At 66.0% G+C, this 50,862-nt stretch carries 42 protein-coding genes and 1 riboswitch; of the genes, 21 read left to right on the forward strand and 21 right to left on the reverse strand.

From position 1 onward, the window contains the following. Positions 1-30: 30 nt before the first annotated feature. The gene (locus AD89_RS0109875) at positions 31-1,197 is read right to left on the reverse strand and encodes a CobW family GTP-binding protein (RefSeq protein ID WP_025778438.1); all 1,167 of its coding nucleotides are present in this window, start codon (positions 1,195-1,197) and stop codon (positions 31-33) included. A 225-nt stretch (positions 1,198-1,422) separates the two neighbouring features. Here AD89_RS0109875 and AD89_RS0109880 point away from each other — a divergent pair, with 225 nt between their 5' ends. The 3 genes from AD89_RS0109880 (at position 1,423) to AD89_RS0109890 (ending at position 2,540) form a co-directional block, all read left to right on the forward strand. Next, positions 1,423-1,824, forward strand: a complete 402-nt coding sequence (locus AD89_RS0109880; RefSeq protein WP_025778439.1) for a Fur family transcriptional regulator — start codon at positions 1,423-1,425, stop codon at positions 1,822-1,824. A gap of 116 nt (positions 1,825-1,940) precedes the next feature. Further along, positions 1,941-2,069: a hypothetical protein gene (locus AD89_RS20480; protein WP_257722373.1), complete on the forward strand. Its 129-nt coding sequence runs from the start codon at positions 1,941-1,943 to the stop codon at positions 2,067-2,069. Positions 2,070-2,225: 156 nt separating this feature from the next. Continuing rightward, on the forward strand, positions 2,226-2,540 hold the full coding sequence (locus tag AD89_RS0109890) for a hypothetical protein (RefSeq protein ID WP_025778440.1): 315 nt from the start codon (positions 2,226-2,228) through the stop codon (positions 2,538-2,540). Here the strand turns inward: AD89_RS0109890 and mobA are convergent. Beyond that, positions 2,521-3,435, reverse strand: coding sequence for a molybdenum cofactor guanylyltransferase (mobA, locus tag AD89_RS19685; RefSeq protein ID WP_025778441.1), 915 nt, complete (start codon positions 3,433-3,435; stop codon positions 2,521-2,523). The genes AD89_RS0109890 and mobA overlap by 20 nt on opposite strands. Before the next feature lie 209 nt (positions 3,436-3,644). Between mobA and AD89_RS0109900 the strand changes: the two genes are divergently transcribed. The 5 genes from AD89_RS0109900 (at position 3,645) to narI (ending at position 12,055) form a co-directional block, all read left to right on the forward strand. Further along, complete coding sequence (locus AD89_RS0109900; RefSeq protein WP_231488567.1) at positions 3,645-4,991, forward strand: MFS transporter; 1,347 nt, start codon at positions 3,645-3,647, stop codon at positions 4,989-4,991. Then, positions 4,988-8,773, forward strand: a complete 3,786-nt coding sequence (locus tag AD89_RS0109905; protein WP_025778443.1) for a nitrate reductase subunit alpha — start codon at positions 4,988-4,990, stop codon at positions 8,771-8,773. Before AD89_RS0109900 ends, AD89_RS0109905 begins: the two co-directional genes overlap by 4 nt. A gap of 62 nt (positions 8,774-8,835) precedes the next feature. Then, the gene (gene narH, locus AD89_RS0109910) at positions 8,836-10,488 is read left to right on the forward strand and encodes a nitrate reductase subunit beta (RefSeq protein WP_025778444.1); all 1,653 of its coding nucleotides are present in this window, start codon (positions 8,836-8,838) and stop codon (positions 10,486-10,488) included. Between the two features lie 2 nt (positions 10,489-10,490). After that, a complete protein-coding gene (gene narJ, locus AD89_RS18415) occupies positions 10,491-11,327 on the forward strand; it encodes a nitrate reductase molybdenum cofactor assembly chaperone (protein WP_025778445.1) in 837 nt (278 codons plus the stop codon). Further along, complete coding sequence (gene narI, locus AD89_RS0109920; protein ID WP_025778446.1) at positions 11,324-12,055, forward strand: respiratory nitrate reductase subunit gamma; 732 nt, start codon at positions 11,324-11,326, stop codon at positions 12,053-12,055. Before narJ ends, narI begins: the two co-directional genes overlap by 4 nt. Here the strand turns inward: narI and AD89_RS0109925 are convergent. Beyond that, positions 12,049-12,741: a winged helix-turn-helix transcriptional regulator gene (locus tag AD89_RS0109925; RefSeq protein ID WP_155807406.1), complete on the reverse strand. Its 693-nt coding sequence runs from the start codon at positions 12,739-12,741 to the stop codon at positions 12,049-12,051. The genes narI and AD89_RS0109925 overlap by 7 nt on opposite strands. A 214-nt stretch (positions 12,742-12,955) precedes the next feature. Here AD89_RS0109925 and AD89_RS0109930 point away from each other — a divergent pair, with 214 nt between their 5' ends. Then, on the forward strand, positions 12,956-14,680 hold the full coding sequence (locus AD89_RS0109930) for an amidase (protein ID WP_025778448.1): 1,725 nt from the start codon (positions 12,956-12,958) through the stop codon (positions 14,678-14,680). Between the two features lie 36 nt (positions 14,681-14,716). Here AD89_RS0109930 and AD89_RS0109935 read toward each other — a convergent pair whose 3' ends face one another. Continuing rightward, positions 14,717-15,451, reverse strand: coding sequence for a DUF998 domain-containing protein (locus AD89_RS0109935; RefSeq protein WP_081770415.1), 735 nt, complete (start codon positions 15,449-15,451; stop codon positions 14,717-14,719). 99 nt (positions 15,452-15,550) lie between these two features. On the opposite strand from AD89_RS0109935, the gene AD89_RS0109940 reads away from it, so the two are divergent. From AD89_RS0109940 to AD89_RS0109950, 3 genes are all read left to right on the forward strand, one after another. Beyond that, positions 15,551-16,324, forward strand: coding sequence for an isocitrate lyase/PEP mutase family protein (locus AD89_RS0109940; RefSeq protein WP_025778450.1), 774 nt, complete (start codon positions 15,551-15,553; stop codon positions 16,322-16,324). 67 nt (positions 16,325-16,391) lie between these two features. Then, on the forward strand, positions 16,392-17,153 hold the full coding sequence (locus AD89_RS0109945) for a VOC family protein (protein ID WP_025778451.1): 762 nt from the start codon (positions 16,392-16,394) through the stop codon (positions 17,151-17,153). 63 nt (positions 17,154-17,216) lie between these two features. Beyond that, positions 17,217-17,702: a hypothetical protein gene (locus AD89_RS0109950; RefSeq protein ID WP_025778452.1), complete on the forward strand. Its 486-nt coding sequence runs from the start codon at positions 17,217-17,219 to the stop codon at positions 17,700-17,702. Between the two features lie 7 nt (positions 17,703-17,709). On the opposite strand, the gene AD89_RS0109955 is transcribed toward AD89_RS0109950, so the two are convergent. Both AD89_RS0109955 and AD89_RS0109960 read right to left on the reverse strand, forming a co-directional pair. Beyond that, positions 17,710-19,848, reverse strand: coding sequence for a RecQ family ATP-dependent DNA helicase (locus tag AD89_RS0109955; RefSeq protein WP_025778453.1), 2,139 nt, complete (start codon positions 19,846-19,848; stop codon positions 17,710-17,712). 104 nt (positions 19,849-19,952) lie between these two features. Beyond that, positions 19,953-20,426: a hypothetical protein gene (locus AD89_RS0109960; protein ID WP_025778454.1), complete on the reverse strand. Its 474-nt coding sequence runs from the start codon at positions 20,424-20,426 to the stop codon at positions 19,953-19,955. 147 nt (positions 20,427-20,573) lie between these two features. Between AD89_RS0109960 and AD89_RS0109965 the strand changes: the two genes are divergently transcribed. Beyond that, positions 20,574-21,158: a TetR/AcrR family transcriptional regulator gene (locus AD89_RS0109965; protein WP_025778455.1), complete on the forward strand. Its 585-nt coding sequence runs from the start codon at positions 20,574-20,576 to the stop codon at positions 21,156-21,158. Between the two features lie 40 nt (positions 21,159-21,198). On the opposite strand, the gene AD89_RS0109970 is transcribed toward AD89_RS0109965, so the two are convergent. Further along, positions 21,199-22,098 carry an ArgP/LysG family DNA-binding transcriptional regulator gene (locus AD89_RS0109970; protein WP_025778456.1) on the reverse strand — a complete coding sequence of 300 codons (900 nt, stop codon included), beginning with the start codon at positions 22,096-22,098 and terminating at the stop codon, positions 21,199-21,201. Between the two features lie 70 nt (positions 22,099-22,168). Here AD89_RS0109970 and AD89_RS0109975 point away from each other — a divergent pair, with 70 nt between their 5' ends. Both AD89_RS0109975 and AD89_RS0109980 read left to right on the forward strand, forming a co-directional pair. After that, positions 22,169-22,768, forward strand: a complete 600-nt coding sequence (locus tag AD89_RS0109975; protein ID WP_025778457.1) for a LysE/ArgO family amino acid transporter — start codon at positions 22,169-22,171, stop codon at positions 22,766-22,768. Between the two features lie 63 nt (positions 22,769-22,831). Then, positions 22,832-23,551: an AAA family ATPase gene (locus AD89_RS0109980; RefSeq protein ID WP_025778458.1), complete on the forward strand. Its 720-nt coding sequence runs from the start codon at positions 22,832-22,834 to the stop codon at positions 23,549-23,551. A 67-nt stretch (positions 23,552-23,618) separates the two neighbouring features. Here the strand turns inward: AD89_RS0109980 and AD89_RS0109985 are convergent, their stop codons facing one another. Further along, positions 23,619-25,796 carry a YhgE/Pip domain-containing protein gene (locus tag AD89_RS0109985; protein ID WP_025778459.1) on the reverse strand — a complete coding sequence of 726 codons (2,178 nt, stop codon included), beginning with the start codon at positions 25,794-25,796 and terminating at the stop codon, positions 23,619-23,621. 40 nt (positions 25,797-25,836) lie between these two features. After that, on the reverse strand, positions 25,837-26,682 hold the full coding sequence (locus AD89_RS0109990) for an ATP-binding cassette domain-containing protein (protein ID WP_231488569.1): 846 nt from the start codon (positions 26,680-26,682) through the stop codon (positions 25,837-25,839). Between the two features lie 405 nt (positions 26,683-27,087). On the opposite strand from AD89_RS0109990, the gene AD89_RS18420 reads away from it, so the two are divergent. Next, positions 27,088-28,167, forward strand: a complete 1,080-nt coding sequence (locus tag AD89_RS18420; RefSeq protein WP_051505196.1) for a tellurite resistance/C4-dicarboxylate transporter family protein — start codon at positions 27,088-27,090, stop codon at positions 28,165-28,167. A 177-nt stretch (positions 28,168-28,344) separates the two neighbouring features. Here the strand turns inward: AD89_RS18420 and AD89_RS18425 are convergent, their stop codons facing one another. The 4 genes from AD89_RS18425 to AD89_RS0110015 all read right to left on the reverse strand — a co-directional run bounded on the left by AD89_RS18425 (position 28,345) and on the right by AD89_RS0110015 (position 31,773). Continuing rightward, positions 28,345-28,926 carry a DUF805 domain-containing protein gene (locus AD89_RS18425; RefSeq protein ID WP_197021737.1) on the reverse strand — a complete coding sequence of 194 codons (582 nt, stop codon included), beginning with the start codon at positions 28,924-28,926 and terminating at the stop codon, positions 28,345-28,347. A 113-nt stretch (positions 28,927-29,039) separates the two neighbouring features. Further along, complete coding sequence (locus tag AD89_RS18430; protein ID WP_081770419.1) at positions 29,040-29,633, reverse strand: DUF805 domain-containing protein; 594 nt, start codon at positions 29,631-29,633, stop codon at positions 29,040-29,042. A 242-nt stretch (positions 29,634-29,875) separates the two neighbouring features. After that, the gene (locus tag AD89_RS0110010; RefSeq protein ID WP_081770417.1) at positions 29,876-31,189 is read right to left on the reverse strand and encodes an MFS transporter; all 1,314 of its coding nucleotides are present in this window, start codon (positions 31,187-31,189) and stop codon (positions 29,876-29,878) included. Positions 31,190-31,284: 95 nt separating this feature from the next. Beyond that, positions 31,285-31,773, reverse strand: a complete 489-nt coding sequence (locus AD89_RS0110015; protein ID WP_035320380.1) for a MarR family winged helix-turn-helix transcriptional regulator — start codon at positions 31,771-31,773, stop codon at positions 31,285-31,287. 108 nt (positions 31,774-31,881) lie between these two features. Further along, positions 31,882-32,010: riboswitch (FMN riboswitch) on the forward strand. Between the two features lie 114 nt (positions 32,011-32,124). Between AD89_RS0110015 and ribD the strand changes: the two genes are divergently transcribed. The 4 genes from ribD to ribH all read left to right on the forward strand — a co-directional run bounded on the left by ribD (position 32,125) and on the right by ribH (position 35,923). Then, complete coding sequence (ribD, locus tag AD89_RS0110020; protein ID WP_025778465.1) at positions 32,125-33,258, forward strand: bifunctional diaminohydroxyphosphoribosylaminopyrimidine deaminase/5-amino-6-(5-phosphoribosylamino)uracil reductase RibD; 1,134 nt, start codon at positions 32,125-32,127, stop codon at positions 33,256-33,258. 14 nt (positions 33,259-33,272) lie between these two features. Beyond that, positions 33,273-33,920: a riboflavin synthase gene (locus tag AD89_RS0110025; RefSeq protein WP_025778466.1), complete on the forward strand. Its 648-nt coding sequence runs from the start codon at positions 33,273-33,275 to the stop codon at positions 33,918-33,920. Further along, positions 33,913-35,373 carry a bifunctional 3,4-dihydroxy-2-butanone-4-phosphate synthase/GTP cyclohydrolase II gene (locus tag AD89_RS0110030; protein ID WP_025778467.1) on the forward strand — a complete coding sequence of 487 codons (1,461 nt, stop codon included), beginning with the start codon at positions 33,913-33,915 and terminating at the stop codon, positions 35,371-35,373. The genes AD89_RS0110025 and AD89_RS0110030 overlap by 8 nt, the downstream gene beginning before the upstream one ends. A 79-nt stretch (positions 35,374-35,452) precedes the next feature. Beyond that, complete coding sequence (ribH, locus tag AD89_RS0110035) at positions 35,453-35,923, forward strand: 6,7-dimethyl-8-ribityllumazine synthase (RefSeq protein ID WP_025778468.1); 471 nt, start codon at positions 35,453-35,455, stop codon at positions 35,921-35,923. A 96-nt stretch (positions 35,924-36,019) separates the two neighbouring features. On the opposite strand, the gene poxB is transcribed toward ribH, so the two are convergent. The 8 genes from poxB to AD89_RS0110075 all read right to left on the reverse strand — a co-directional run bounded on the left by poxB (position 36,020) and on the right by AD89_RS0110075 (position 49,882). Next, a complete protein-coding gene (gene poxB / locus AD89_RS0110040; RefSeq protein WP_025778469.1) occupies positions 36,020-37,735 on the reverse strand; it encodes a ubiquinone-dependent pyruvate dehydrogenase in 1,716 nt (571 codons plus the stop codon). Between the two features lie 394 nt (positions 37,736-38,129). Beyond that, complete coding sequence (locus AD89_RS0110045) at positions 38,130-39,296, reverse strand: MFS transporter (RefSeq protein ID WP_025778470.1); 1,167 nt, start codon at positions 39,294-39,296, stop codon at positions 38,130-38,132. Next, the gene (locus AD89_RS0110050; RefSeq protein WP_025778471.1) at positions 39,283-40,665 is read right to left on the reverse strand and encodes a Wadjet anti-phage system protein JetD domain-containing protein; all 1,383 of its coding nucleotides are present in this window, start codon (positions 40,663-40,665) and stop codon (positions 39,283-39,285) included. Before AD89_RS0110050 ends, AD89_RS0110045 begins: the two co-directional genes overlap by 14 nt. A 2-nt stretch (positions 40,666-40,667) precedes the next feature. Next, positions 40,668-44,201 carry an ATP-binding protein gene (locus AD89_RS0110055; protein WP_025778472.1) on the reverse strand — a complete coding sequence of 1,178 codons (3,534 nt, stop codon included), beginning with the start codon at positions 44,199-44,201 and terminating at the stop codon, positions 40,668-40,670. Then, positions 44,198-45,076 carry a DUF4194 domain-containing protein gene (locus tag AD89_RS0110060; RefSeq protein WP_025778473.1) on the reverse strand — a complete coding sequence of 293 codons (879 nt, stop codon included), beginning with the start codon at positions 45,074-45,076 and terminating at the stop codon, positions 44,198-44,200. Before AD89_RS0110060 ends, AD89_RS0110055 begins: the two co-directional genes overlap by 4 nt. Then, positions 45,073-46,536, reverse strand: a complete 1,464-nt coding sequence (locus AD89_RS0110065) for a DUF3375 domain-containing protein (RefSeq protein ID WP_025778474.1) — start codon at positions 46,534-46,536, stop codon at positions 45,073-45,075. The genes AD89_RS0110060 and AD89_RS0110065 overlap by 4 nt, the downstream gene beginning before the upstream one ends. A gap of 45 nt (positions 46,537-46,581) precedes the next feature. After that, positions 46,582-49,482 carry a DEAD/DEAH box helicase family protein gene (locus AD89_RS0110070; protein WP_025778475.1) on the reverse strand — a complete coding sequence of 967 codons (2,901 nt, stop codon included), beginning with the start codon at positions 49,480-49,482 and terminating at the stop codon, positions 46,582-46,584. Next, entirely contained in the window at positions 49,475-49,882 is a 408-nt protein-coding gene (locus AD89_RS0110075) for an MmcQ/YjbR family DNA-binding protein (protein ID WP_025778476.1), read from the reverse strand. Before AD89_RS0110075 ends, AD89_RS0110070 begins: the two co-directional genes overlap by 8 nt. A 76-nt stretch (positions 49,883-49,958) precedes the next feature. Here AD89_RS0110075 and AD89_RS0110080 point away from each other — a divergent pair. After that, positions 49,959-50,862 (forward strand): asparaginase domain-containing protein (locus AD89_RS0110080; protein WP_025778477.1); only part of this gene is annotated, 904 nt, incomplete at its 3' end.

A 50,862-nucleotide genomic window follows, 5' to 3' on the forward strand; every position in this document is an offset into this window, starting at 1 on the left:
CGAGGTTGCTGGGCCGCCGTGAGGTAGTAACTACGTGTGGAGGCGGACGTGGTGGAGGAGGCGTTCGGAGCGGTTGCTCCCCTGTGCATTGGCTGTGGCACCGCGATTGAGGGCGGTGGTCAGAGTGGCTTCGGCCGTCTCGGTGTCGAAGTCCTCGCCGATGACGACGAGGACGCTGTCCGCATCCGGCCCCTCACCGTCTCCCACGTTCGAGGACGGAATCTTCGGGGCGGGTCGGGCCGCCTCGGCGACGTAGACGTTCGGGCCCACCGCCTGCACATCGAAGCTGCGCCTGCGGGATCCCTCGACCGCGAGCACGGTGCCTTTCACTCGGTACACCCCCGGCGGGAGGTCTTCGACGAAATCCATCACCGCATCCGGATCGGCAGGACCGCTTCCGTTGACGGTCACCGACCGGGCATGGCGGTGGGGCATGGATCCTTCGTCGACCTCGCCGTCGCCGATCTCGTCGGCGGCCGCCTCGGCATAGGCCTGCCGCAGCAGTTCCCGGATCGGCAATTCGGGCTGGACCGGGTCCTCGCCGACGTCGGAGCCGCCTCGGCGAGAATCTCGATCCCCAACGCCTGGATCGAAGATCAGAGTGGGGTCGAGGCGGGCATGATGGGTGCCGATGACGATGACGCGCGGATTGCGTTCGTGGACGCGGGCACGCACGGCTTCGACTGTGCTGTCGCGGTCGGCGGCCGGCACTTGGTCGAGCTTGTTGACCAGCACCAACGTCGTCGCGGCAAACCGCAGAGGCGGCAGACTCGAGGTATCGACGGTGTCGAAGTACATGGTGGCGTCGACGACGTCGATGACCCCGCCGAGGTGGAATCGGTGGTGGCCCATGCGGGTGATTATGCGAGCCAGGGTCAGGGGTTCGGCGAATCCGCTGGCTTCGACGATGATCGCGTCGAGGCGCAGCTGGGGATTCGTCATCGCCACAAGCGCGTCCTCGAGCTCGGAGTCATCGGTCAGACAGCACACGCAGCCGCCCGAGATCGACAGCGGTTCGTCGACCTGGCCGACGACGAGTCCGGCGTCGATGTTGAGGTCGCCGAAATCGTTGACGATGACGCCGATGCGGGCGTCGGGGTGGCGCAGGAGGTGGTTGAGCAGGCTCGTCTTTCCGGCACCGAGGTAGCCGGTGAGGAGAATGACCGGGATCGCCGGTCTGCGTTGGGGTCCGCTCATAGCGCCTCCTCGGTGTTCGTGCCCGGTGTTCGTGCCCGACGTTCCGACTGTGCAGGTCCCGCTGTGAGTGCGGGCCCGCTCTCAGCTCGGGGTCCATCGTCGGTGTGGTTGAACCGCCCGTTAATGGTAACGTGTTTCATTATTTCTCTCGCATATGCACTCTGACGCATATGCTCCTGTGGCGTCGACGATGAGTTCGACAGAGACGATAAGGGAGGACCCACCATGGCAGCTCCGCAGAAGAAGACGCGCAGCACCGCGCAGAAGGCGCTCATCGGCTCTGCTCTGGAATCCGAGACCCGCTTCGTCTCCGCCAAGCAGCTCCACCGCCGCCTCGAGGACGACGGGGCCAGCGTGGGCCTGGCCACCGTCTACAGGCAGCTCAATGCGCTTGCGCGCAGCGGCGACGCCGATACGATCACCATCGCCGAGACCCAGCTCTTCCGCGCCTGCGCGCAGACCGAGCATCACCACCATCTCGTCTGCGAACGCTGCGGCACCGCCGTCGAGATCGATCCGCCGAGTGAGGACTGGATGCGCCAGATCGCGGCATCGAACGGCTTCGAGATCACGCATCACGCCTTCGAGATCTTCGGCCTGTGCGCCGACTGCCGGGCGGGCGGCTGAGCGCAGCCGGAGCACCGCCCCGGCCTCAGACTAGGACCGCTGGCATCATCCGCGGTGCGCGGAGTCCCAGGCGGGGAACTCGTCGTGATACTCCAGCCAGGCCATCGGACCCCATCATGGGCTTCATCGTCGGCGAGATCGTCACCGTGATCTTCTCGATCATCGTCTTCTACGTCGGCATCTCCTGCCGCCTGACCCCCGAGGAGGCCGTCGAAGCCGTCGAACAGACTCAGATCGACGACTGATCAATCCCCTCGCCGAGGCGGCCGCCGCCTTCCCCCGACGACCGCCGTATCCGGCCCGCCCCGACACCCTCGCCGAGGCGGGCCGGACTTATTCACGGTCGAAACGGCGGGCCCGCCATCACACCTGCGCTAGGGTCGGTGACCAAGGAGGACGAGATGCCCAGAGACTATTCATCGGACCGCATCGCGGCGATGGCGGCCGAACTCTCGGCCGCCGCGCAGACGTTGGGAGTCCCGCTCCCGGATACGCAGCCCACCGTCGAGCTCGTCGCTGAGCTGCTCGATGCCAGCGCACGCTGGTCCGACGAGACGGGGACCCGGGCCTCAGGACCCTTCGGAACTTTCCTCGCCGGCTGCGTCGACGGGGCAGACCTCGACGACCAGGTGGTCGGCGCGGACCGTGACCGCCGGGGGCTGGACTTAGTCGACAGCTTGGCGAACGGGCTCGGGCTCAGCCCTGAGAGCGAGTGAGGGTCCCCTCCACATGAGCCAGCGCTTCCGCGAGTGAGGCTCCGCCCTCCCTCGTCGCAGCGTGGAGCCTGCCGGCGAGGAATGCGGCGACGACCGGACTGAGCGATGAGTCCGAATGCTTGATGTGCGAAGCGAACTCGAGCACGGCCGCGACCTCGTCATCTGTCATCCACGCCCCCTCCGGAAGCTCGGCGGCTGCGAGATCCCGCATCCGCAGCACCTGCTCCGGCACGGCTCTGGCGCCACTCGGAGCGTCGGCACCCGCCGCAGTCCCGTCCCGAGGATCGCCCGCCGTATCCGCGTCCGTGGCCTCGATTCTGCGGGCGACGCGCTCGTACTCCTCACGGGTGTCGAAGTCGACGATCTCCGCGGGGTCGACGTCGACAGGTGCGACCTCGAGTCCGCTGAAGAGGAGTTTGACCGCCCTGTCCTGCGTCTGGCCGATATCGGCCAGACGTCGACGCAACAGCGCAGTCGGCCACGCGGCGCAGAGGTACTGGAACTTGCCGCGGTCATCGACGCCGGCGGCAGGCAGCCCGGACTCCCGGCTCGCGACGATGAGCGCCCGCAGATGGTCCGGCCGCACCAGCGGCATGTCCCCGGCCAGGATCACGGTGACCTCGGAGTCACCCATCGCCCGGGAAGCGGCTTCGATTCCGGCCAGAGGGCCCGAGAACTCGGGCTCCTCCCGTACGCTGCCGACCGAGTCCGCCTCGGCGTCCGTGAGTCCGTCAGTGGTTCCGGCCACCCACACCTCCGCTTCCGGCACGGCCTGCCGGACGGTGCCGAGGATGCGCGAGATCACCGTCTGCCCGCCGAGGCGGACACCTGGCTTGTGAACGCCCCCGAACCGCCGGGAGCGACCGCCGCTGAGTATCATCGCTGTGATCGACATGACTCGATCATACGCTTTTCTACAGACAGTAGAATCAGTCACACAATTATGACGTATATCACTTTGTGACCCCGTGGGCGAGGTCCGACCTTCCACACAGACGCGACCCGAGCGGCCTCCTGATTAAACACGGTGGAAACTGTTCCACTTTCCCCTCAACTCTGCTGTGATCGTAAACAGTCGGCACATTCGTCGTGGAGGGGCAGAATATGTCACAGCCTGAGATGCTTCAACCATCGACCGCCGGATCACCTGCTTCGGCTACGAATGCGCAGCGGACCAGAGCACTGATCTTCGCTACCCTCGGCTTCACTGTGACGTTCTGGGCCTGGTCGCTCATCAGCCCCCTGGGACCACACTTCGTCGAGGAGAAACTCACCGACGACTCGGCGCTGCTCGTCGCCGTGCCCGTCCTCGTCGGCTCGCTGGGACGAATTGTCGTGGGAGCGCTGACCGACCGCCTCGGCGGACGTTTCATGATGTCATTCATCGCCCTCATCACGGTCATTCCGGTGCTCTTCGTCGGCTTCATCGGCCAGTACAACTACGCCACGCTCATCGTCGGCGGATTCTTCCTCGGCGTCGCCGGCACGAGCTTCGCCGTCGGCGTCCCTTACGTCAATCGCTGGTTCCCCAAGGAGTCCCGCGGTTCAGCCATCGGCGTCTACGGCATGGGCATGGGCGGTACCGCGATCGCGGCCTTCACTACCGTGCCCCTGTACAACATCTGGCCGCAGCTGCCCTTCGTGGTCGCAGCCGTCGTCCTCGTCATCTACGCGCTCCTGGCTTTCACGTTGATGCGCAATCCACCCGACTGGCAGCCTGTGCGCCAAAGCCTCATCACCACCCTGGGACAGACGCTGTCGGTCAAGCTGACCTGGCAGGCTGCCTATCTCTACGCTCTCGCCTTCGGCGGCTATGTCGCTTTCTCCGTCTACCTGCCGACTTACCTCAACAACGACTATGGCCTCGAACCCGCCGATGCATCCCTGCGCATGGCCGGCTTCGTCATCGTCGCAGTCATCACCCGCCCGCTGGGCGGAATCCTCGCCGATCGCCTCGGGGCGGTGAAGACCCTCGGCGTGGCCTACTCACTCGTCGCCATCTGCGCCATCGCCCTGTCCTTCCACCCCGTGGAGTTCATCGTCTACAGCTCAGAGTTCATTGCGATGTCGGCAGGCTTCGGAATGGCCTCCGGTGCGACCTTCGCGCTCATCGCGCAGCGCTCGGATCCTGCAAGGGTCGGCTCGATCACGGGCTTCGTCGGCGCTGCCGGCGGACTGGGCGGATTCGTCCCGCCGCTCCTGCTGGGAGCGATGTGGTCGGCGACCCACGACTACTCGCTGGGTCTGCTGCTGCTCGCCGGCTTCACGGTCATCGCGCTCCTCATCACACTCTGGATCGGCGCCAACCCGCCGACGACGGCCGAAGCCGTGGACCATCATGATTCCGCCGCGGCAGCCCCCAGCGCCGGCTCGAGCGCAGAGCGCGCCGGAACCGACAGCGACCCGACGGGTTCGGGTATCAGCGACGACGACAAGGAGACACGGTCATGACCACCGAGAATACGGCGCAGGGCAGAAACCAGTACACGCCGACCGATTCCTCGCCGCCGGAGGCCGTCCGTCCGGGCACCGACAACTCGCTCATGGACACGCTCATCGGAAGCCGGAAGTTCTTCACCCCTCGGGCGACGATGAGCGAGGACAAGCGCGAGATCCACTACTCCGGCGGGCGGCAGGGCGACTCCTTCTATCGCAACCGCTGGTCACACGACAAAGTCGTCCGCTCCACCCACGGGGTCAACTGCACGGGTTCGTGCTCCTGGCACGTCTACGTCAAGGACGGACTCATCACGTGGGAGTCCCAGGCCACGGACTATCCCAGCCCGGGCCCGGACATGCCCGAATACGAACCGCGCGGCTGCCCTCGCGGAGCCTCGTTCTCCTGGTATACCTACTCCCCCACCCGAGTCCGCTACCCCTATGTCCGCGGCGCACTGCTGCGGCTCTTCCGCGAAGCCAAGGCCGCCAACGGCCACGACCCAGTGCTGGCGTGGAAGTCCATCGTCGAGGACCCGGTCAAGGCCCGCCGCTACAAATCAGTCCGCGGCAAGGGCGGACTCGTGCGCGCGACGTGGGCCGAAGCCGTCGAGATCGTCGCCGCCGCCTACGTCTATACCGTGAAGTACCTCGGACCCGACCGCACCACCGGCTTCTCCCCCATTCCGGCCATGAGCCCGGTCTCCTTCTCCTCCGGAGCCCGGTTCCACCAGCTCATCGGCGGCTCGATGCTGTCGTTCTACGACTGGTACGCCGACCTGCCGCCGGCGTCCCCACAGGTCTTCGGCGACCAGACCGACGTGCCCGAGTCCGGTGACTGGTGGAACTCCTCCTACCTGATGATGTGGGGGTCGAATGTTCCGTTGACCCGCACCCCGGATGCCCACTGGATGGCCGAAGCCCGCTACCACGGCCAGAAGGTCATCTCCATCGCCCCGGATTATGCGGAGAACGTGAAGTTCGCCGACGAATGGCTGGCACCGGCCACCGGCACCGACGGCGCCCTGGCGATGGCCATGGGCCATGTCATCCTCAAGGAATTCTTCGTCGACGCGACGACGGACTACTTCGACGGCTATGTCCGCAAGTACACTGACCTGCCGTTCCTCGTCGAGCTCGAACCCGACGAGACCGGTGGATTTCGACCGGGCCGCTTCGTCACCGCCACCGATCTCGGCTCCGCAGCCACGTCCGAGGCCGACACCGAGGATGCCGACTTCAAACCCGCCCTGTGGGACACGGCCACGAACTCACCGGCCGTGCCCAACGGCACCCTGGGCCACCGCTTCGCCGCCGACGGCGAAGGCAAGTGGAACCTCGACCTCGAGGACATCGACCCGGCCCTGTCCATCGCCGAGGCGACCGACGGCATCCGCGATGCCGTCGAGGTCACGCTGCCGCGCTTCGATACCGCTGCCCAAGGCGAGATCGACGAGATCACGCGCGGGGTTCCGGTCGTCCGCCTCGGCGAGAGAGTCATGACCACGGTCTTCGACCTCATGCTCGCCGAATACGGGGTGGGGCGGCCCGGCCTGCCCGGGACGTGGGCGGAGAACTATGAGGATGCGACGAGCCCGAACACCCCAGCCTGGCAGGAGGCGATCACGGGAGTGCCGTGGCAGGCAGCAGCTCGCATCGGCCGCGAATTCGCCGCCAATGCGCGGGACTCGAAGGGCCGGTCGATGATCATCATGGGTGCGGGCACGAACCACTGGTTCCACTCGGATCAGACCTACCGCACCTTCCTCACCCTGACCACGCTGTGCGGAACGCAGGGAGTCAACGGCGGCGGCTGGGCCCATTACGTCGGCCAGGAGAAGATCCGTCCCTTCACCGGATGGCTGCACCTGGCCAATGCCCTGGACTGGGTGCGCCCGCCGCGGCAGATGACGCAGACGACGTACTGGTACATGCACACCGATCAGTGGCGCTATGACCAGTTCGGGGCCGATATGCTCTCGGCGCGGGCCGGACACGGAAAGTTCACAGGGATGTCGACCGCCGATGCCGTCGCTCAATCCGCGCGTCTGGGCTGGCAGCCGTACTATCCGACCTTCGACGACAATCCCCTCGACATCGCCGAGGCGGCCAACCAGGCGGGCAAGACCAGTGCCGAGCACATCGTCGACGAGCTCAAGGCCGGAAGGCTTCGCTTCGCCGTCGAGGACCCGGATGCGCAGAACAACTATCCGCGCATCTGGTCGATGTGGCGGGCGAACACATTGGGTTCCTCCGCCAAGGGCGACCAGTACTTCCTCAAGCACCTGCTCGGTGTCGACAATTCGGTCTCCGCCGAGGAGACGCCTGAGAATCTGCGACCGCGCGACGTCGACTGGCGCGAGGATGCTCCCCAGGGCAAAATCGACCTGCTCCTGACCCTGGATTTCAGGATGACCACGACGACGCTGCATTCGGACGTCGTATTGCCGGCGGCCACCTGGTACGAGAAGCACGACCTGTCGACGACGGACATGCATCCCTTCGTCAACACGTTCAACCCGGCGATCGCCACACCGTGGCAGTCACGCAACGATTGGGAGACCTGGGCGACGATCGCCGAGAAGTTCTCCGAGCTCGCCCGCACTCACCTGGGCACGCGAACGGATGTCGTGGCCCAACCGCTCCAGCACGACAGCCCGGACGCCCTGAACACCCCGCACGGGCGGGTCAAGGACTGGAAGTTCGGCGAATGCGAACCGGTGCCGGGCAAGACGATGCCCAAACTCGTCGAGGTCGAACGCGACTACACCGCCATCCACGACAAGTACACCTCGATCGGTCCGCTGCTCGAGTCCCAGGGGATGAACGCCCGCGGCATCCGCTATGACGTCGATCATCACGTCGAACGGCTGCGTCGGCTCAACGGAGTCGCGAGCAAAGGTGCGGGCAAGGGCCAGCCGCGACTGGACACCGACCGGCGCGCCGCCGACTACATCCTCGGTCTGTCCGGCACGACGAACGGGCTGATGGCCACCGAGGGCTTCACCACCCTCGAGCGGCGCACCGGGCAGAAGCTGGCAGATCTCTCCGCCGAGCACGAGGGCAAACAGGTCTCCTTCGAGGATGCGAAGGCTGCCCCCGTGCCGGTGATCACCTCCCCGGAGTGGTCGGGCTCCGAGTCCGGCGGACGCCGCTACTCGCCCTTCACAATCAATGTGGAGCGGCTCAAACCCTGGCACACACTGACCGGACGCTATCAGTTCTACGTCGACCATGACTGGTTCATGGAGATGGGGGACGCACTGCCGACGTTCCGCCCGCCCCTGGACATGAATGCTCTGTTCGGCGAACCGCAGATCGGCGACTCGGACGGCACCGCGATCGCGGTGCGCTACCTGACCCCGCACAACAAATGGGCGATCCACTCGATGTATCAGGAGAACTTCTTCATGATGAGCCTCGGCCGCGGCGGGCAGACGATCTGGATGAGCGTCGAGGACGCCGAGGCGGTCGGCATCGCCGACAACGACTGGATCGAGGCGATCAACCGCAACGGCGTCGTAGCCGCCCGCGCCGTCGTGTCCCATCGGATGCCGCAGGGGACGGCGTTCATGCACCACGCGCAGGAGCGAACGGTCAATGTTCCGCTCACTGAGACGACCGGACAGCGCGGAGGCATCCACAACTCCCTGACACGGATCATGATCAAGCCGACTCACCTCGTGGGTGGGTACGGCCAGCTGTCTTTCGCCTTCAACTACTACGGGCCCACAGGCAATCAGCGCGACGAGGTGACCGTGATCCGGCGTCGCAGCAACCAGAACGTGGAGTACTGAGCAGCCGTGGCCCACACAGACGATCAGCACCAGACACCGACTCGGGGACAGGAGGCACACTGATGAGAATCATGGCGCAGATGGCGATGGTGATGAACCTCGACAAATGCATCGGCTGCCACACATGCTCGGTCACGTGCAAACAGGCGTGGACGAACCGCAAGGGCACCGAATACGTGTGGTTCAACAATGTCGAGACCCGGCCCGGGCAGGGCTACCCGCGCGGCTACGAGGATCAGGAGAAGTGGCAGGGCGGCTGGGCGCTGAGCAGGAACGGCCGGCTCAAGCTCAAGGCCGGCGGCAAGCTGAAGAAGCTCGCGTCCATCTTCTCGAATCCGAAGCTGCCGGGCATCGAGGACTACTACGAGCCGTGGAGTTACGAATACGACAACCTGCTCTCGGCTCCGGAGCAGAAGCACATTCCCACGGCGCCGCCGAAGTCCCTGCTCACCGGCGAGCGGATGGACATCAAGTGGTCGGGCAACTGGGATGACGACCTCGGCGGGACGTATGCCAAGGCCGATCTCGATCCGATGCTTAAGTCGATCGGCGACAAGGTCAAACTCGAGTTCGAAGAGACCTTCATGTTCTACCTGCCGCGCATCTGCGAACACTGCCTCAACCCCTCCTGCGTCGCCTCCTGCCCATCTGGTGCGATCTACAAACGCGAGGAGGACGGGATCGTGCTCGTCGACCAGGACTCCTGCCGTGGCTGGCGGATGTGCATCTCCGGATGCCCGTACAAGAAGATCTACTTCAATCACCGCACCGGCAAGGCCGAGAAATGTACGTTCTGCTATCCGCGCATCGAAAACGGTGAGCCGACTGTCTGTGCGGAGACCTGTGTGGGTCGCCTGCGTTATATCGGGCTGGTCTTCTATGACGCCGATAAAGTCACCGAGGCGGCGTCGGTCCCCGATGAGAAGGACCTCTTCGCCGCGCAGAAGGACCTCATCCTCGACCCACATGATCCGGATGTCATGGATGCCGCCGAGCGGGCAGGCATTCCGCACGACTGGATCATGGCCGCCCAGCGGTCCCCGGTGTACAAGCTCATCAAGGAATACGACCTCGCGCTGCCGCTTCATCCGGAGTACCGGACGATGCCGATGGTCTGGTACATCCCGCCGCTGTCGCCGGTCGTCGACGTCGTCAAGGACACCGGCTACGACGCGGAGAACGCCGTCAACCTCTTCGCCGCGATCGATGAGCTGCGCATCCCCATCGAATACCTCGCGAACCTGTTCACCGCCGGGGATACGGATGTCGTCGCCGATGTGCTCCGCCGAATGGCAGCGATGCGGGCATTCATGCGCGATATCAATATGGGCATCGAGCCCGATGTGCGCATACCCCATGCCGTGGGGATGACTCCGGAGTCGATGGAGGAGATGTACCGACTGCTGGCGATCGCGAAGTACGACGAACGTTATGTCATCCCCGCCGGCCACTCCGAGCAGGCCCACAGTCTCGAAGGCATCGGCACGGACTGCCCGCTCAATGCCGACGGCGGACCGGGCATGAACGAGATGCCCGATGTCGCCTCCAGGGGATTTGCGGGCACCTCTGGGATGTCGGACCCGCTGGCCGAACGCAGCGCAGAGGACGAGGGAGAACGCTCGCATCTGCGTGGTCGGCTCAACTTGCTCAACTGGGACGGGAAGGGGCGTCCGACCGGCCTGTTCCCGACCGTCGACGGACCGGCAGGGGCCTGACGATGTACCGACCTCTGAAGTTCCTGTCCAAATGGACGAAACGCGCCGCCGACCATGCCAAGTCGGGCGGACAGACTGCCCCGGGAATCGACGATTCGGCATTGCAAGCCATCTTCGCGGCGGCATCCTGGCTCATCGACTACCCCGGTGACGATCTGCTCGAACGGCTGCCTCAGATCTCTGCGCTGCTCGACCAGGCGGGAGTCCCCGATCATCTCAAGGACGATCTGGACGAGACGATCGGCCACCTCGGTGCCGGTGATCCCATCGGACTGCGCGCCGACTATGTCGAAACCTTCGATACCAGGCGGCGCGGTTGTCTGTTCCTTACCTATTTCTCGAACGGCGACACGCGCAAGCGCGGGCAGGCGCTGTTGGAGATCAAGGAGATCTACCGGGCGGCAGGGCTCGACATGGACGAATCACAGCTGCCTGACCATCTCACCTATGTGCTCGAGTTCGCCGCCGGGCACGATCTTCGCGCCGGGGTGCGGATCCTGCTGTCCAACCGGGCCGGGATCGAACTGCTGCGTCTCCACCTCGACGAGATCGGCTCTCCCTGGGCCGGAACCATCCGCGCGGTCTGCGGCACCCTGCCCGCCCTCGACGGAGACGACATCCATGCCGTCGAACGGCTCGCTGCCGAAGGACCGGCCACGGAGACGGTGGGACTGGACGGACTCGGAGGATACGGCGATCTTCCGCCGAGCGCGGCCGAGACCACCGCGGCGATGACGGCGGCTGCCTCGGTGTCGTCTGGGGCGGCTGCGGGACAGTGTTCGGCCGGTGGCAAACAGACATTCATCCCGCTGACGGACGTGACAGGAGAGCGATCATGAACTCACCGACGGTGCTCGAGACGTTCCTGTGGGTGATCATCCCCTACATGGCGTTGGCCGTGTTCATCCTCGGTCATATCTGGCGGTTCCGACGTGACCGCTTCGGTTGGACGACGCGGTCGTCGCAGATCTACGAGTCGAAGCTCCTGCGCATCGGTTCCCCGCTGTTCCACTACGGAATCATCTTCGTCTTCCTCGGCCACGTCGTCGGCCTGGGGATTCCGAAGTCGTGGACTGCGGCGGTGGGCATCACCGATCACATGTATCACTTCATGGCGATCACGATCGGGCTTGGCGCAGCTGCGGCCACGGTCGGCGGGCTGGTCCTGCTCATCTACCGTCGCAGAACGAACAATCGGGTGTTCGGTGCGACCACCCGGCTCGACAAACTCATGTATCTCATGCTCTCGGTCGTCATCCTCGCCGGGGTCTATTCGACGATCTTCGACTCGGCACTCGGCGGGTACGACTACCGGGAGGGCGTGTCCGTATGGTTCCGACAGTTCTGGGCATTCCAACCCGATATCGCCCTCATGTCGACCGCCCCGATCGGATTCCAAGTGCACGTGCTCGCAGCGATCCTCATCTTCGCGCTGTGGCCCTTCACCCGACTCGTCCACGTCTTCGCCGCACCACTGGGATACCTGACCAGGCCGTACATCATCTATCGGTCGAAGGACAGGCAACGTCAGCCCCAGCGTCGCGGCTGGGAGACCATCGACTACTGAGGGTCGGGGCCGTCGGTCTCTTCCGTCGGGCGCGGGTCGCTGGTCTCATCCGGATCCGGGCATCCGCGCTGCCGGAGCAGGATCTGACATCTGCTCTCCGCAACATAGGGCTGCAGCTGATCCAGTTCGAGCGGTCCGGACACCTGGCGGAGGAGGTCCGTGACGATCTTCGCGTGGATACCGCACGCGATCGCACGATCGTCACCCACCATCCGGTAGTGCGGGCACGGAGCCAACGAGATCCGAAGCCCTTCGGCGTCGGGCTCGGGTTCCATCCCCGAATCATCGAGGTGTTCGTAGAGCAGATCGAATTGCGTGCCTGCCTCGTCACCGAGATCGTCGAGAGCGGCCGGACGCAGCTCAGCTCCGGCCACGAGGCGGCAGAGCACATCGTGATGCTCCCGGGCGCGGGCGATGCGCTCGGCCGCTGCTGCGTTCGCCTCCGGATCGTCGACCGGGTGGTAGACCATCGGCGGTCGGCCTCTCGCTCCCGTCGATTCCGGCTGCAGGAAGATGAATCCTTCGTCGATGAGCACGCGCAGATGGTCACGGGCCGTGTTGATGTGCAGTCCGACCTCGTTAGCGAGCTCCTTGAGTCGGCTGCCCGGGTGATTCTGCACAGCACCCAGCAGCAGGACCCGACTGACCTCGGCCAGTCCTCGATAGTCGTTCACTCTTCGCGGCATGCCATCACATCCTTGCGACTGCCTCAGTGTGGAACAGTTCGGAGACCATCTCCACCTTCATTCTACAACTTGTAGAATCCGTTATCACATGCCCCTGACAACGAAATCCGCAGAGCGGCGCGACTTGATCGGCGCTAGCCTGGACGGGAACACACCCGAATCGCGCACTCAATGCCGAGTGCCCCACGCACCGCCCAGTGCCCGGAGGATGAACATGTCGAAGTTCGATGTCGTCGAAGCGTCCATCGCCGATCTGCGAGCCGCGCTCGAAGACGGCCGCACCACCTCGGTGGAGCTCGTCGAGGTCTATCAGGACCGGATCGCGGCATTCGACGGTCCCGAGACCGACACGAAGCTCAACTCCGTGATCGTGTCCAACCCGCAGGCACTCGCCGAGGCGGCCGCCTCCGATGAACGACGTGCGGCCGGTCAGACGCTGGGCCCCCTCGACGGGATCCCGTACACCGCGAAGGACAGCTACATGGTCGCCGGTCTCACCGTGGCCTCCGGATCGCCGGCCTTCGCCGAGCTCATCGCGCAGAAAGATGCGTTCACGATCGAACGGCTACGCGCCGGCGGCGCCATCTGCCTAGGTCTGACGAACATGCCGCCGATGGCCAACGGCGGCATGCAGCGCGGACTCTACGGCCGCGCCGAAAGCCCGTATAACGCCGACTGGCTGACCAGCGCCTTCGCCTCCGGTTCCTCGAACGGCTCCGGAACGGCCACCACGGCGAGCTTCGCCGCCTTCGGGCTCGGCGAGGAGACCTGGTCATCGGGTCGCGCTCCGGCCTCGCACAATGCGCTCATCGCCTACACCCCGTCGCGCGGAGTCATCAGCGTGCGCGGGAACTGGCCGCTCGTGCCGACCATGGACGTCGTCGTCCCCCACACTCGCACGATGGCTGACCTGGCCGAGGTCCTCGATGTCATCGTCGCCGACGACGAGCAGTCCCGCGGGGATTTCTGGCGAGTCCAGCCCTGGGTGGAGATCCCGAAGGCGAGCGCGGTGCGCCCGGACTCCTATGCTGCGCTGCTGCCGGAATCGGTCGCGGTGGCACAGACAGTATTGGCCGGCAAGCGCCTCGGCGTGCCGCGGATGTACATCAACGCCGATGACGACGCCGGGACGAACCCGGACGGCGGGATCGGCGGGCCCACGGGAGACCGAGTCGAGACGCGCGCCTCGGTGATGGAGGCCTGGCGGGCAGCGCGAGCCGATCTCGAATCCGCAGGCGCCGAGGTGGTCGAGACCGACTTCCCGGTCGTGAGCAACTACGAGGGCGACCGGCCCGGTGCCCCGACGATCGCGACGCGCGGGTTCGTCACCGCCGACTACCTCGATCGGGAGATCAACGACCTCTCGTCGTGGGGGTGGGACGATTTCCTCGCCGCGAACGGCGACCCGAACCTTTCCACCCTCGCCGAGGTGGACGGAGCCATGATCTTCCCCCACCCACCCGGTGCGCTTCCCGATCGATACGTCGGCTTCGACGATGACATCGCGACCTACCCGGAACAGGTGCGCACGAATCGATACGCCTCGGTCACGGAGATCCCCGAGCTCGCATCCGGTCTGCGCGGGCTCGAGGAGACCCGCCGGGTCGACCTCGAGGAGTGGATGGATGAGCACGGCCTCGATGCGGTGGTCTTCCCGGCGTTGGCCGATGTGGGACCGGCGGACATGGACGTCGACGAAGCGTCGGCGGACCTGGGATGGCGCAACGGCACGTGGGTGGCCAACGGCAACCTCGTACCCCGTCACCTCGGCATCCCGTCGGTGACGGTGCCGATGGGAACCATGGCCGACACCGGTATCCCCGTGGGACTGACGATCGCCGGTCGCGGCTGGGACGATTCCGCACTCATCGAGATCGCCGCGGCCTTCGAAGCCACGGGTGAGCGCCGGCAGGTGCCGCCGCGGACTCCGCGGCTGTAGAGCCTCAGCCCCCGGAAGCTCACTCGCTCGCCGACTTCACGGTCCGGAGGCGAGCTCGCGTTTTCGCCTGGAGGCGTCGCGCAGCTGCATCCATCCGGCGAGGATGAACCAGATGAGGAACGGGTAGGACGCGGCTCTCTCGACGATGCCGACGGGCAGGTTCCAGGTCTCGGGAGCGGCCAGGAACAGTGCTCCGGCGAGACCGAAAACGCCCAGTCCGAGAGTGAGCCCGCCGAATTCGACGGGACCGATCCAACGTTTCTCGGTCCACCGGATCAAGGCAATGCCTGCGGAGAGCAGACCGAGATTCTGGATTGCGGATCCGCCGAAACCGAAGACAGCATGCAGAGTCGGATCGATATCGGCGGGGACCATCCCGGTTCCGGCCAACAGCATTCCGCCGGCGGCGAGCAGGAAGGACCCGCACCTGCCCCAACGACTCGGGGCGATCCAGTCGTGCCAGATGAAGGCGATGATCGCGAGCATCGATCCGGCGATGATAGAGACGCCGTTGACGAAGGGATGGGCAGGTGAGCAGACCTCGATCGGGGTTTCCGCGTCTCCCCAATCCCCGCATCCGGTCATTCCCAGGTGGCTGATGGGCTGCTGGGCGAAGGAGTAGCCGCCTTCGGACAGCAAAGCTGCGGGAATCTCGATGAGGATCGTGGCGATGGCGGCGAGCACGGCGAGAAGTGCCCACACCCGCTCGGGTTTGGGCGAAACGCGGATGGTGCCCGAACCGGCCACCTGTGCTCCTCCGTACGGCGACATCGGATGTTGTTCACGCTATCACTGCGCCCGCCTGAAACCTTCTGGTGAACCGGTCCGACCCCTGGCGTGTCGAGGCACAACAGTGGAAAAGTAGTGACCATGGTCGATTACACGGTTCTCGCCGAACGCGCTTTCACCCTCCTGCAGGGACATCACCAGGACGAACCACTCGTGCTGCCGACCGTCTGGGATGCCTGGTCGGCTCGCGCGATGGTCGACGTCGGCTTCAATGCACTGAGCATCGGATCCCATCCGCTCGCCGATTCGCTCGGCCATGCCGATGGAGAGAACATGACGCTCGGGCAAGCGCTCGAGGGGATCTCCCGGATCACCTCGGCGGTGGATGTTCCCGTCACCGCGGATCTCGAATCCGGCTACGACACCCCCGCTCCCGAACTCATCGCCGGCCTCCTCGAGGCCGGAGCCGTGGGTGTGAACATCGAGGACACGGTCCACAGTCGGGGCAGCATGCGCAGTCCCGACGAGCACGCCGAATACATCTGGAGCCTGCGCCAAGCCGCGGAAGCGCAGCGGGTCCATGTGGTCATCAATGCCCGCACCGATGTGTTCAAGTACCCCGGTGACTTCGAAGACCCCACCGCCGAGGTGGTCCGCCGCCTTCGTCTGTGCACGGAAGCCGGCGCGGACTCCGTCTATCCCGTCCGTCTCCCCGATGTGGGCACGCTCAAGTCGATCCTTGCGCAGATCACTCTGCCGCTCAATGTCACCGCGCACCCGATCAAGGGCGCGGTGCCCGAAGAACTCGACCTCTCTCAGCTCGCTGAGCTCGGGGTCGGGCGCGTGACCTTCGGTCCGCTTCTGCAGGCGGCGCTGACCGACTGCTTCGCGGATTTCACGCGCGCTTGGCAGTAGGGTCATCACCCTGCGGCCGGCAACGACAACTGCAACTCACCTCCACCCCACCAATTGAGGAGAAGCAATGCCTGTCAACCCCCGCGAGGGCCAGCCCATCTGGATCGACTATGTCTGTCAGGACTTCGACGCCGCCCAGAACTTCTACACTCAGCTCTTCGGCTGGGAATTCACCGACATGGGTGAGGAATTCGGCCACTACCACATGGTCACGAAGGACGGAGGCAACGTCGGCGGCGCCATGCGAGCCATGAACATGGACGGCACCCCGAGCCCGGAGATGCCCACGGCCTGGTCGACCTACCTGCACACTGGGGACATCGCCGGAACCTATCAGGCTGCGGTGGGCGCCGGAGCGGCCGAAGTCGTCGGCCCCATGCCCGTCGGCCCGCTCGGTCAGATGGCTGTCGTCGTCGATCCGACGGGATCACCCATCGGCATGTGGCAGCCCAGTGAGTTCTCCGGCTTCGACACTCCGCTCACCCCGGGAACTCCCGTGTGGTTCGAGCTCATGACGACGAACTATCAGGCGGCCAATGATTTCTATGCCAAGGTCTTCTCATTCGACATCACCCCGATGGAGGGCTTCCCGTACTCGACACACGGCGACGGCGACGATGCTGTGGCCGGAATCTGTGACGCCAGTCAGTGGGCACAGAATTCCTACTGGCGCACCTACTTCAACGTCGAAGACGCCGATGCCGCGGCCGCGAAGGTGACCGAGCTCGGCGGCACGGTGCTCGCCGGTCCCGAAGACTCCCCGTACGGTCGCATCGTCACGGTCACCGACCCGGAGGGTGCGACGTTCCAGCTGCAGCAGAATCTGTGACCATTACCGAGGCGGCCCAGCACAGTTTCGGTCGACTGCTCTGCGACAGCCACTGATCCGGTTGTGACCGACACCGACCGTTTTGCACCGCTGCGACGGCGATTCCTCAGCCTGGGGCTCGGGGAGATCGTCGCCGCGGCGGTCTTCGCTGTCGTCCCGACACGACTCGCCTTCATCGCCGCCGACGGCGCCGGGACCGCTCTGTGGTGCGCATTGTTCCCGCTGCTCTTCATCCTCGTCCAAGCTGGGATCTACTGGCTGCTCGCCCGGCATCATCTGCCCGAGCCCGTACCCCGCGCGGTATCCCGCCTTTATCGGGGCCTGAGAATCATCAACCCGCTCGTGCTTGTCGCCTCCGGGATCGGCATCGTCGTCGCTTGGCCCGGCGCTTCACTCAGCGCGGTTCTCATCATCGCCGTGTGGTTGTTCGCGGTCGCCGAGTACGTCAACTACTTCCATTTTCGGCTCTCCTACCCCTGGTCGATGTGGGCCGGGCAGGTCGGACGCTGGTCAACGCCGAGGTTGGTCCGCGACCTCCGCAGAGCGTGAGAACTGCTCAGGCCCGCAGAGCGAGCGCGAACGGCAGCACCGAGGTGGCTCCCGCCTTGCGCAGCAATCGTGCACACACCGTCATCGTCCACCGCGAGACGACCTCGTCGTCGACGAGCAGCACGGAATTCCCGGCCACTGCCTCCTCAACTTCCGGAGGAACAACGAACGCCTCGTAGAGGTCTTTGACGCGGAAGGCACTGTTGACATCGGGGGTGCCGTGGTCGCCGACCTGCAGCAGCTCGCCACCGTCGATGAGACGGCCGGCCGCCGCAAGGTTCGCGGCCAGAGACCGCACCGTCACGGAACGTCGGGCACTCGGAATCGACACGACCACCTCGGGCCGTGTTTTCCAATCCCACTGCGCCAGGACTTCGAGGCACCACTTGCCGATCTGACCGGGCACCTCGGCGTCGGGAGCATCCGGAGCAAGGAACGCCCGGAGGGTCTGCCCCTGCCCGAGGTCGGACAGCCGCGCGATCGCGCGCCCCTCCTCGGCGAGTTCCTCGGCCGGGATCCGGCCCTTCAGCGGGACGCCGATATTGGCCAGCCCGCTGGGCCAGGTGCTGCGCGGCTCGATGGGCAGGCCGATCTTGTGCAGGTTTCCGGCCGCTGCCTGACGCTGTTCGTCAGAGATCTCGGCGGAGAACCACACTCCCGCGCAGTTGTCGCAGCGACCGCAGGGCTGCGGATCGGGATCGTCGAGCTGACGGATGAGGAACTCCATCCGGCACTGCCCGGTCGCCTCATAGTCGAGCATGGCCTGGGCCTCTTCGGCTCGGACGGCCGCGACTTTCTCATACCGGTCCCGGTCATAAGTCCACCCCAGCCCGGTCGAGACGTACCCGCCCTTGACCTTCGTCACGGCGTCTTCGACCTCGAGGGTCTTGAGCAGCAGGTTGAGTCGGGAGCGTTTGGTTCCGACCAAGGTCTCCAAGCGAGCCACGGACAGGGGCCCGTCCGCCTCAGCGAGGGCTGCGAGCACCGCATTCGCGTCATCCTGGTTCGGCATCGACGCGGTCGCGAAGTACTCCCAGATCTGCTCATCTTCCGCGCCCGGCAGCAGGAGCACGTCGGCGGAGTCCGTGGCGCGGCCAGCGCGACCGACCTGCTGGTAGTAGGCCACGGCCGAGGAGGGCGCGCCGATGTGGATGACGAATCCGAGGTCGGGCTTGTCGAATCCCATGCCCAGCGCCGAGGTGGCCACCAGTGCCTTGAGGCGGTTGTCCTTGAGCTGCTGTTCGAGTTCGGCGCGCTCTTCGGCATCGGTCCGGCCCGTATAGGCGCGGACCTCGTGGCCTTGTTCGCGCAGCATTCGGGTGATGTCCTCGGCAGCAGAGACGGTGAGCGTGTAGACGATGCCGGACCCGGTGAAGTCGTTCAGGTGCGAGGCCAGCCAGGCGATGCGGGCACTGGCGTCGAGCCCGCTGAGGACTCCGAGACGCAGGGAATCGCGGGCGAGTTCGCCGCGGACGACGGTGGTGTCATCGCCGAGCTGTTCGGCAACGTCGGCGACGACGCGGGAGTTTGCGGTTGCCGTCGTCGCGAGCACCGGGGTGTCGCGAGGCAGTTCGGACAGGATCCTGCCGATGCGGCGGTAGTCGGGGCGGAAATCGTGGCCCCAATCGGAGATGCAGTGGGCTTCGTCGACGACGATGAGGCCGAGGAAGGCCAGCAGCTGCGGCAGCACTTCGTCGCGGAACTGCGGATTGTTCAGCCTCTCCGGGGAGACGAGGAGGACGTCGAGGCTGCCGGCTTTGAGGTCCTCGAGCACGGAGTCCCATTCGGTGACGTTCGATGAGTTGAGGCTGGCGGCGCGGACCCCGGCGCGTTCGGCCGCGGAGATCTGGTCGCGCATGAGCGCCAGCAGCGGGGAGATGATGAGGCTCGGCCCGGTGCCCGAGGCCCGGAGCATACGGGTGGCGACGAAGTACACGGCCGACTTGCCCCAGCCGGTGCGCTGGACGACGAGGACGCGCTTCTTGCCCTGCACGAGGTCGCGGATGGACTCGAGCTGGCCATCGCGGAACCGCGCGGTCGGGTTCGCGGTGAGCTCGGCGAGGATGCGCTGCGCCTCGATCGCGAAGTCGTCAGTCGTGCCGGAAGAGCCGGCAGCGGGTGGGGATGTCGGGGTGGATTCCGTCATGGGGCCAGTCTAGGTGGAGGCACTGACATCGCGGGCCGCTCCCCGCGCCGCATCACAATGTGGTCAGCACATCGAGACGGGGCTCGGTCAGGACCGCTTTCAGCTCAGCGCAGGGCGTACTCGACGCCGAGGGTGGCGAGCACACCGAAGAGGATGCCCCAGAGGATGATCGAGATGATCTGCCAGATGGCCACGACATTGCGGTTCGCACCGAATCCGACCATTGCCGATGAGGTGATCTGCGAGGGCAGGAGTGTCTGGCCCAGCAACGAGACTCCCGGCACGCCGAATCTGTCGAACATGCGCTTGAGCCGCTGACGCTTCGGCTTCTCCTCGACCTCTTTGCTCTTCGTCGCCCTGTCTCTGATCGCACCGGCTCCGTAGACGAAGGCGAGCATTGAAATGACGTTGCCGATGACGGCCACCAGTATTGCGACGACGGGATGCAAGCCGATTGCCACGCCGATCACGGAGCCGAAGTACGACTCGACGAAGGGGATGGCTGAGACGAGCAGAACGCCCGCCCACTGCAGCCAGTCGGGGAAACTTCCGGCGAATTCCTGCAGACTGTCGATCATGAGGGCTCTCTCTTCTTCCGTTGGGGTCCTCTGGTCGGGTCAGCACACTGTTCCTGCCGCGTCGCTTCAACGCTTTAGTACACCGTACTAGTACAATGTACTATACACTGAGGCAAAGCACCGATGTCAATGACGCAAGGAGCTCGGTTGTCGAAGCGAGACGACATCATCACCGCGGCGATTCGCCTGGCGGAGGGGTCGCAGCCGGGGCAGGCGAACCTCAGCGTGCGCGCTGTGGCCAAGGAAGCAGGGGTCGGACCGTCGACGCTGCGCCACTACTTCCCCACCCAGGCAGACCTCCACGAGGCGGTCGCACTGCGTTCCATCGACACCGTCGTCAGGGACTTCTCCATCGACGATACGGCCCGCGCCCCAGCCGACCGGCTCTATGAATGCTGTGCCCAGTTTCTGCCGACTCATGAGCACCGGGACGTGCAGCTCGAAACCTGGTTCTCCATGCACCTGCACGCTCTCGGCGCCGAGAAGCGGGCAGTGTCCCGGCGCCTCCTCGAACACGGCCACCGAGTCACCTATGACAGTCTGCATCGCTGGCTGAACTTGCTCGCCGAGGAGGGACACATCGACCCCGCCGAGGTGGAGCCAACCGCCACAGCGCTCTTCACCACCGTCGACGGCATCGCTCTGCATTCGATCATCTCGCCCGAGACCATGACGGTCGACGCTGCACATGAACAGGTCAAATGGACGATCGACAAGCTCCTCAGCTCCTGAGCGGCCCAGCAGAGACTCACCGCAAGCCGGCCTCACCCACTCACCGCATGTCGGCGGCCGCGCGGCGCAGCCCCTCGGTCAGTCGCGAGAGTTTGTCCGATGCCAGAGTCCAGTGGTGCCAGTACAGCGGGACGTCGATATGCGGCTCGGTGCCGATCTCGACGAGGTCGGCGTCGAGTTCGTCGAGCTGCATGACCGGCACCATCCCCCAACCGAGGCCAGCCTCTACTGCGGCCGCGAACTCCGCTGACCCCGGCACGACCGACATCGGCGGCCGACCGTCGACTCCGCAGCGGCGGAGGAACTCGAATTGCAGGTCGTCGTCCTGGCCGAAGTTCACCATCGGCAGCCTCTCAAGGTCCGCCTCGGTGCCGGTGGAATGCCGATCGATCAGGGAGCGTTCGGCCACGGCGGTGTAGCGCATCGCCCCGAGCTCGGCGACCGTCGTCCCGTATCCGCCGGTCGACGTCGAGGTGATCGTGCCGAGCACCTCTCCCGATGCCAAGAGCGGCAGCGCTTTGTCCTGGTCGACCATCTCGATGCGGAGGACGACATCGTCCCAGCCGGCCGCCTCGGCGAATATCGGGCGGAACCACGTCGCCATCGAATCGGCATTCACCCCCACCCGGAGCACCGTGGGCTCACGACCCCGATCGCCGGATCCGCCCGCTCCGAGGGAGTCGGCGTCGATGCCGTGCAGCCGGTCGAGCGCCTCGGATTCGAGCAGCTCGACCTGCCGGGCGTAGCGGAGGATCGCCTGCCCTGCCTCGGTGACGGTGATCGGATTCGTTCGTCGGATGAGCACCTGCCCGAGGCGGGACTCGAGTGTGCGGATGCGCTGACTCGCCGCCGAGGCAGTGATGCCGAGGACGAAGGCCGCACCCTCGACGGTGCCTTCGTCGACAGCGGCGGCGAGCGCTTTGACGTGATTGATATTCATGAAGCAATTGTGCATCAGATGCGTATTCTGTTGTTTTTCTTCTGATCAGTCGTTCTCTAATGTTGAACCCGTGCTCACTCATCTCGTCACCGGACTCCTCACCGGCTGGTCGCTCATCATCGCCGTCGGCCCGCAGAATGCGCTCCTGCTGCGGCAGGGGATCCGGCGCGAGCACCTCGGCGTCGTCGTCACCATCTGCATCGTCGCCGACGTGCTGCTCATCGCGGCGGGCACGGTGGGGATCGGGGCGATCGTTCTCCTCGCGCCGTGGGCGCTCGAAGTCCTGCGCTGGCTGGGCGTGGCCTACCTGCTGTGGTTCGCGTGGACGAGCCTGAAATCGGCGCGCAATGCCACCGGACTGAAGGCGGACACTCATCAGCGGTCGCTCAAATCCATCATCGTCACCACTCTGGCGCTGACGTTCCTCAACCCCGGCGTCTACATCGACACCGTCGTCATGCTCGGCAATCTCGCGAATCAGCAGGGTCCGGACGGGGTGTGGCCGTTCACGTTCGGGGCGATGCTCGGCTCGATCAGCTGGTTCCTCGTCATCGGCTACGGCGCCCGCGGGCTCTCCCGTTACTTGGGGCGACCGAGGGTCTGGCAGGTCCTCGACGTCATCATCGCCGTCGTGCTCGTGGCGCTGGCCGTGCGGTTGGCGCTCGGATAAGAGGCTGCGCCGAGGCGACCGGCTTCGTCGACGATGTCAGTGCTCATCGGTACCGTCCAAGACATGGATCCTCGAGTCGACCTGCCGCTGCGTTCAGTGGCCGAACATGCCGTGTCCCTTCCGGAGCTGAGTCCGTGGCTGCGCGATCTGCCGGCCGCTCGCGACGTTCTGTCCGGCTTCGAATTCGATCGGACGACCGTCTTCGTCGGCGAGAACGGCTCGGGCAAGTCAACCATCATCGAGGCCGTCGCCACGGCTCTCGACCTCCCGCACGGCGGCGGCTCCGACTGGGAGGTGCGCGATCACGTCGAGGCGCCTCCCGAGCTGAGTGAACACCTGCAGATCGTGCGCGGAGCGACAACGAATCGCAGCGGATTCTTCCTTCGCGCCGAAACGATGCACGAGAACATGGCCTATCTCATGGGCGTCGGCTCGATGCGCGGCCATCATTATGCCCGGCGATCGCACGGCGAGATGTTCGTCGACATGCTCACAAGCCGTTTCATGGAGCTAGGACTGTGGATCCTTGACGAGCCGGAGAGCGCGCTGTCGTTCACGGCCTCGCTGACTCTTCTGCAGCTCATCCGCGAACGCCAGCGGAAGGGCCTGCAGACCGTCATGGCCACCCACTCGCCCATCCTCGCCCGAGCCACAGAAGCGAAGATCGTCGAGGTCGGCGACTGGGGCTTGCGCGAATCCCGATGGGAGGACCTCGACATGGTCGATCACTGGCGCCGCTTCCTCCACGACCCGCAGAGGTACCTGCGCTACCTCGACGACTGAGACGCCGATCAAGCCACCACTCGCGTCAATGACCGCATCTCAGCCGTCACCGCACCCGCCCCCGGGCCTACAGGCTCAGGCTCGGATGGAGCTGGGTGAGCGTGACCATACGCTTGCGACTGCAGACCACGGTTGTGGCGACCAGACAGATCGCGGTCATCAGCAGCAGGACCACGGCCGCCTGGGCTGCGATGAACATGTCACCACCGGCAACCAGTGTGCGCAGACCGCTGACCGCGTGCGTCATCGGCAAGAACGGTGAGATGATCTGGAAGATCTTCGGCGCCGTCTCGACCGGATAGGTTCCGCCCGCCGATGCGATCTGCAGCATCAGCAGAACCAGGGCAATCAGCCTGCCGACACCGCCCAAGGCCGCGACACACAACTGGTGCACGGAGTGGAAACACGCCGCCGCGAGCATCGAGAACAGCAGCGTCCACAGCCACGCTCCGGCCGAGAAGTCCAAGGTGAATGCGAGGATCGCGTAGAGGACTGCGACTTGAGCGATACCGAAGAGGAGCCCGGGAACGTAGCCGGCCCAGGCGATGCGCGACGAAGTCGCCGATGAGAACAGCGCCCGATATGGAATGGCGTTGATGACCATATAGGTGATCATTCCGCCGATCCACAGAGCCAAGGAGACGAAGAACGCGGACAGTCCCTCGCCGTAGGCGTCGACCGCGTTGTCCTTGACCTTGTCTGCATCGACGGGAACAGCCACGACATCCGAACGGTTCTCCCGGTCCTTCTTGTCATAGGTCGGGATCTGCTCGAGTCCCTTCTGCAGACCATCGGCCAGTTCGCCGGAGCCGTCATCGAGTTTATCCGCGCCCTTGTCGAGTTCGGTCGACCCGTCAACGAGCTGTTCCGAACCGTCCTTGAGATCACCGGCTCCGTCCTTAGCCTTCGCCGTGCCGTCCTTGAGCTGGACGGCACCGTCATGGAGGTCACCGGCTCCCTTGGCGAGCTTTCCCGCACCTGCGTCGAGCTTGATCAGCCCGGAGTGGAGGTCGTCGGCACCGGTCGCGACCTTCTGCGCTCCGTCGTCGAGCTGACCGATCTTCTTATCGGCCGTGCGGATCTTGTCCATCACCCCGTCGACCGCGTCGGTCAGCTTGTCCTCGAGGCTCTTGGCTTCATCCTTGGCATCCGAGGCGCGCTTGTGCGCGGAATCGAGGTCCTCGCCGAGGCTGTCGGCATCCTCGGCGAGTTTCTTGACGTTCGGGTCGTCCGGATAGTCCTCCTGCAACTGCTTGATCCGGTCGTCCATGTCCCCGCGCACGGTGGTGCGGGCGTCGTCAAAGTCCCCTTCGGCGCGCTCGAGCTTGGGGCGGGCCCCATCGACGACGTCATCGGCCTTGCGTTTGACGTCCTCGGCCTTCCTCGTGGCTTCATCGGCGGTATCACGCAGCTCGGAGGTGCCGTCGGCGACCTGCCCGGCACCGTCGGCGAGTTTCTTCGAGCCGTTCTTCGCCTCGGTGGTGGATTTCGCCAGGGTATCGGCTCCGTCGGCGAGGTCGCCGCTGCCTTTCTTCAGCTCTCCCGCACCGTCGTCGAGGTCGATGAGTCCTGTCTGCAGCGTTCCGATTCCTTTGTCGAGCTTCGTCGTCCCGTCCACGAGCTCTCCGGTGCCGTCGTGGAGCTGGCCTGCTCCGTCGTGCAGTTCGGCCGCACCGTCTGCAGCCTTCTCCGTCTCGGAGTGGATATCGTTGAATCCGAGATACACCTGTTTGACGTACTCGGCGGTCGTCGTCTTACTCAGTCCGTCCTTGATCTCGGAGAGGATGGTCCCGGCCATCTGCCCGACGATGAAGTTGTGGGCGTCGTCGGTTCGCAGCCGCAGCCCTGCTTGCTCCGGATCGTCACCGCCGGTCGACACGAGCTTCTCGGAGAAGTCCGAGGGGATCTCGAGGACCGCGAAGTACTTCCCTTCGGCCAGCCCCTCGTCGGCTTCTTCCTGGCTGGTCTCCTCCCAGTCGAATCCGCCTTCGCCCTTCGGCGTGATCTCGTCGACGAGTTCCTGACCGGCGTCGAGCTTCTCTCCGTCCGAGTCGGGCTTCTCGGCGCCGGTGTCCTCGTTGACGATCGCTGCCTGCAGCTTGTCGAGGTGCCCGGCCGGGTCCCAGTTCGAGGCCAGGTACAGCCCGCCGTAGATCGACGGGATGACGATGATGACGATCATCGCCAAGCGCGTGATCGTGTGGCGTTTGAATCGTGAGAGTTCTAACCAGGGCAGGGAGAACATTCGGGAATCTCCTCGGATTCGTGTACGTGGGGCAGGAAGTTCAGTGTTTGGACCCGCGATGAGCGGGAGGGTGGGGCGGCAGTTCGAGGTCGACAATCGACGGCTCCGCGCGGGAGCCGAGCGACCTGGTGGCGATGTCGAGTTCGCTCGAGTCCTCGCAGGAGACGATGACCGTGAGCAGGTCCTCGGGATCCCGTGATCTGCGCAGCTGCTGGTAGATGAGGATCCCGGCCCAAGCGCGGGCTCGGTCGGCGGATTCGCGCAGGTAGTCGATGTTGTCGATGACGACGACAGGTGGGCGGCTGAGGCTTGCCAGCCCGAATTCGAGGAAGAATTTCTGCAGCTCGCTCAGCTCGGAGACGAATACCTCTCCGTCATCGTCGATGAGGAAGTCCGCGCGCTGGGCGTCCTGCTTCGAGAACGTCCCCGGCGGGAGTTCGTCGATCATCTCACCGGCCGTGGTGAAAGTGTCCCGGATGAGGCCGATGACCTCGCGCAATGTCGATTTCGACGCCCACGGCTTATACCAGGGCTGCAGCATGATCTGTCGTTCGGCGACGTGCTGAGCGACCGTGAAGTCGTCCTCAAGGTCCGTCAGCCCGGCGATATGTCCGACCGCAACCTGCCCGCGCACGGTGCGGGCCTGCTTGCGGATATCGATATCGCCGAGGCGGCCCTCCCCGTCCGAGACCCGCATCCTCGCAGCCAAGGACAGCAGGAAGGAGGTCTTCCCGCTGCCGGCGGGCCCGCGGACGACGGCGATGGCGCCGGTCGGCACCTCGAGGTCGATATCGGTGAACACATCGCCCTGTTTTCCGGACAGGGACCAACCGCGCAGCGAGACCGCTGGCGCGTCGATGTCGGCGTCCTCGGCGAGAGTGTCCATTGTGCTCTCCATAGCCATCGCTCCCAGTCGTCTGTGCCCTTGTCGATCCGGTCTGTACCGGAGATCTCTGCACCGCGCAGGTAACTGCAGAATACGCCACTACCGGCGCGCGGGAGCGTGGAGCGGGCGACTCCACGCGAAGTTACCCATTGGTAACTCCAATGAATTCTCTCATGGAAATGATGGGAGCGTGAGCCGAGAACGCTCAGATGTCGCGAATTGCACATCGGTTATCCGCGCAGAGGCCCTCGAGCGGACTCCTCGGGCGGCCACACGGGTGGCTGCTCGGCGGGGATCGCAGCACGGCTCCGCAAGGCGGGAGCCGTAACGCGATGACAGAGGGCGGGGTCGTAGTATCGAACACGTCGATATCCCTCGACGCACGGTGATGAGAATGAGGAGCGAATGAGCACGGTCGATCGCAACCTCACCGGACTGCACAGACGGTGGGGACTGAGCCCGTCGACACTGGCACCCGGATGTTTCGCCTCGGTGATGGCAACCGGGATCGTGTCGATCGGGGCCGAGCTCACAGGGCTGCACTCGCTGTCCGTGGGTCTGTTCTGGCTTGCCGTTACCCTGTACGCGTTCTTCACCGTACTCACCGTGGTGCGGATCCTCCGATATCCCGATGCTGTTCGCGCCGACCTGCATGATCCCTCCCGGGCGTTCGGCTTCTTCACCGCCGTGGCCGGCACGAACGTCCTGGCGACGGGCTTCGTCGGTCTGGGCATGATTCCACCTGCGCTCACCCTCTTCGTTCTCGGCGGTCTGCTGTGGCTGGTGTTCGGGTACGGGATTCCCTTCACCGCGATCCTCGGGTCGAGCACACGGCCGGTCTCGCCAGGGGTGAATGGCACGTGGCTCGTGTGGGCAGTGGCCGCTCAATCAGTGGCGGTGGTCGCCGCGAGCCTGGGGATCGAACTTCCGAACACCTCAGATTCCGCGCCCGGCCTGGTCACATTCCTCGTGCTCACGGCGGTGGTCATGTGGGCTGTGGGCCTGACCCTCTACCTCACCTGCATGATTGCGATCATTGTGCGCGTGCTTCGACATCGGTTCGGGCCCGAGGACCTCGATGCCCCGTATTGGGTGACGATGGGCGCACTGGCGATCGCGATCGTGGCGGGTTCGCGGATCCTCGATCTCGGCGGGACTCCCCTGCTCGAGGCGACACGTGTACTGGTCGGAGCATCCTCGGCGCTGCTGTGGGCGATCGCCACGTGGCTCGTCCCGGCGCTCGTCGCCGCGGGTATCTGGAGGCATGCCGTCCACCGGGTGCCGATGACCTATGCGGCCGGGCTGTGGAGCATGGTCTTCCCCGTGGGCATGTACGCGGTGGCGAGCATCTACCTGGGTCGGTCGGATCATGTGCCGGCGATCGAGCGGATCGGGCTGCACTGGTTCTGGGTCAGCCTCGCGGTATGGGCAATCGTCTTCGTCGCCATGGTTACGTCATTCATCAGGACCGTCCGCCGACCCTGATCGGTCGGCCCTCGCAATACGTCCTCGTGGCAGCACAACGCCCCGCCGGCGGCATCTCGCACCTGTGCAACGGTGCAAGATGCCACTGACGGGGCGTGATGGTCGCGCAGCTGTAGGACGTGTCAGCAGCGGGGCGTGATGCTCACACAGATATCTGCGCCGAGACCGGTGCCTGGCTCAGCGGTCGAAGCGCTGCCCTTCGGGCTTCGATTCCATGACCATCAGCACGATGAGGATGATCCCGCCGACGAAGGGAATCAGCGAGAGAAAGTAGAAGGGCCCCGCAAGATTCGCATCGTGCAGGCGTCGCCAGGAGACCGCGATGGACGGAACGATCGTGGCCAAAAAGGCGACCAGCATCAGGATTCCGGCAGTCGCCATGAGCGCTGTCGCACCGGCGGGAGGGGTGGCATTGTATGAGTCGCCCGACGCCGAGATTCCGGCGATCGCCGACCCGGCAAACCCCAGAATCATGGGAATGATTCCTACGAGGGCGGTGAAGAGGTATGCGAACCAGTACTCACTGCGCGAAGCCCGCCCGGAGAACTTCGCGTAGTTCTTGAAGAAGCGTTTGACGGCCTGGCCGAAGGTCGCGCCGTAGAGCGGAAGCGAGAGGTCATCGGGACTGGCAGCACCGCGAGGCGCTCCGCCATATCCGAGCCCATCGTAGCCGTGTCCGCCAGGCATTCCGGGGTCCGGCATTCTTGGGCCGGGCACGTCGGGGTCGGAGTTGTATGCTGCGTTCGCGTCGTAGGACATGGTGACTCTCAAATAGTGATCGCGTACAAGAATGGTCGGCCAGCCGATCATCTCATCGGAGTCGATGAGATGAAAATGCCGGCCGACCATCAGCGAGTCACAGGCCGAGAGAGTCAGACGTCGAAGCGCTGTCCCTCGGGCTTGGACGGCAAGACCATCAGGACGATCAAGATGATTCCTCCGACGAACGGAATGAGACCGAGGAACCAGAACGGTCCAGCGAGATTGGCGTCATGGAGACGGCGCCACGAGATCGCCAACTGTGGAATGAAGAGCGCCAATCCGATGAGTGTCGAGAGAGTGCCACCGATCATCGACAGCACCGAGCCACCACCGGCAGCCACACTGTTCATCTGCCCGGTGGCCGGATCGATCGAGCCGGCGGCAGCCGACAACGTCTGCGCAGCACCGATGCCCGACAAGATCCCCGGGATGAGCAGCAGCAGGAAGACGAAGAGTGCAGCAAACCAGTACTCGCTGCGCGAGGCGCGTCCCTTGAAGTTGACGTAGTTCTTGAAGAAGCGCTTGACGGCCTGGCCGAAGGATGCGCCGTAGAGCGGCAGCGAGAGGTCATCGGGGCTGGCGGCACCGCGTGGCGCTCCGCCGAAGCCCTGCCCTCCATAGCCCTGGCCGGCCGGCACTCCGGCTCCTGGCGCCCCTTGACCGGGGGTGCCGGAGTTGTATGCTGCATTCGCGTCGTAGGACATGATGACCTTCGCTTGTAGGTGACGATTCTGATCGCGTTCCGCCATCGAAGAGCCGTGATTTCTCAGCCGATCTTCAGGAAGCGCAAAATCTATTCTGCACCAGGCTTTCTATCGATCATGTGTCGAACCGGTTTCAGATCTGCAACACAGCTCATGATTCACCCATTTGTCATGGTCCGGACACGGAAACGGCGCCCGAGGATTGCCTCCTCGGGCGCCGTCATCAGCGGTTCGCTGCCACCTCAGGCGTCGCCGCCGGTAAGTGCATAGGCCTCGTCGACCGGCGTCTCATCGATATGCCCGTCGACGCGACGCAGTGCCTTCCACCCGAGCGAGATGACGACGACCGACAGCAGCACGGCCCCGGCACCGAAGAGGTACGGAGATCCCGCACTGATGGATTCCGATACCGCACCGGCGACGATCGGCGCCACGGCACCGCCGATGAAACGCACACCCGAATAGGTGCCCGAGGCAACCGGACGAGGCAGGTCGCTGACCTCCATCGCCGATTCGGTGAACACCGTGTTGAGCACACCCAGAAGCATGCCGGCCACGACGATGCAGACGACGATCCCGACCAGCGATTCGACGAGAAAGGACATGACACCCAGCAGCACGGCGAGCGCGACGAGGGTGACGATGAGGCTGCGACGGCGCCCCATCCGCTTGGTCAGCACGGGAGCGCCGAACACCGAGGTGATCGCCACGCAGATGCCCCAACCGAAGAAGACGTAGCCGAGGCCCATGGCGCCGAAGTCCTCCATGCCCAGCTTCGCGGCGGCCGCCTCGACGGGGAACGGACTGTAGGCCAGCAGAATGAAGAAGCCGAAGTTGTACAGCAGCGCGGAGACGCCGAGGATAGCCACCCCCGGACGAGCGAGCGCTCGGAACGTGGCGCTGAGTCTGATCGGCTCCGCGGCAGCCCCGGTCGAGCTCGTGCCGCCCGGAAGCAGCACGGTGATCGCGATGAAGCCGATGGCCATGAGGACGGCGGTGCCGAAGAACGGTCCGCGCCAGGAGATGCCCCCGAGGAGTCCGCCAAGCAGCGGGCCGGTGGCGATGCCGACGCCGAGAGCCGCCTCGTAGAGGATGATCGCCTTCTCCGCACCGCCGGACGCGGCGCCGACGATCGTCGACAGCGCTGTGGAGATGAACAGCGCGTTGCCCAGACCCCAACCGGCACGGAACCCGATGATCTGGTCGACGGATCCGGAGAATCCGGCCAGAGCCGCGAACGCGACGATGAGCACAAGACCGATGAGCAGCGTGGTCTTCGCACCGATGCGCGAAGACAGGAAGCTCGTGAAGAACATCATTCCGCCGGTGATGAACAGGTAGCTGGTGAACAGCAGCATCGATTGGGCGGGGCTGGCGTCGAGCTCGGCCGAGATGGCCGGCAGGATCGGATCGACCAAGCCGATGCCCATGAAGGCGATGACCGCGGCGAACGCGACCGCCCACACGGCACGTGGCTGGCGAAGGATCGACGTTCCCGCCCCGGGTTCGCCGGGCGTTTCGTCCCCTGTTGTTTCGTTGTCTGCTGACGCTCTCATCTGCTGGTCGCGTCCCCTTTCCTGTGGTGCGTCCGCTTCGAAATCAGTTCCGGAAGCGTGGAAGCGTGGTTGAAAAACTGCGATGTGTTCGGCGGCTAGCCCGCGTCCGAGTCCGAATCCGGGCCCTCGATCTGCTCGTCGACGCCGTCGACCGGGTGGCGGTCCTTGAGGAAGTCCGATACCAGTCCCAGCGCACGATCGACGCTCTGACGCTCCTCGACGCTCAGCGACTCGAAGTACGGCTGAATCTGCTCGATCATGATCGCCCGGTTCTCCGCCAGCCGCGCCCGACCGGCATCGGTGAGCGAGAACTGCGAAGCGCGACCATCCGTGGGGCTGGGCTCGCGCACGACGAGCCCGGCTTCCTCGAGTCTGGCGAGGAGCTTCGTCGCCGCGGGCTGAGAACTGAGATACCCTTGCGCAAAATGACCGACGCGGACAGGTTGATACTGCTCGACGACGGCGAGCGCACGCAGCGCCGCCAGTGAGTTCTCGTTGCCGATCACTCGTCGAAACGCTCTGGTCAGACGCGACGAGACGACAACGAGCCGCGAGACGAGCTCAGCTGAATCCACATCATCCATAACTTATTTATATACCCAGGTTATGCATTTTGGCAAATCACCCCACCCGAATGTCACCATGTGACGGACCTCACGGCCGCCTCGGTGACGGTCGTGCTAACCTGGCCTCACATGTTCCGGGGACGGTGAAATTCCGTACCGGCGGTCACAGTCCGCGACCCGCTCGCATTCGTGCAGGCGGTTGATTCGGTGAAATTCCGAAACCGACAGTCAGAGTCTGGATGGGAGGAGCATGGTGGCCTCGGCCGCTGTGTTCGGTGCATTCGACCGCACCGTCGCACGCGACTGAGACGCTTTGATGGTTGCACCCGCAATATCCTCCCTCCCGGCGAAGGCTCGGGAGGTTTTTTCATGGGCACGCAGCCAGACGAGGCCGCGGAATTCACGGACCTCGAATCCGCGGCGATGGCCGCCGCTCTCAATGCGGCCCGCGAAGGAGTTCGCGGAGCGAATCCGCTGGTGGGCGCGGCAATCCTGACAGCCGACGGCCAGATCGTCACCGGTCACCACGGAGGTGCCGGAACGCCCCACGCCGAGGTGGACGCGATCACCACCGCCCACGACCTCGACATCGATCTGACCACCTCGACGCTGTTCGTCACGCTCGAGCCCTGCGCCCACCACGGCCGGACCGGCCCCTGCACCGAGGCGATCATCAAGGCTGAGATCCCCTCCGTCGTCTTCGCCTCCCCCGACCCGAACCCCCTTGCCGCGGGCGGTGGACACACCCTCGCCGAGGCGGGGCTGACGGTCAGTTCGGGACTGTACGAAGCCGACTCCCGCGCTCTCAATGCCCGCTGGGTCCGGTCGACGGCCGAGGACCGCCCGTTCGTCACGGCGAAGATCGCGCAGAGCCTCGACGGGGCCGTCGCCGCCGCTGACGGAACCAGCCGATGGATCACCTCGGCGGAGTCGCGCGCACACGCTCACGAGGTCCGGGCCCGAGTCGACGCCATCCTCGTCGGCACCGGCACCGCAGTCGCCGACGATCCGCGTCTCAACGCCCGCGGTCATGACGGAATCGCGCTAGACGATCAGCCGCGGCCCGTCGTGCTCGGCACCTCCGAGCTGCCGGTCACCTCGTTTCTCGCCCTCAACCCGAACACGCTGCATCTGCGCACCCATGATGTCCGGGACGCCCTGGACCAACTGCACGCCGACGGGGTGCGTCATCTTCTCGTCGAAGGAGGACCGACGGTGCTCGGCGCGTTCTTCGCCGCCGGGGTCGTCGACGAGGTCTTCTGCTATCAGGCTCCGCTGCTCATCGGCCCCGGCCGCAGCAGTGTCGACGGTTTGGACATCGGCACCTTGTCCGATGCGCTGCGACTGGTTCCCGACGATACGGAGACTCCGGCTGTCTCGCGGCTCGGCCCGGATTTCCTGCTGCACTTCGCAATGACAGATCAGGAGCCAGCCGAACCCGGCTCCCTGCGGATCAGGCACGTAGCCGCCGCAGACCCCCAGCCATCACCGACCAACACGTAGGAATCTGGAGTCACATGTTCACCGGAATCATCGAAGGACTCGGCACCATCGAATCGATCGAGCGCACGAACGATTCGGCCGCGATCACCATCGACGCCGGCCCCCTCGTCGCCGACCTCGAACTCGGCGGCTCGCTGGCCGTCAACGGAGTCTGCCTGACCTCGACGAGGCGGCCCGCCGAACAGCGCCCCGGCCTCTTCACCGCCGAGGTCATGGGCGAGACCCTGGGCCTGACCGGACTCGGCACCCTGGGCACGGGCGACCGGGTCAACCTGGAACGCTGCACGCCCGCCTCGGGGCGCTTCGACGGCCATGTCGTCCAAGGACACGTCGACGGACGCGGTGAACTCCTCGACCGCATCGACCGTCCCGACTGGTCGACCCTGCGCATCGGGATCCCTGCCGAACTCGCCCCGCTGACCGCGGTCAAGGGGTCGGTCGCCCTCAACGGGGTCTCCCTGACGCTGACGGCCGTGTCCGAGCCGAGCGCATCCTCGGCGTGGGTGGAGGTCGGCCTCATTCCGGCCACCCTGACCCACACGACGTTCGGCGAGCTGCCGGTGGGCGCGGCCGTGAACGTCGAGGTCGACGTACTCGCGAAGTACACCGCGCGCCTCCTGTCCTTCCGCACCACCATCCAGCAAGGAGTCGATCATGACTGATCCCATCGCTCACGCCAGCCGCCTCGATCCCATCGACGCGGCCATCGCAGCCGTTGCCGCCGGCCGCCCCATCCTCGTCGTCGATGATGAGGACCGGGAGAACGAGGGCGACCTCATCATGGCCGCCGAGTTCGCCGATCCCACAACGATGGGCCTCTTCGTCCGGCACACCTCGGGCGTCATCTGCGCACCCATGACCGCCGACCGAGCCGCCGCCCTGCGTCTGCCGCCGATGGTCACCGACAACGAGGACCCGAAGGGCACGGCCTACACGATCAGCTGCGACGCGGTGGGCGTGACCACGGGCATCAGCGCCGCCGAACGCGCCGAGACCGGTCGAGTCCTCGCCGCCACCGATCCTGATCCGGCGGCGATCTCGCGGCCCGGCCATGTCTTCCCGCTCATCGCGAAGGACGGCGGTGTCCGGGAGCGCCCCGGCCACACCGAGGCCGGGGTCGAGTTCGCGCGTTTGGCCGGGGCGCAGCCGGTGGCGATGATCGGCGAAGTGGTTCACGACGACGGGTCGATGATGCGCTTCGACGCGGTGCGCGACTTCGCCGACGCCCACGACCTCGTCATGGTCTCGATCGAACAGCTCATCGCCTACCTCGAGCTGCGTGATACGGATGCGTCGGGCGACTCCCCGGCGGCCGTTGCAGCGGTCCCGGGCGTGTCTTCGGCCCCGGCCATGTCTTCGGCTGCGGATGATTCCCGCACCGAGGCGGCCGCCTCGGTGAACGTCGCCGTTGCACCATATGGGGACGAACCGGTTGAGGCGACCGCGGAGGTGGCTCTGCCGTCGGAGCACGGCAGCCTGCGGGCCCGCGCGTTCACGATCAACGGGCATGACCACCTCGGCGTGTTCGCGGGATCCCCGGAGTCCGACGTCGAGGGGCCGGCGCCTCTCGTGCGGCTGCATTCGGAGTGCCTGACCGGGGACGTCTTCGGTTCGCACCGTTGCGACTGCGGTGAACAGCTCGACCTGGCGCTCGGCATCATCGCCGAACACGGCGGTGCGGTTCTCTACCTCACCGGGCACGAGGGCCGCGGAATCGGGCTGAGCAACAAACTGCGCGCCTACGCTCTGCAGGATCAGGGACGAGACACCGTGGATGCGAACCGAGATCTCGGGTTCACCGACGACGCCCGCGACTACCGTGCCGCGGCGACGATCCTGCGCTCAATCGGGCTGACTCGCATCCGCCTGCTCACGAACAACCCGGCGAAGACCTCGGCCCTCGAAGAGCTGGGCATCACGGTCGAAGCCGTGGTACCGCTCGAGGTCGCGGCGCGGCCGGAGAACACGCACTACCTGGCCACGAAGCGCGAGCGCATGCACCATGTGCTCACGCTGCCGGAGGTCACGGGCACTGCCGGCGCGGGCGCAGGCACTGTCGGCGCGGGCGCGGGCGCGGGCAACGGTGCCGGTGCCGCCGGGGCCGTCGCCAGCTGAAACCCGGCCCGGCCTCTCTGGCCGACCCACTCAGAACACGAACCAGGCTCTTCGGAGCCTTCGAACAAAGGACACACTCATGGCTCATTCCGGAGCACCAGAACTCACCGCCGACGCCGCTGACCTGCGAGTCGCCATCGTCGCCGCCTCCTGGCACACCCAGATCATGGACGGTCTCGTCGACGGAGCCCAGCGCGCCGCCGCCGAGGCTGGAGCCGAGGCCACGCTCATCCGCGTGCCCGGCAGCTTCGAACTGCCCGTCGCCGCCGCGCGCCTGGCACCGCACTTCGACGCGGTCGTCGCTCTCGGCGTGGTCATCCGCGGCGGCACCCCGCACTTCGACTATGTCTGCCAAGCGGCCACCGACGGCCTCAATCGGGTCGCCATCGACTCGGGCAAGCCGGTCGGCTTCGGCGTGCTCACCTGCGACACCGAACAGCAGGGACTCGATCGCGCCGGACTCGAGGGGTCGGTCGAGGACAAGGGGCATGAGGCGATGACCGCCGCCCTCGTCACCGCCCAGGCCCTGGCGCCTTACACGCAGGGCTGAGTTGCGCTCATCTTCATCGAGAAACGGGCTGAGCGTCGAGAAACGGGTGTGTACACCCGTGTTTCGACGCTCAACCCGTTTCTCGGCGTGTGCTCGTCAGAAGAGCTGGCGGATGTTCGTGCGTGCGAGGTCGATGAGTTCGTCCCCCTTGCCCGAGAGCACCGTGCGGATCGCGTAGAGCGCGAAGCCCTTGGCCTGTTCGGCGGTGATCGACGGCGGCATCGACAGCTCCTGGCGTTCGGTGACGACGTCGAGGACAGCCGGTCCGTCGTAGGCGAGGAATTCCTTCACCACCTTCGGCAGGTCCTTGGACTTCTCGACGCGGAAGCCCTTGATCCCGACCGCCTCGGCGATGGTCGAGAAGTCGGGATTGTCGAGGTCGGTGCCGAAGGTGACGAAACCGGCCGCCTTCATCTCGAGCTCGACGAAGTTGAGCGAGGAGTTGTTGTACACGACCGTCTTCACTGGCAGCTTGTTCTGCGTGAGTGTGATGAGCTCACCGAGCAGCATCGACAGTCCGCCGTCGCCGGCGAGCGCGATGGTCTGACGGTCGTCGAACGCCGACTGCACGCCGACGCTCTGGGACAGGGCGTTGGCCATCGACCCGTGGCTGAAGGAGCCGATGAGGCGGCGCTTGCCGTTCATGCTCAGATACCGGGCCGCCCACACCACGGGTGAGCCGACGTCGGGGATGAAGACGGCGTCGTCATCGGCCATCTCGTCGATCAGCCGGGTCAGATACTGCGGGTGGATCGTCCGCTTCGACGGAGTGGCCAGTTCGTCGAGGTCCCTGCGGGTCTTCTGGTAGTGCTTGGTCAGGGACTTGAGATGAGTGCTGCTGCGGTTGGCTTTGATCTGCGGCAGCAGCGCCTCGACGGTGTCGGCGACCGTTCCGACGAGCGGAATGTCGACCTTCGTGCGCCGCCCGATCTGGGATCCGCGCACATCGACTTGGATGACGGTGGCGTCCTCGGGGTAGAACTGCTGGTAGGGCAGGTCGGTGCCGAGCATGAGGAGGGTATCGCAGTCCTTGAGTGCGGCGTAGCCGGAGGAGAATCCGAGCAGACCGGTCATGCCCACGTCGTAGGGGTTGTCGGGTTCGACGAATTCCTTGCCGCGCATCGTATGGACGATCGGGGCCTGGAGCTTCTCGGCGATGGCGAGCAGCTCGTCGTGGGCGCCCTCGGTGCCGGCACCGGCGAGGATCGTCGTCTTCTTGCCCTTGTTGAGCGCCTTGGCCGCGGCTTCGACCTGGGAGGCTGCGGGGATCATGTGCGAGGGGTAGGCCTTGACCACCTCGGCGGCGGCATCGATGTCGGCCAAGCCGACATCGCCGGGGATGACGAGGACGGCCACGCCGCGCTTCTCGATGGCCTCACGCATGGCGATGCGCAGCAGTCGAGGCATCTGCTCGGCCGAGGAGACGTTTTCGACGTAGACGCTGCAATCGCGGAACAGTTCGGTCGGGTGGGTCTCCTGGAAGTAGTTCGAGCCGATCTCGTCACTGGGGATCTGGGCGGCGATGGCCAGCACGGGAACCCGTGAACGCTGGGCATCGAAGAGCCCGTTGATGAGGTGGAGGTTGCCGGGTCCGCAGCTGCCGGCGCAGACCGCGAGTTCCCCGGTCAGGGCGGCCTCGCCGCTGGCGGCGAAGGAGGCGGCTTCCTCGTGGCGGACATGGACCCATTCGAGCTGCGGGTTGACGCGGAGGGCATCGGTGAATCCGTTGAGCGAATCTCCCGGGATGCCGTAGACGCGCTTGACTCCGCTGGCGACAAGGGTATCGACGATGTTTCTGGCGACGGTGGGCATTGACTTCCTTCCGTTGAAACACGAACACCGGGGATGCGCTGGTGCGTACCCCGGCAGGGGCTGCCCCATGCTCGGGGCCTTGACCGCGCTTTCAGTCTAATCCCGGGCTCCCCCGCCGACGCTGTCCGATTCCTCACCCTCCGATGCGGGAATATCTCCCTGATCGGTCAGGGAAGAACCTCGCCGAGGCGGCCCTGACGGATGGGTTCGCATGTGCGGAGACCTCCGCCGAGGTGCCCGCCGGAAGGCCCGCGGGAATACCCGGAAGATGTGTCAAGCAATTTTCCATATCTCCGAAACGTGTAAAAAATTCGCCGATTCTTTTACATGTTTCCGCCGGTGCGCCCCGCCGAGGCGGCCTCGACAACCGCGTGCAAGCAAGATTGCGAACCCCTCACGTCCGCGCCGACAGCGCGGTCGCCAAGGTGAGCAGCCCGGCCATGGCCACCGCCATCATCGGGTACCCGCCGAGTACCCCGGCCAACGCGGGACCGGCAACCGGTGCCAGGGCCGTACCGGCGGTGATCGGGGCGACGAAGACCCCGTTGACGGCCCCGAAGTTCCTCGTCCCCCACCGGTCGGAGACCGCCGTAGCCTGCAGCAGAGTCATGCAGCCGCGCACTCCGCCGCCGAGCATGGCGATGCCGATGAGCAGCCAGATCGGTCCGGGAACCAGAGCGAGCAGCCACAAGCCGGCGGCTCCCGAGGCGAAGAGGATGACCGTGCGCGCCCGCGTCGACGTGTGCCGCTCGAGGCTCGGATACCCGAATCGTCCCGCCACCTGGCCGAAGCCGACGAGGCCGAGGGCGATGGCGGCCAGACTGTAGTCGGCACCGCGTTCGATGATGAGCGGGATGATATTGATCGTCACCGCGAAGAGGGTGAACGTGGCGATCGCGACGGCGATCTGCAGAGTGATGAAACGCGGGTGCCGCGTGACCTGGCGCAGTTCGTTCCGGCTCGGCTTCACCAGCGACGCGGCCGCCTCGTCCGTCCAGTTCCGGTTGAGGAAGAACAGATGCATCGGCAGGGCAAGGACCACGAGCAGACCGGCGAGCACCCAGTAGGTTCCGCGCCACCCGCAGACATCGATGAGCCATGCGATGATCGGGGCGAACACCGTCGAGGCGAGCCCGCCGACGAGCGTGATCGTCGTCAGCGGCTTCGTCCTCTCGGACCCGTACCAGCGGGTGACGACGGCGAACGCCGGCGGATAGAGGGTCGCGGCTTGGGCGAAGCCGGCGAGGACCCAGGCGAGGAAGAACACCGGAAGGTTCGGTGCGACCGCGACGAGGGCGAGCGCGACGACCCCGATGACCGTTCCGGTCCCCATGATCAGCTTCGGACCGTGCACGTCGAGAAGACGCCCGACGCTCGGTCCCACCAGTGCAGAGACGATGAGACCGACGGTCAGCGCCGCCGTCACCGTCGTGTGGCTCCAGCCCGTATCGTCCGAGATCGGGGTGACCGCGACCGGCAGCGAGTAGTAGAGCAGTCCCCAGCAGACGAGTTCGGCCACGCACAGCGCCGCCAGTCCTCCGCGCGGCTTATCCGTCGTCATCGAGGCCCTCGCCGAGGCGGTGCTCCGTTCCCGCGCCACGATCCGCGCCCTCGCCGAGGCGGTGCCCATCGAGAGGGGAGCGAACGCCGTCGACGTCGGCACCCCCGCCGAGGCGGCCCGACGCCTCCGTTCCGGCTGCGGTCCGCAGCCGGTTCAGGGCCGTATCCCACGGGATGCGTTCCTGTTCGAGTCGGACGCTGCCGTCGGCACGGAGCCGTTCGAGGGCCCGCGCCTCGGTGCCGGTGAGGGTGCTGAAGGCGCCCGTCGTCGGTGTCGGTTCCGGCACCCACAGGTCGGCGTGGGCGAGCAGGGTCGCTTCGTCCATGAGCACGGATTCGACCTTCGGCAGGTGGCTGCGCAGGCGGTTGAGGATCGCGAATCCGTGGGAGTCGAGGTCGCCCCAATAGATCACGCGCGCTCCGGCGATCCAGTCCAGGCGAGCGACCCCGTCGACAGCATAGCCGGACCCGTGCACGGCCACGGCGCCTGGCCACTCCGGCATGGCGAGCACGGATTCGAGGTTCTCGAAGACGAAGACCAGCCGCGGTGAAACGGGCAGTCGTCCGAGCTGGGTGATCGGTGCGGTGACGTCCTCGAGTGGGACGTCGAGGAGCCCCGGATCGAGGATGCGCATGCGCAGTCGCGGTTCGGCATCGAGGACGGTCACCACATCCGCGCGGCCGATCCCGGTCAGCAGAGCAGTGACGAGGCTGCGGTGGGTCTCGAACCACTTCGAATCCACTCCGCGGATCGGCAGCTGCCTCGGCCGCAGCGAACCGAGCGGATGGCTGTGCAGCCAGTCGACGACGTCGACGACCGTGGCGAACGAGGCATCGCTCAGCCCGAGGATCCGTTTCGCCTGCGACCGGATCGCCGCGGCAAGCCGATCACTGCCACCGTCGTCGAGCGCGTCGCATTCGCCGGTCGGCTCCGACTCGCTCGATACGTCGCTGAATCGCTGCCGGATGCGAGCGGCACGATCGCGCAGTGTCCGCCACTCACGCGCTGCGTCTCCGCCGACGAAAGCGGCTGCTGCATCGGGGGTCGACAGTCGCAGTCGGACCGGGACTCGTTGACGACCGATGCGGGCCCAGCTGCGTTCTTCCCAATCGATTTCGAGCTCAGCAGGCGCACCCGCGCCCGAGTGTCCCGGCGAGCCCGAGGTCGTGTTCCCGGAGCGCTCTCCGAGCGCCCGCCAACTCGCCGCCCAGTTCGCGGCGGCAGCCTGATCGGCGAGCACCTGCTTCTCCGTCGGCGGCTGGAGGGCGATCTCGACCCGCACGTCTTCGACGGGCTCCGCCGCCCAGGCGGCCATGGACGACGTCAGGCGCTTGCGCGCCTTCGCTCGGGCCTCGGCGACGGAGAGCATCGTCACGGGGCGTCCGACTCCTCGAAATCGAGCTCGACTTCACCGGCCACACGGACGCTCTCGGAGTTGTCCGCACCCGTGGAACCACCTGTCCCACCAGCGCCGACCGGCTCCTCGCCCGCGCCATCAGCCGAATCCGAATCCGAGCCGGATTCCGCTGCCGAAGCCTCCCCGCGCACGGACTCGTCCCACACCATCGTCGAGGTCAGGGTCTTCTGCCGGCTCGGATTCTCGATCGAGGTCGCCGCCCCCACATACGGTTCGATCGTCTGCAGCAGCTTCTGCGGGGTGGCGAGCACCATGTGGAACCCGAACTCGATGAAGATGTCGAGAGCCATCCGGGTGTAGCGGGTGTCGGCCTTGTCGAAGGCCTCGTCGAGGATGATCGTGCCGTATTTCGAGATCGCCTCGTCCGGGTCGGCCAGCTGATACCGCAGCGCTGCCGCCAGGCAGAAGATCACGAGCTTCTGCTGCTGGCCACCGGACATCGCAGCACCCGAATCGTAGGTGGCGTGCGCGCGCCCGTGATCGTCGATCTCCTCGGCGAGGAAGCTCACGTGCAGACGGGTGTCCAGACATTGGGTCTTCCACACCTTGTCGACGTGCTCGCTGGAGGCGAATCGGCGCATCACCTCGGCGAGGGTATCGTACTTCTTCTCCGCGGTCTCCATATCGTCCTCGCCCCAGCTGCCGCTGGCGACGAGTCGAAGATCGGCGATGAAGGCGTTGACGGTCTCGGAGCGGCGGGTCTTGACCTTGAGCCGCAGGTACCGGTCCTCGTCGAACTGCGAGCGCAGCAGGGACGAATTGATCGGGGCGACCCGATCCTCGATCTCGCGCGGAGCGGCGTGGATCTCGTTGAGGAGTTCGCCGATGAGGTCACGGGAGCGCTGCTGCAGCAGCTCCCGGAAACGGTTCTCATGATCGGGCAGGCCGTGCGCTTCGATCTCATCGAGCATCGCCAGATAGGCTCGACGATCATCGACTTCGGCTGTCAGCTGGGACGATACCGACGGCCATGCGGCCTTGAACTCGACGGCCAGCCGTGTCACGGACTGCCCCGACCGGCTTGCTTCGGCCTGGGCCCGGTCCTTCTCCTCCTGCAGCACCTGCGAGACCTGCTGGCCCACCTCGGCGAGGTTCTCCCGCTTAATGCTGCGTTGGATCTTGCGGAAGCGTTCGTCGAGCTGTTCGCCGAGGTGGCCCTCCACCTCCGCTACCCGACCGGAGTTCACGTCGTCCTCGATCCGGGTGATGTTCGAGCGCAGACCCGTCGATTCTTCGTTCGCTCGGCGCAGAGCATAGTCGGCTTCGGACCTCGCGGTCTCGGCCGTGTCCTTGACTGCTTTCGCCTCACGTTCGGCGCCGATCGCCTGCTGCAGGTCGCCGTCGGCGTCTTCGAGTTCGGCCAGCTGCCGTTCGAGAGTCGTGACTCTCTCGGCCGCGCCGTCGCGGTCGACGTCGCGCCAGGACTGTTCGCGAATACCGGCGAGGATGCCACGGCGGCGGTGAGCTTGTGCGGATTCGGCATCAGCAGCCGCGACCACCTGTTCGGCCGCGGCCAGTTCCGACTGAGCCTCTTTGAGGGATTCGACGAGGGCTTCGAGTTTCGCTTCGCGATCGCCGAGGACCCATTGGCTGCGATCGTCGATAGCCCGCCGGTCGTCCTTCTCATACCGGGTGCGTGAGGTCTTGACCTGGCCCTTGACAGTGACGGCACGCGGATGGTCGTCGAGTTCGTCCGGGTGGTCGACACAGGCGAAGTCGAAGCGTTCGGACAAGGTGGTCCGGACCCAGTCGCCGAAGCCGGTGTCGGAGACACGCACCTTGTTCACCAGCGACTTCTCACTGCCGACAGGGCGAGGGCTCGGCACCGAGTGCGGGATCTCCTCGAAGACGAGGCGTCCGCGGATGCGGTGGGCATCGACCCAGGTGCGCACTGCGGAGAGGTTCTCCGCCCGGACGAGGACGGTCAGTGCCATGGGGCGCAGCACTCGTTCGATCGCGCCGGTCCACCGGGCCTCGTCGGGGTCGACTTCGATGAGTTCGGCGGCGAACGGCAGCGCCTTCTCGCTCAGACCGGTGCCGGCAGCGAGTTCGGAGCGGATCGCCAGGAGGTTGTTCGGCACAGTCGATCCGGACCGGCGCAGCGATTCGATCTCACCTTCGAGTTCGCGCACCTTGGCCCTCGCTTGGGAGAACCGGTCATGGTCGGCGTGGCTGGGCCCGGCGACCTGCGTGTCGTCGTCGAGGCTGGACGCGATCTGGGCCTGGAGTTCGGCGAACTCGGCGGCCGTGGTCGGGGCGTGCTCGATGCCGGCCTGCTCGAGCTGCCGGGCCAGTGACGCCCAGCGTTCGGCGATGGCGCGGCGTTCGGTCTCGGCTGTGTCGATGCGCTGCTGCAGGTGTTCGGCCTCGGAACCGCCGAGTTCGAGAGTGGCGCGCCTGGCCAAGTCGTATTCGTCGACGGCGGCGTCGAAGTCGCGTTTCGCGCGGTCGGCGGTGACTTCGAGTTCGACGATCTGCCGCGTCAGCGCGGACAGGTCGGCACGCAGGATATCGAGCTCGCGCCGCTTCTGGTACGGCAGCAGGGCTTCGCTCAGGGCGATCGACTTCGCGGCGATGTCATTGGCGGTCTCGAAGCGGGAGGCGGCTTCACGCAGCTGGAGCAGGTGGTCGCGCTGTTTGCGCAGCTGCACGACATGGTCGTGAGCGTCCTTGAGGTCACCGAACTGGGCGACGGCAGTGTCTGCGAGGTCGAAGGTCACCGGGGTTTCGAGCATATGGTCCCGGAAGAGCCGGTCGAGGCTGTCGAGGCTCTTCGCCGACTGGGTCTTGTGCAGCAGCTGGAGGGCGGACTCGTCGGCCATGCCGAAGGTCTTGCGCATCCGTGCATAGAACTTCCCGTGGGATCCGTTCGAGGTGATGACGGCATCAGGATGGTCGGCCTTGAGTTTGCGTGTCTCGAGGCCGGACCGGGCATAGTGCTGCAGGTCGGAGAGGTCGAGGTCGGCACGCTCGAGGATGCAGGCATCGGAGAGGTCCGTCGCCTTCGTGGCCGACCCCTTGATGAAGAAGAGCCGGGCCAAGGACAGAGGCCTGTCGCTGCCGTTGTCGTAGCGGAGGATGATTCCGCTCCAGGTGGCGCGCGGGCGCAGATACTTGCTGACGACGCGGTCTTCTTCGGAGTCGGCGGTCCGGGTCCAGGCTCCGCGGACGTAGCTGACGAGGCTGCGCTGGTCGAGGCGGGCACCCGCGGTCTGAGCGGCGACGTTGAAGCGCAGCCACTTGTCCGGGGTGAGGACGGCGGCGATGCCGTCGAGCAGCGATGATTTGCCGGAACCGGAAGGACCGGTGATGAGGTGGCCCTTGTGGGAGACGGGGATCCGGTGGATATCCGAGTCGAAGGTGCCCCAGTTCGCGATCTGGATCTCGCTCAGCCGCCACTGGCTGCCGACGTCGGGTCGGTTCGCCCCGCGGGCGCGCGCCTGATCGGCGACGAACGCCGCGTCGAGCGGGAAGAGTGCCTCGGTCACGCGTCGTCCTCCTCGCTGACGGTGTCTGCATCGGCTTCGGTGGCGGCGACAGAACCGTCATCGGACTCCACCCCCGCCTCGGCGCCGGCATCGATTTCGGAATCATCCTCGGTGTCGGCCTCACCTGCGGCGATGCGTTCGTAGACGGCGATGAGCTCGCGCACACGATCCTCGTCGATGAGGAATTTCACCATCGGGGAGATCTCGAAGCGGTCCTCGCCGGCCTTGTGGAGCACCCGCAGCCGGTTGCTCATCCGCGACCACGCGCCGTTGAGGTTGCGCTGGAACGTCGATTCGTCGCCGGTGCGGTAGATCGCGAGGCGCTCGTAGACCTCTTCGCGGTCGACGATGACGCGCTTCTCCCCCGGTGCGGCGAGCAGCAGCTGTCGGAGCACGAGCAGCATGGCCGTGTCGAGGAAGGTCAGGCGTTCGCTGCGCACTGCGGCGGGGGCGTCGATTTCGTCGGTGACGATTTTGCGGGTGAACGCGAATTCGTCGACGCGGTCGATGACGAGGTCGAGGAACAGATCATGCAGGCGTGAGCGAACGAGGCCTTCGTCGGCGACGAGCGCGGCCCACAGCTGCGGGGCCTGGGTGCCGGACACGTATGGTCCTTTGAGGAGTTCGAGCAGCACTCGGCGGGTGCGCTCTCCCAGCGTTCCGGTGTCTCCGGACCACAGTCCACTGGGGTTGTGGTCGAAACCGTCCGCGGATGTCATGGTCGACTCGGCGACAGAATCGGTGGATTCCCTCGCCGAGGCGGCTCCCACCTCGGCGCCGGATGTGCGCTCATCTGCCGGTGAGGTCCGGTGGGCACCATTGCGGGCTCCCACTTCGGCGGGGGCTGTGTCGTTGTCGTGGTCGGTGGGGCTCATAGGGTGATGCCTTCGGTGAAGTAGTGGCGGCGGATCGCGGCGGTGCGGGCGATGCCGTCGACGCCGGTCCACGTGAGGATTTCGCGGTTGCCGACATCGACGTGGCCATAGGTGCTGGCCAGGGACAATAACCCGACGACGCTGGCCAGACCCTGGGTCGCGGGGTGGGTCTCGAGCACCTCGGCGACGGAGGCTTCGTGGGTGGAGGTGAGTGAGGAGTTGATGTTTTCGGTGAGCTCGGCGAAGTCGATCTCCGATTCGCGAGCGACGGCGATGAGTTCGGCGAAGTCGATCTCCGAGTCAGTGGCCTCGCCGAGTTCCGCTCCGGCATCGAACTCCTCGGGGTCGTGGAGGATGACCTCACCGACGCTGCCCAGCGACACGCTTGAGAGTTCGAGGTCGATGCCGATCTCATCGTAGGGCTTGAGCTCCTGAGACACGGGCGCGGCCGCGGCGAGGCCCTCCTGGAGCAGGGTGCGCATGACGCGGTCGCGTTGGAATTCGTGGGAGTGGACATAGCGACGCAGGCCCCGAGCGAATTCGGTGAGGATGTCCGAGACCTCGTGGGAGCCGTCCTTCATCTGGCGCATCAAGGTGCGCAGGGAACGGCGAGTGGCAAGGGAGAGGGTGGCGGAGAAGTCCCGGTCGAGGATGGCCGCGATGTCGTCGTCGAAGGATGCGGACTGTTCGGGGTCACGGACGAGCGCGGAGAACGCCGAGAACGTGCGGCCCTCGTCAGAGGACTCGATGAGGTCGACGCCGCGGAAGACCTCGTCCAGGACTTGTGATTGGGAGTCCTCGGCGGCCAGTATCGAGATCCGCAGCTCCTGGTTGAGCTCTTCGAAGCGGGCGCGCACGCGGGCGAAGTCGGCGGGCAGGCCCTGTGCCTGTTGGAGGATGTCGGACACGCGTTCGTTTGCGCGCCTGCGATCGAGGACGACCGATCGCGGGTCGCCGCGGCGGACGCGGGCGATCTCGGCATCGATGCGGTCGCGTTCGGCGCGGAGAGCAGCCAGTCGGCGGGAGCTGTCCGGGTCGGTGTCGATGGCCAGCTGACGCACGGACTGGGCGAGGCTGACCAGCCGGGATTCGGTGGCGGTCTGCGGAGGTGTGCGCAGCTGTTCGAGCATGCGGATGGCGTCGAAGCCGGCGGCGGAGAGTTCGTAGGTTTCGCCTCTGGCCCCGGTGGCAGGTCGGCGGACGAGGATCTCCGCACGTCGCCAGTCATCACAGTAGGCCTTCGCGGTCCGCAGCGAGAGGTCGAAGTGGTCGCGGAGCTCTTCGAGGTCGGCATCGATGCTTTCGTGCAGATCCTCGGTGTTCATCCTGGTGCCGGGCCTGCCGAGGTGGGCGTCGAGGGTTCCGGCCATGACTGCGAGGTTGTCGGCCCGGAGCATGCGCAGGGTGGCATTCGATTCGAGCAGACGCCGGTAGGCGAGCGCGGAGGACAGGGCGGACATAGCAACTATTCTCGATGCACCGGCGGGTCCGCGCCAATTCGCGGCTCAGTGCCAGCGCATGCGCAGCACCGAGGTCATCGACCAAGGATCGCCTCCGCGCACGGCTGCAAGGATGCCGGCCCCGCCGGGACTGCGGGTGTAGATCGGTTCACCTCCTCCGATCCAGGTGTCCCAGGCGGCGGCGAAGGCCACGGCGCGTTCCTTCTTCGTCCCCAGCACGGTGGGTACGCCCACCCAGATCGGGTCGGCCTTCTGGGCGGTGCCGGTTCCCCACCTCAGCTGCGTCCACCAGCCGCGCAGCCCATGGGCGCGCCTCGGCAGCTGCCAGCACGGAAGCAGATACCGCGGGTCACCGATCGGTGACACCGCATCGTCGAGGGCGAGAGCGAAGGCCTCCGCCGACGCGGGATCCGCGTCGAGGTGACACCGCAGGTCACCGCGTGCATCGATCCTCATCCGCACCGCGTCGGCTCCGGAACTGCTCAGCTCGAGGGAATGAAGCGCCTCGGCGACGGCACCGGCGATCTGCGCGACTGTCGGGGTGACCCCGTAGATGCGGTGCCTGCGACCGCCGGCAATGGTGAGGACGAGGGGCAGGCTCAGCAGCAGTCCGACGGCGATGATGCCGAGGATCCACGCCGCGGTTCCGCTGCTCAGCACCGCTGTCGCCGCCATGAGGAGACCCACCGTTGCCCAGACGATGACGATCGGCATGCGAAGAGTGACGGGGAGGATCTTTCCGGGGTCGCCGTCGCGGTGCCGCGGCTTCGGGATGATGCCTTCAGCACCAGCAGCGGCATCGGCCGCGGCACGAGCGCCGTCGGAGGTGATTTCCGTCGGTGCAATCTCGGGCCGGGGATGATCGGCGACGATCCGCACCGACCGCAGCTCCTCGTCGCGGTAGTCCGCGCCGACGTTCCACCGTTGCGCCACCTCGGTGCGGGCTTTCGCACGCGTGATCATCCGCGCATTGATGGCGTCGATATCGTCCTCGGGCGGGTGGAACGGCGAGAACGCGGGGTCGATATGGGCGACGCCGTCGACGATCTCGCCGCTTGAATCGGTGCCGAAGAAGCCGTCGTGCTTGCGCACGAGTCGGCCCCAGTCCTGTTCTCCGCGCGGGTGGTCTGGGCTGATGCACACGACGGTCCAGTTGAGGGCAACCTTCTGTGCCCAGTTCGGATCTTCGCGCAGCGCCCGGCCGCGGGTCTGCGTCACGGCGGTCGGGGTGGTCGCGGTGGTGAGGTCGATGAGTCCGGTCACGGCCGGTGCGTCCCAACCTTCGCCGAGCAGCGCCCGGGTGCCGACGAGCACCTGCGCTGACCCGGAGGCGAAGAACGACGTCACGTACGGCACCCAGTTACGGCTCGTCCAGCGCCCGTCGATGCGACTGACACCGGCGACGGGATCGGTGACGCTGAGCCGGGCGGCGAGGTCGGCGTCGTCGACGGCGATGAAGTCGATGAGCGCGCGCAGCACGTCCGGTGGGCCGGCGACGGTGCGCCCGGAGACGAGCAGCGGGTTCAGATGTGCCGTCTGAGAGTCGGCGGCCAAGCTCTCAAGGGTCAGGATTGCGGATCCGGACCGTTCGTCGAGGACCTCGCGGACGTCGGCGGCCAAGGTCGCGGTGGCGGACTCGAAGTCGCAGAGGACGAGCATCCGCAGGTGGTCGCCGAGGGTTGCCGCTTCAACAGCGGCGATGTCGACACAGGCGCGCGGCTTCGACGCCGAATGGGACAGGACCCGATCGGTCGGAGACCGCCCGGCGGCGATTCCGTGGTGCGTCCAGCGGCAGCCGATCGCGGGCAGCCTGCGGCGGATCTCCTCGGCGAGGTCCTGGTCGGACGTGGAATCGGAGACGAGCAGGTGGTGACGCATCCAGTCTTCGATCAGTCGGGCCCAGTCGTCGGTGTCGGGGTCGCGGCGGTGCTGTTCGCCGAGTCGGGCGCCTGGCGGCAGGCGCAGCAGATCGGCGTGGTGGAGGCGCAGGGCCGCATCGCAGAGTTCGGGACGCTGCCGGCTCATGGTCTGCCAATCCACCGATTCGGCACGGTCGCTGAGGAATCGTCGGTCCACCCATTCGAGCAGCCCTATCGTGCCTTTTCCGGGGTCGAGGATGCCGGTGATGAACTCGGTGTGCCGTTCGGCCTGTGCCGACAGCCAGTCCTGTTCCTCACGGGTGGGTTCGGTGACCCAGACGAGGTCCGCAAAGGGCACGAGGTCGCCTTCTCTGACGAGGGCGGGGATGGACGCTGAGTAGCGGACGGAGGAGAAGAGGTCGGCGACGAGTTCCCGGTGTCGGGTCGACATCGTCGCCGGCGGGGTGGCAGTGAGTCCGAGCACCCATACGTCGGGCAGCAGGGCCATCAGGTCGGCCAGGAGCCGACCCCAGACTTCGAGCAGGTGATGGCATTCGTCGAGGATGAGCAGCGTCCGTCCCCCGGAGACGAGGTTGTCGACGAGGGCCCGGCCACCAGTGGCCAGGGAGTCGAGCAGGCTGCTGCTCGGCCCGGAGGCGACAGAATCGCTTGCGCGTTCCTCAAGGTCGCGGTCCGTGGTGCGCGTGTCCCCCTCGCGATCGGCCGTCTCCCGATCCGTGTCGAAGACGGCAAGGGACTGGTAGGTCAGAGCGGTGAAGGTCTGAGTGAGATCGCGTGAGCCTCCGGCAGGAGGACGCCCCTCGCCGAGGCGGTTCCATTCCTTGGCCCATTGACCTTGGATCGCCGTATTCGGGCCGAAGGCCACGACGCGGTCGACGAGCTTCCGATCGAGCAGGTGAGTCGCGTAGTCGATGCCGACGCGGGTCTTTCCCGCCCCCGGAGGCAGGACGATCCAGGACTTTCGCTCATCGGCGGCGGTTCCTTCGCGCAGGGTCGAGAGCGCTTCGTCTTGGTGGCGGCGCAATGGCGGCTGGGTCGCAGCTGCCTCCCGCACGTTCTCAGTCATCGCCGCGCCCGCCGAAGGTGTCCGGGTCAACAGGGCGGTCCCGCTTGGGCATCTTGGTCACGACAAGACAGTAGGACTCGAGGACAAGGTCGTGAAGCAGTTCGGCATCGAGCCGGTCGCCGCCAGCACTGTCTCCTTCCCCGGCCACGGTGATCCAGTGCTTCTTATTCATGTGATATCCGGGTGAGATCTCCGGATAGGCGTCTGTCAGCACCTCACCGTCGAGGGGATCGATCTTGAGGTTGAGGCTGGGGATCCCACGCAGTTCATAGGCCATCATGAACATCTTCCCGCGCACCTTGTAGACAGCGTTGCCCGGACCGAAGGGATAGTCGATCTCGACAGACGGGTACTGCATGGCCTGCTCGTGGGCCAGACGGAGCACGGTATCGGGATCCATGCGTGGAGATTAGCAAACGGCACTGACGCAGAACCGACGACGACTTCTCCGCACGAACTGACGATAGACTCGAATCATGCCTGAGACCACACCCCGCACCGCCCCTCACCTGCTCTTGGCCGCTCTCGGCGGGACGATCGCATCGACCGCCGATGTATCAGGTGGGGTTGCCCCCGCGCTCAGCGGAGCCGAGATCGCGGCGGCGGCCGGACTCGACCAGGTGTGGCCGGATCTGCAGGCCGATTTCACTCAGGTCGCTCAGGTCTCGAGCGCGAATGTCACCCTCGAGATGCTCTTCGACGTCGTCGAGCTCGCCCGCACGTCCGAGGCCGATGGCATCGTGCTGACCCAGGGCACCGACACCCTCGAGGAGTCGGCGTTCGGTCTGTGGCTGCTCAATGACTCGGGCACGCACATCGCTGCCACCGGGGCCATGCGCAATCCGACTCTGCCCGGCGCCGACGGACCGGCCAACGTCCGGGCGGCCGCGCTCACCGCCCTGTCCGACCAGGTCGGCAACCTGCCTGCATCCCTCGTGTTCAATGACGAGGTCCACGATCCGAGGTTCGTGTCGAAGTCGCACACGACCTCGACGGCGGCGTTCTCCTCCGGGCCCGTCCTCGGTGCGATCGGGTGGCTGAGCGAGGACGATCTCCACCTCCCGCACGCACCACGTGCCCCGAAATCACCGTTCGCCGGCCTGTCCCGTCCGTCGAAGCTGAGCAAGGTCGCCCTCGCCGCGGTGGGGATGGGCGAACCGGAAGCGACCCTTGATCTCATTGCCGGTTCCGGCTTCGCCGGCGCCGTGATCTCCGGGGTCGGAGGTGGGCATGTCCCCGAGGACCTGCTGCCCGCGGTGACGCGTCTGACGGAGGCGATGCCCGTGGTGCTCGCCTCCCGCGCCGGCTCGGGCGTGAGTCTGCGCCGGACCTACGGCTACCCCGGCGGAGAGATCGGCCTGCTCGAGGCGGGACTCGTCC

The sequence above is a fragment of the Brevibacterium sp. VCM10 genome (genome assembly GCF_000583215.1).
GTDB lineage: Bacteria > Actinomycetota > Actinomycetes > Actinomycetales > Brevibacteriaceae > Brevibacterium > Brevibacterium linens.

Excerpts from the sequence above, each read along its gene's own strand:
- AD89_RS0109985 (WP_025778459.1), bottom strand. The coding sequence starts at position 25,796 with ATGTTCTCCCTGCCCTGGTTAGAACTCTCACGATTCAAACGCCACACG.
- AD89_RS0110030 (WP_025778467.1), top strand. The coding sequence starts at position 33,913 with ATGACTGATCCCATCGCTCACGCCAGCCGCCTCGATCCCATCGACGCG.
- AD89_RS0109930 (WP_025778448.1), top strand. The coding sequence starts at position 12,956 with ATGTCGAAGTTCGATGTCGTCGAAGCGTCCATCGCCGATCTGCGAGCC.
- ribD (WP_025778465.1), top strand. The coding sequence starts at position 32,125 with ATGGGCACGCAGCCAGACGAGGCCGCGGAATTCACGGACCTCGAATCC.
- AD89_RS0110050 (WP_025778471.1), bottom strand. The coding sequence starts at position 40,665 with ATGCTCTCCGTCGCCGAGGCCCGAGCGAAGGCGCGCAAGCGCCTGACG.
- narI (WP_025778446.1), top strand. The coding sequence starts at position 11,324 with ATGAACTCACCGACGGTGCTCGAGACGTTCCTGTGGGTGATCATCCCC.
- AD89_RS20480 (WP_257722373.1), top strand. The coding sequence starts at position 1,941 with ATGGGCTTCATCGTCGGCGAGATCGTCACCGTGATCTTCTCGATCATC.
- AD89_RS0109945 (WP_025778451.1), top strand. The coding sequence starts at position 16,392 with ATGCCTGTCAACCCCCGCGAGGGCCAGCCCATCTGGATCGACTATGTC.
- AD89_RS0109980 (WP_025778458.1), top strand. The coding sequence starts at position 22,832 with ATGGATCCTCGAGTCGACCTGCCGCTGCGTTCAGTGGCCGAACATGCC.
- AD89_RS18420 (WP_051505196.1), top strand. The coding sequence starts at position 27,088 with ATGAGCACGGTCGATCGCAACCTCACCGGACTGCACAGACGGTGGGGA.
- narJ (WP_025778445.1), top strand. The coding sequence starts at position 10,491 with ATGTACCGACCTCTGAAGTTCCTGTCCAAATGGACGAAACGCGCCGCC.
- AD89_RS0109905 (WP_025778443.1), top strand. The coding sequence starts at position 4,988 with ATGACCACCGAGAATACGGCGCAGGGCAGAAACCAGTACACGCCGACC.
- mobA (WP_025778441.1), bottom strand. The coding sequence starts at position 3,435 with ATGTCGATCACAGCGATGATACTCAGCGGCGGTCGCTCCCGGCGGTTC.
- AD89_RS0110060 (WP_025778473.1), bottom strand. The coding sequence starts at position 45,076 with ATGAGCCCCACCGACCACGACAACGACACAGCCCCCGCCGAAGTGGGA.
- AD89_RS0109890 (WP_025778440.1), top strand. The coding sequence starts at position 2,226 with ATGCCCAGAGACTATTCATCGGACCGCATCGCGGCGATGGCGGCCGAA.
- AD89_RS0109940 (WP_025778450.1), top strand. The coding sequence starts at position 15,551 with ATGGTCGATTACACGGTTCTCGCCGAACGCGCTTTCACCCTCCTGCAG.
- AD89_RS0109900 (WP_231488567.1), top strand. The coding sequence starts at position 3,645 with ATGTCACAGCCTGAGATGCTTCAACCATCGACCGCCGGATCACCTGCT.
- AD89_RS18425 (WP_197021737.1), bottom strand. The coding sequence starts at position 28,926 with ATGTCCTACGACGCGAACGCAGCATACAACTCCGACCCCGACGTGCCC.
- AD89_RS0109955 (WP_025778453.1), bottom strand. The coding sequence starts at position 19,848 with ATGACGGAATCCACCCCGACATCCCCACCCGCTGCCGGCTCTTCCGGC.
- AD89_RS0109990 (WP_231488569.1), bottom strand. The coding sequence starts at position 26,682 with ATGGACACTCTCGCCGAGGACGCCGACATCGACGCGCCAGCGGTCTCG.
- AD89_RS0109960 (WP_025778454.1), bottom strand. The coding sequence starts at position 20,426 with ATGATCGACAGTCTGCAGGAATTCGCCGGAAGTTTCCCCGACTGGCTG.
- AD89_RS0110045 (WP_025778470.1), bottom strand. The coding sequence starts at position 39,296 with ATGACGACGGATAAGCCGCGCGGAGGACTGGCGGCGCTGTGCGTGGCC.
- narH (WP_025778444.1), top strand. The coding sequence starts at position 8,836 with ATGAGAATCATGGCGCAGATGGCGATGGTGATGAACCTCGACAAATGC.
- AD89_RS0110070 (WP_025778475.1), bottom strand. The coding sequence starts at position 49,482 with ATGACTGAGAACGTGCGGGAGGCAGCTGCGACCCAGCCGCCATTGCGC.
- AD89_RS0109875 (WP_025778438.1), bottom strand. The coding sequence starts at position 1,197 with ATGAGCGGACCCCAACGCAGACCGGCGATCCCGGTCATTCTCCTCACC.
- AD89_RS0110065 (WP_025778474.1), bottom strand. The coding sequence starts at position 46,536 with ATGTCCGCCCTGTCCTCCGCGCTCGCCTACCGGCGTCTGCTCGAATCG.
- AD89_RS0109880 (WP_025778439.1), top strand. The coding sequence starts at position 1,423 with ATGGCAGCTCCGCAGAAGAAGACGCGCAGCACCGCGCAGAAGGCGCTC.
- AD89_RS18430 (WP_081770419.1), bottom strand. The coding sequence starts at position 29,633 with ATGTCCTACGACGCGAATGCAGCATACAACTCCGGCACCCCCGGTCAA.
- ribH (WP_025778468.1), top strand. The coding sequence starts at position 35,453 with ATGGCTCATTCCGGAGCACCAGAACTCACCGCCGACGCCGCTGACCTG.
- AD89_RS0110015 (WP_035320380.1), bottom strand. The coding sequence starts at position 31,773 with ATGGATGATGTGGATTCAGCTGAGCTCGTCTCGCGGCTCGTTGTCGTC.
- AD89_RS0109925 (WP_155807406.1), bottom strand. The coding sequence starts at position 12,741 with ATGCCGCGAAGAGTGAACGACTATCGAGGACTGGCCGAGGTCAGTCGG.
- AD89_RS0109970 (WP_025778456.1), bottom strand. The coding sequence starts at position 22,098 with ATGAATATCAATCACGTCAAAGCGCTCGCCGCCGCTGTCGACGAAGGC.
- AD89_RS0110025 (WP_025778466.1), top strand. The coding sequence starts at position 33,273 with ATGTTCACCGGAATCATCGAAGGACTCGGCACCATCGAATCGATCGAG.
- AD89_RS0109935 (WP_081770415.1), bottom strand. The coding sequence starts at position 15,451 with ATGTCGCCGTACGGAGGAGCACAGGTGGCCGGTTCGGGCACCATCCGC.
- AD89_RS0110010 (WP_081770417.1), bottom strand. The coding sequence starts at position 31,189 with ATGAGAGCGTCAGCAGACAACGAAACAACAGGGGACGAAACGCCCGGC.
- AD89_RS0110075 (WP_025778476.1), bottom strand. The coding sequence starts at position 49,882 with ATGGATCCCGATACCGTGCTCCGTCTGGCCCACGAGCAGGCCATGCAG.
- poxB (WP_025778469.1), bottom strand. The coding sequence starts at position 37,735 with ATGCCCACCGTCGCCAGAAACATCGTCGATACCCTTGTCGCCAGCGGA.